Source organism: Thiopseudomonas denitrificans (assembly GCF_002866065.1).
GTDB lineage: Bacteria > Pseudomonadota > Gammaproteobacteria > Pseudomonadales > Pseudomonadaceae > Thiopseudomonas > Thiopseudomonas denitrificans.
Genome location: NZ_LNJZ01000008.1, coordinates 115344 through 172115, shown reverse-complemented (window position 1 = coordinate 172115; position 56772 = coordinate 115344). Strand labels below are relative to the sequence as shown.

General features: G+C 57.3%; 52 protein-coding genes and 2 pseudogenes (2 of these 54 running past the window's edge). 27 read left to right on the top strand and 27 right to left on the bottom strand.

Annotated elements, in window-relative coordinates; translation table 11 throughout:
- The 3 genes in view from AR306_RS08475 to AR306_RS08465 are tightly spaced (at most 29 nt apart) and all read left to right on the top strand, a layout consistent with a single transcriptional unit that may run on beyond the window.
- Positions 1-3827: the 3' portion of a hybrid sensor histidine kinase/response regulator gene (locus AR306_RS08475; protein WP_101497139.1), read on the top strand. 2719 nt of this gene lie to the left of the window's left edge; the window shows 3827 of its 6546 coding nt (coding positions 2720-6546); its start codon lies off the left edge, out of view; its stop codon occupies positions 3825-3827.
- Positions 3827-4774, top strand: coding sequence for a chemotaxis protein CheB (locus AR306_RS08470; protein ID WP_101497138.1), 948 nt, complete (start codon positions 3827-3829; stop codon positions 4772-4774). Before AR306_RS08475 ends, AR306_RS08470 begins: the two co-directional genes overlap by 1 nt.
- Positions 4775-4803: 29 nt before the next feature.
- Positions 4804-5301 carry a chemotaxis protein CheW gene (locus AR306_RS08465; protein WP_240622523.1) on the top strand — a complete coding sequence of 166 codons (498 nt, stop codon included), beginning with the start codon at positions 4804-4806 and terminating at the stop codon, positions 5299-5301.
- Here AR306_RS08465 and AR306_RS08460 read toward each other — a convergent pair.
- From AR306_RS08460 to AR306_RS08430, 7 genes are all read right to left on the bottom strand, one after another.
- The gene (locus tag AR306_RS08460; protein WP_101497137.1) at positions 5237-6967 is read right to left on the bottom strand and encodes a GGDEF domain-containing protein; all 1731 of its coding nucleotides are present in this window, start codon (positions 6965-6967) and stop codon (positions 5237-5239) included. The two genes, AR306_RS08465 and AR306_RS08460, sit on opposite strands and share 65 nt — an antisense overlap.
- Before the next feature lie 2 nt (positions 6968-6969).
- The gene (locus AR306_RS08455) at positions 6970-7818 is read right to left on the bottom strand and encodes an endonuclease/exonuclease/phosphatase family protein (RefSeq protein WP_407071200.1); all 849 of its coding nucleotides are present in this window, start codon (positions 7816-7818) and stop codon (positions 6970-6972) included.
- 110 nt (positions 7819-7928) lie between these two features.
- Positions 7929-8558 carry a thiol:disulfide interchange protein DsbA/DsbL gene (locus AR306_RS08450; protein WP_101497135.1) on the bottom strand — a complete coding sequence of 210 codons (630 nt, stop codon included), beginning with the start codon at positions 8556-8558 and terminating at the stop codon, positions 7929-7931.
- A gap of 116 nt (positions 8559-8674) precedes the next feature.
- Positions 8675-9040 (bottom strand): NADH:ubiquinone oxidoreductase, encoded by a 366-nt coding sequence (locus AR306_RS08445; protein WP_240622522.1) that lies wholly within the window; start codon positions 9038-9040, stop codon positions 8675-8677.
- A 13-nt stretch (positions 9041-9053) separates the two neighbouring features.
- Positions 9054-9944, bottom strand: a complete 891-nt coding sequence (locus tag AR306_RS08440; protein WP_101497134.1) for an HDOD domain-containing protein — start codon at positions 9942-9944, stop codon at positions 9054-9056.
- 95 nt (positions 9945-10039) lie between these two features.
- Entirely contained in the window at positions 10040-12115 is a 2076-nt protein-coding gene (recG, locus tag AR306_RS08435; protein WP_101497133.1) for an ATP-dependent DNA helicase RecG, read from the bottom strand.
- Between the two features lie 6 nt (positions 12116-12121).
- Positions 12122-13042: a hydrogen peroxide-inducible genes activator gene (locus tag AR306_RS08430; RefSeq protein ID WP_101497132.1), complete on the bottom strand. Its 921-nt coding sequence runs from the start codon at positions 13040-13042 to the stop codon at positions 12122-12124.
- An 86-nt stretch (positions 13043-13128) separates the two neighbouring features.
- Between AR306_RS08430 and AR306_RS08425 the strand changes: the two genes are divergently transcribed.
- Positions 13129-13968 carry an NAD-dependent epimerase/dehydratase family protein gene (locus AR306_RS08425; protein WP_101497131.1) on the top strand — a complete coding sequence of 280 codons (840 nt, stop codon included), beginning with the start codon at positions 13129-13131 and terminating at the stop codon, positions 13966-13968.
- 158 nt (positions 13969-14126) lie between these two features.
- On the opposite strand, the gene wrbA is transcribed toward AR306_RS08425, so the two are convergent.
- From wrbA to gmk, 6 genes are all read right to left on the bottom strand, one after another.
- The gene (gene wrbA / locus AR306_RS08420) at positions 14127-14720 is read right to left on the bottom strand and encodes an NAD(P)H:quinone oxidoreductase type IV (RefSeq protein ID WP_101497130.1); all 594 of its coding nucleotides are present in this window, start codon (positions 14718-14720) and stop codon (positions 14127-14129) included.
- A gap of 80 nt (positions 14721-14800) precedes the next feature.
- Positions 14801-15805, bottom strand: coding sequence for a glutathione S-transferase family protein (locus AR306_RS08415; RefSeq protein ID WP_101497129.1), 1005 nt, complete (start codon positions 15803-15805; stop codon positions 14801-14803).
- 298 nt (positions 15806-16103) lie between these two features.
- Positions 16104-16493 carry a RidA family protein gene (locus tag AR306_RS08410; protein ID WP_101497128.1) on the bottom strand — a complete coding sequence of 130 codons (390 nt, stop codon included), beginning with the start codon at positions 16491-16493 and terminating at the stop codon, positions 16104-16106.
- Between the two features lie 146 nt (positions 16494-16639).
- Complete coding sequence (spoT, locus tag AR306_RS08405) at positions 16640-18748, bottom strand: bifunctional GTP diphosphokinase/guanosine-3',5'-bis pyrophosphate 3'-pyrophosphohydrolase (RefSeq protein ID WP_101497127.1); 2109 nt, start codon at positions 18746-18748, stop codon at positions 16640-16642.
- 87 nt (positions 18749-18835) lie between these two features.
- The gene (gene rpoZ, locus AR306_RS08400) at positions 18836-19093 is read right to left on the bottom strand and encodes a DNA-directed RNA polymerase subunit omega (protein WP_101497126.1); all 258 of its coding nucleotides are present in this window, start codon (positions 19091-19093) and stop codon (positions 18836-18838) included.
- 214 nt (positions 19094-19307) lie between these two features.
- Positions 19308-19937, bottom strand: coding sequence for a guanylate kinase (gene gmk / locus AR306_RS08395; protein WP_101497125.1), 630 nt, complete (start codon positions 19935-19937; stop codon positions 19308-19310).
- A 159-nt stretch (positions 19938-20096) separates the two neighbouring features.
- On the opposite strand from gmk, the gene AR306_RS08390 reads away from it, so the two are divergent.
- Positions 20097-20969 (top strand): LysR family transcriptional regulator, encoded by an 873-nt coding sequence (locus tag AR306_RS08390; RefSeq protein WP_166627844.1) that lies wholly within the window; start codon positions 20097-20099, stop codon positions 20967-20969.
- Here the strand turns inward: AR306_RS08390 and AR306_RS08385 are convergent.
- The 3 genes from AR306_RS08385 to ccoN all read right to left on the bottom strand — a co-directional run bounded on the left by AR306_RS08385 (position 20908) and on the right by ccoN (position 23834).
- Entirely contained in the window at positions 20908-22062 is a 1155-nt protein-coding gene (locus tag AR306_RS08385) for an HPP family protein (protein ID WP_101497123.1), read from the bottom strand. The two genes, AR306_RS08390 and AR306_RS08385, sit on opposite strands and share 62 nt — an antisense overlap.
- A gap of 145 nt (positions 22063-22207) precedes the next feature.
- Positions 22208-22408, bottom strand: a complete 201-nt coding sequence (locus AR306_RS08380) for a hypothetical protein (protein ID WP_101497122.1) — start codon at positions 22406-22408, stop codon at positions 22208-22210.
- A complete protein-coding gene (gene ccoN, locus AR306_RS08375; protein ID WP_101497299.1) occupies positions 22401-23834 on the bottom strand; it encodes a cytochrome-c oxidase, cbb3-type subunit I in 1434 nt (477 codons plus the stop codon). Before ccoN ends, AR306_RS08380 begins: the two co-directional genes overlap by 8 nt.
- A 104-nt stretch (positions 23835-23938) precedes the next feature.
- On the opposite strand from ccoN, the gene AR306_RS13180 reads away from it, so the two are divergent.
- The 4 genes from AR306_RS13180 to AR306_RS08360 all read left to right on the top strand — a co-directional run bounded on the left by AR306_RS13180 (position 23939) and on the right by AR306_RS08360 (position 27317).
- A complete protein-coding gene (locus tag AR306_RS13180) occupies positions 23939-24142 on the top strand; it encodes a hypothetical protein (protein WP_133539662.1) in 204 nt (67 codons plus the stop codon).
- Positions 24139-25812, top strand: a complete 1674-nt coding sequence (locus AR306_RS08370) for a carbon starvation CstA family protein (RefSeq protein WP_101497121.1) — start codon at positions 24139-24141, stop codon at positions 25810-25812. The genes AR306_RS13180 and AR306_RS08370 overlap by 4 nt, the downstream gene beginning before the upstream one ends.
- 162 nt (positions 25813-25974) lie before the next feature.
- Entirely contained in the window at positions 25975-26250 is a 276-nt protein-coding gene (locus AR306_RS08365) for a cory-CC-star protein (protein ID WP_101497120.1), read from the top strand.
- Positions 26251-26312: 62 nt separating this feature from the next.
- Entirely contained in the window at positions 26313-27317 is a 1005-nt protein-coding gene (locus AR306_RS08360; protein WP_101497298.1) for an ArsA family ATPase, read from the top strand.
- 28 nt (positions 27318-27345) lie between these two features.
- Here the strand turns inward: AR306_RS08360 and AR306_RS13385 are convergent, their stop codons facing one another.
- Complete coding sequence (locus AR306_RS13385) at positions 27346-27483, bottom strand: hypothetical protein (protein WP_166627843.1); 138 nt, start codon at positions 27481-27483, stop codon at positions 27346-27348.
- A gap of 512 nt (positions 27484-27995) precedes the next feature.
- Positions 27996-29417: a hypothetical protein gene (locus tag AR306_RS08350; RefSeq protein WP_101497118.1), complete on the bottom strand. Its 1422-nt coding sequence runs from the start codon at positions 29415-29417 to the stop codon at positions 27996-27998.
- A gap of 109 nt (positions 29418-29526) precedes the next feature.
- On the opposite strand from AR306_RS08350, the gene AR306_RS08345 reads away from it, so the two are divergent.
- The 8 genes and pseudogenes from AR306_RS08345 to AR306_RS08310 all read left to right on the top strand — a co-directional run.
- Complete coding sequence (locus AR306_RS08345; protein WP_101497297.1) at positions 29527-30828, top strand: ISL3 family transposase; 1302 nt, start codon at positions 29527-29529, stop codon at positions 30826-30828.
- Between the two features lie 535 nt (positions 30829-31363).
- Positions 31364-31555: a helix-turn-helix transcriptional regulator gene (locus AR306_RS08340; protein ID WP_101497296.1), complete on the top strand. Its 192-nt coding sequence runs from the start codon at positions 31364-31366 to the stop codon at positions 31553-31555.
- Between the two features lie 456 nt (positions 31556-32011).
- Entirely contained in the window at positions 32012-32707 is a 696-nt protein-coding gene (locus AR306_RS08335; RefSeq protein ID WP_101497117.1) for an inovirus Gp2 family protein, read from the top strand.
- 246 nt (positions 32708-32953) lie between these two features.
- Positions 32954-33154 (top strand): annotated as a pseudogene (locus AR306_RS13175) (integrase core domain-containing protein); the annotation flags it as partial.
- Positions 33155-33462: 308 nt separating this feature from the next.
- Positions 33463-34035 carry a recombinase family protein gene (locus tag AR306_RS08325; protein ID WP_101497115.1) on the top strand — a complete coding sequence of 191 codons (573 nt, stop codon included), beginning with the start codon at positions 33463-33465 and terminating at the stop codon, positions 34033-34035.
- A 19-nt stretch (positions 34036-34054) separates the two neighbouring features.
- Entirely contained in the window at positions 34055-36169 is a 2115-nt protein-coding gene (locus AR306_RS08320; protein ID WP_101497295.1) for a site-specific DNA-methyltransferase, read from the top strand.
- Between the two features lie 3 nt (positions 36170-36172).
- Positions 36173-38761 carry a DEAD/DEAH box helicase gene (locus AR306_RS08315; RefSeq protein ID WP_101497114.1) on the top strand — a complete coding sequence of 863 codons (2589 nt, stop codon included), beginning with the start codon at positions 36173-36175 and terminating at the stop codon, positions 38759-38761.
- A 31-nt stretch (positions 38762-38792) separates the two neighbouring features.
- Positions 38793-38978 (top strand): annotated as a pseudogene (locus tag AR306_RS08310) (hypothetical protein); the annotation flags it as partial.
- A 45-nt stretch (positions 38979-39023) separates the two neighbouring features.
- Here AR306_RS08310 and AR306_RS08305 read toward each other — a convergent pair.
- Positions 39024-39575: a restriction endonuclease gene (locus tag AR306_RS08305; protein ID WP_101497112.1), complete on the bottom strand. Its 552-nt coding sequence runs from the start codon at positions 39573-39575 to the stop codon at positions 39024-39026.
- Between the two features lie 583 nt (positions 39576-40158).
- Here AR306_RS08305 and aadA1 point away from each other — a divergent pair.
- The 4 genes from aadA1 (at position 40159) to AR306_RS08285 (ending at position 43271) form a co-directional block, all read left to right on the top strand.
- Entirely contained in the window at positions 40159-40950 is a 792-nt protein-coding gene (gene aadA1, locus AR306_RS08300; protein ID WP_001206316.1) for an ANT(3'')-Ia family aminoglycoside nucleotidyltransferase AadA1, read from the top strand.
- Between the two features lie 70 nt (positions 40951-41020).
- The gene (locus AR306_RS08295; RefSeq protein WP_101497111.1) at positions 41021-41569 is read left to right on the top strand and encodes a superinfection exclusion B family protein; all 549 of its coding nucleotides are present in this window, start codon (positions 41021-41023) and stop codon (positions 41567-41569) included.
- Between the two features lie 75 nt (positions 41570-41644).
- On the top strand, positions 41645-42145 hold the full coding sequence (locus AR306_RS08290) for a hypothetical protein (protein WP_133539715.1): 501 nt from the start codon (positions 41645-41647) through the stop codon (positions 42143-42145).
- A gap of 100 nt (positions 42146-42245) precedes the next feature.
- A complete protein-coding gene (locus AR306_RS08285; protein WP_133539717.1) occupies positions 42246-43271 on the top strand; it encodes a hypothetical protein in 1026 nt (341 codons plus the stop codon).
- Between the two features lie 672 nt (positions 43272-43943).
- Here the strand turns inward: AR306_RS08285 and radC are convergent.
- The 4 genes from radC to AR306_RS08265 all read right to left on the bottom strand — a co-directional run bounded on the left by radC (position 43944) and on the right by AR306_RS08265 (position 47735).
- Complete coding sequence (gene radC / locus AR306_RS08280; RefSeq protein WP_101497108.1) at positions 43944-44444, bottom strand: RadC family protein; 501 nt, start codon at positions 44442-44444, stop codon at positions 43944-43946.
- A gap of 217 nt (positions 44445-44661) precedes the next feature.
- Positions 44662-45627: a recombination directionality factor gene (locus tag AR306_RS08275; protein WP_101497107.1), complete on the bottom strand. Its 966-nt coding sequence runs from the start codon at positions 45625-45627 to the stop codon at positions 44662-44664.
- A gap of 82 nt (positions 45628-45709) precedes the next feature.
- On the bottom strand, positions 45710-46711 hold the full coding sequence (locus tag AR306_RS08270) for a YqaJ viral recombinase family nuclease (protein ID WP_101497106.1): 1002 nt from the start codon (positions 46709-46711) through the stop codon (positions 45710-45712).
- Positions 46712-46766: 55 nt separating this feature from the next.
- Positions 46767-47735 (bottom strand): DUF932 domain-containing protein, encoded by a 969-nt coding sequence (locus AR306_RS08265; protein WP_101497105.1) that lies wholly within the window; start codon positions 47733-47735, stop codon positions 46767-46769.
- A 468-nt stretch (positions 47736-48203) separates the two neighbouring features.
- Here AR306_RS08265 and AR306_RS08255 point away from each other — a divergent pair, with 468 nt between their 5' ends.
- Complete coding sequence (locus AR306_RS08255; protein ID WP_338066593.1) at positions 48204-48500, top strand: type II toxin-antitoxin system prevent-host-death family antitoxin; 297 nt, start codon at positions 48204-48206, stop codon at positions 48498-48500.
- Positions 48500-48802, top strand: coding sequence for a type II toxin-antitoxin system RelE/ParE family toxin (locus AR306_RS08250; RefSeq protein WP_101497102.1), 303 nt, complete (start codon positions 48500-48502; stop codon positions 48800-48802). Before AR306_RS08255 ends, AR306_RS08250 begins: the two co-directional genes overlap by 1 nt.
- A gap of 63 nt (positions 48803-48865) precedes the next feature.
- Here AR306_RS08250 and AR306_RS08245 read toward each other — a convergent pair whose 3' ends face one another.
- Both AR306_RS08245 and AR306_RS08240 read right to left on the bottom strand, forming a co-directional pair.
- On the bottom strand, positions 48866-50074 hold the full coding sequence (locus AR306_RS08245) for a tyrosine-type recombinase/integrase (protein WP_101497101.1): 1209 nt from the start codon (positions 50072-50074) through the stop codon (positions 48866-48868).
- Positions 50075-50248: 174 nt separating this feature from the next.
- Positions 50249-51112, bottom strand: coding sequence for a YicC/YloC family endoribonuclease (locus tag AR306_RS08240; protein ID WP_101497100.1), 864 nt, complete (start codon positions 51110-51112; stop codon positions 50249-50251).
- A gap of 188 nt (positions 51113-51300) precedes the next feature.
- On the opposite strand from AR306_RS08240, the gene rph reads away from it, so the two are divergent.
- Positions 51301-52029, top strand: coding sequence for a ribonuclease PH (rph, locus tag AR306_RS08235; protein ID WP_101497099.1), 729 nt, complete (start codon positions 51301-51303; stop codon positions 52027-52029).
- A gap of 88 nt (positions 52030-52117) precedes the next feature.
- On the opposite strand, the gene AR306_RS08230 is transcribed toward rph, so the two are convergent.
- A complete protein-coding gene (locus AR306_RS08230) occupies positions 52118-52897 on the bottom strand; it encodes an exodeoxyribonuclease III (RefSeq protein WP_101497098.1) in 780 nt (259 codons plus the stop codon).
- Between the two features lie 223 nt (positions 52898-53120).
- Between AR306_RS08230 and pyrE the strand changes: the two genes are divergently transcribed.
- The 3 genes from pyrE (at position 53121) to AR306_RS08215 (ending at position 56018) form a co-directional block, all read left to right on the top strand.
- Positions 53121-53765 (top strand): orotate phosphoribosyltransferase, encoded by a 645-nt coding sequence (gene pyrE, locus AR306_RS08225; protein WP_101497097.1) that lies wholly within the window; start codon positions 53121-53123, stop codon positions 53763-53765.
- A 25-nt stretch (positions 53766-53790) separates the two neighbouring features.
- Complete coding sequence (locus AR306_RS08220) at positions 53791-54375, top strand: DUF4124 domain-containing protein (protein WP_101497096.1); 585 nt, start codon at positions 53791-53793, stop codon at positions 54373-54375.
- A gap of 278 nt (positions 54376-54653) precedes the next feature.
- A complete protein-coding gene (locus tag AR306_RS08215) occupies positions 54654-56018 on the top strand; it encodes a KamA family radical SAM protein (protein ID WP_101497095.1) in 1365 nt (454 codons plus the stop codon).
- Positions 56019-56095: 77 nt separating this feature from the next.
- Here AR306_RS08215 and argB read toward each other — a convergent pair whose 3' ends face one another.
- Positions 56096-56772, bottom strand: the 3' portion of a protein-coding gene (gene argB, locus AR306_RS08210) for an acetylglutamate kinase (protein WP_101497094.1). The gene runs 220 nt beyond the window's last position; 677 of the gene's 897 nt are visible here — the last part of the coding sequence; its start codon lies beyond the right edge, outside the window; its stop codon occupies positions 56096-56098.

Sequence of the window (56772 nt, the reverse complement as noted above, 5' to 3'; positions counted from 1 at the left end):
GTGAGCAGTTCCTGCCGCGTTCGGTCAGCGAGGATCTGCAGCGTGCCATGCACACCCTCAAGGGCAGTGCCCACATGGCCGGCATCACTCCGGTGGCGGAGCTGGCCACGGCCAGCGAGCGTCTGGTCAAGGAATATCGTGCCCACCTGTTCAGTATTGATACTGCGGAAGCGGCACTGTTGTCACGCAGTGCGCAGTTGTTGGGGCAGGGACTGGAACAGCTGACCAGCACACCGCTGCAGACATTGCCTGGCGGCAGCGAGCTGGCGCAGGAACTGAATGAACTGCTGGAGCAGCGCCTGGCCTGCGAGCAGCGTCAGCCGGCCAGTGCTCCGGACCCGTTGTTGATCTCGCGCTTCCTGGCGGAAGGCATGAACCTGCTGCTGGATATGGACGAGCATTTGCAGCGCTGGCGCACGCATCCGGCCGAACATGACCAGCTGCTTGAACTGATCGACGAGTTGTCGGCGCTGCAAAGTGGTGCGCACATGGCCGAGCTGGAGCCGATAGAAGCCCTGGCAGGCGCACTGTCGGAGTTCTATCAGCATGTGCATGCTGGCCGGCAGCAACTGGGAGACCAGCAGTTCGCGCAGGTAGCCAGCGGTCATGATGCGCTGATCAACATGATGGACGAGGTCGCGGCGGGGCTTGATGTGACGCCGCAGCCAGAGCTGGTAGACAGTCTGCGCCAGCTGTTGGCGCAGACGGGCACGGACGCAGCTGTGCCCGTTGCTGATGAGCTTGCCCCGGTTGTGTTGCCTGCGGAACTGCCGGCCGCAACAGCTCCGGAGGCGGGCAGGGTATATGCCGTTTTCGATCCGGACATGGTGGAGATCTTCCTCGATGAAGCGCTGGACCTGATGGACAGTGCCGGCGAGAACCTCGAACAGTGGCTGGCCGCACCGGACAACACCACCTGCCTGACCGCCCTGATGCGTGACCTGCACACCCTCAAGGGTGGCGCCCGCATGGCCGGGATCGTACCGGTAGGTGATCTGGCCCACGAACTGGAGTCGGTTTACGAGGGCTTGCTGGATGGTCGCTATACCGGCAACTCCGGGCTGGCCCCGGTTCTGCATGCCGCCCATGACCGGCTGTCGGTCCTGCTTGAGCAGTTGCAGGGCGGTCAGGAGCTGCGCGTGCCGCTGGCCGATATCGAAGGCTTGCAGGCATTTCGCACCGCGGATGCCGTGTCGCTGTCCCGTCCGGTTGCCGATGACAGGGTGCTGGACATGGTCATGCCACAGGATGCGGAAATTGACCGGACCGCCAGTGACAGTGCCGCTCCGGCAGAGCATGCAATCAGGCCGCAGACTGCGCCGGAGCCCTCGGACAGTACCGCCGTCACGGAGCAGGACAGCGAGCTGGTCGAGATCTTTCTTGAGGAGGCTTTCGAGGTGCTGGAGCATGCGGCCGGTTGCCTGCAGGCATGGCTGGCCGAGCAAGACAACTTCATGCACGTGGAAGCCATGCAGCGTGACCTGCATACCCTCAAGGGTGGTGCCCGCATGGCTGAAATCAGTGCAGTTGCCGATCTGGCGCACGAACTGGAATTTCTCTATGAGGACCTGACCAGCGGGCGCATGCAAACTGCGGCGGGGCTGGACGCTTTCCTGTACCAGGCCCATGACCAGTTGAATGACATGCTCGAAGCGGTGCGTGATGGCCAGCCGCTGATTGCCGCCGGGCCGATGGTGCAGCAGGCCCGTGGCTGGCGCCGGGGCGAACAGGCCGCATTGCCGATAGCGGAGCTGGAGCAAGAGGCAAACATGCCGCTGCCGCCCCGGGAGCCGGCAGAGGTGCCGGCAGGCGAGAGCGAAGCAGATGCACAGCCGGAGGCGGACCAGTCCGGACCAACGGACCTGGTGGTGAAGCAGGTAGCCGCAGCCGGGGCCCCGTCCGGGCTGGTGCGCCAGGCCTTGCCTTTCATGCGGAGTGTGGAGCGTTCGGCACGTAGCCAGCAACAGGGGCCGCAGGAACAGGTGCGGATTCCTGCCGAGCTGCTGGAGGGGCTGGTCAACCTGGCCGGTGAAACCTCGATTTTCCGTGGCCGGATCGAACAACAGGTCAGCGACTTCGGCTTCACCCTGAATGAAATGGAAACCACGCTGGACCGGATCCGGGATCAGCTGCGGCGCCTGGATACCGAGACTCAGGCCCAGATCCTGAGCCGCCTGCAGACCGAGGGCGAGGGTGCCGATTATGCCGAGTTTGACCCGCTGGAGATGGACCGTCACTCCCAGCTGCAGCAACTGTCACGCTCACTGTTCGAGTCCGCATCCGACCTGCTTGACCTGAAGGAAACCCTGTCGGCGAAGAGCCGTGACGCGGAAACCCTGTTGCTGCAACAGTCCCGGGTCAATACCGAACTGCAGGAAGGCCTGATGCGCACCCGCATGGTGCCCTTCGAGCGGCTGGTGCCGCGTTTGCGCCGCATTGTGCGCCAGGTATCCGCCGAGCTGGGCAAGGCGGCCGAGCTGCAAGTGACCAATGCCGAAGGTGAAATGGACCGCAGCGTGATGGAGCGCATGATGGCTCCGCTGGAGCACATGCTGCGTAACGCCATCGCCCACGGTCTTGAGCTGCCTGAAGTGCGTCAGCATGCCGGCAAGCCGGCAACCGGGCGTATCCAGCTGGAGCTGGGTCGTGAAGGGGCCGATATTCTGTTGACGCTGAGCGATGACGGAGCCGGCATCAATGTCGCGGCCGTGCGCGACAAGGCGATCGAGCGTGGCTTGATGGTCGAGGGTAGCGAGCTAAGTGACCAGGAAATCATGCAGTTCATCCTGCATGCCGGCTTCTCCACGGCAAGCGAAGTGACCCAGGTTTCCGGTCGTGGTGTTGGCATGGATGTGGTCAGCTCGGAGATCAAACAGCTGGGTGGTGCCATCGGTATTGAATCCAGGCCGGGCCAGGGTACGCGTTTCGTGATCCGGCTGCCGTTTACCGTTTCGGTCAACCGCGCGCTGATGGTAATGACCGGAGAGGACCTGTATGCCATTCCGCTCAACACCATTGAAGGCATCGTGCGTGTGTCGCCGTATGAACTGGAGGCCCTGTATGGCCAGGCACAGCAGGGTGAACCGGCACGCTATGACTATGCCGGACAGAGCTATGACTTGAAATACCTGGGCGATCTGCTGGTCAACGGCCAGCAGCCCAAGCTGGTTGGACAGAACCTGCCGCTGCCGGTATTGCTGGTGCGCTCATCGGAACATGCGATGGCAATACAGGTGGACAGCCTGGCCGGCTCCAGGGAAATCGTGGTAAAGAGCCTGGGTCCGCAGTTTGCCGGAGTGCCGAGCCTGTCCGGTGCGACCATTCTGGGTGATGGCCGGGTGGTGGTGATTCTTGACTTGCTGGCTGCGATCCGCAGCCGCTATGCCCTGGCCGGCCTGCCCGGCAGTACCCAGTCACGCCAGCCGCGCGCACTTGCATCAGGTAACCGGCGCGCTCTGCATGTCATGGTGGTGGACGACTCGGTGACCGTGCGCAAGGTAACCTCGCGCCTGCTTGAGCGCTATGGCATGCACGTGACGACCGCCAAGGACGGTGTTGATGCCATCAACCAGTTGCAGGAGCACCGCCCGGACATCATGCTGCTGGATATTGAAATGCCACGCATGGATGGTTTCGAAGTGGCCACTCTGGTGCGCCATGACGAGCAGCTGCGGGACTTGCCGATCATCATGATCACCTCGCGTACCGGTGACAAGCACCGTGAGCGGGCGCTGGAGATCGGCGTCAACGAGTACGCGGGAAAACCCTACCAGGAAGCCTGGCTACTGGACAGGATCCGGCAGCTGACGGGCCAGGAAAGCGGCTGATGCGCATCGCCATCCTGGCTGACAGTCACCTGCAGCGGGGCATACTGCGCGAGTTGCTGGGGCGCCTGGGCCATGAGGTGGTATTCAATGCTGCCCCGGGGCTGCTGGAGGCCGGGGCGCTGGGGCAGTATGCCGCCGATGCCTGGCTGGTATGCCTGCTGCATGTGGACAGGCATCAGCAGAAATTGCTGGAGCAGCTGTATGACCAGGATATTCCGGTGCTGGTTGACGAGGGCGAGGCCCCGCCTGCCAGCTCTGAAGACTACCCGCGCTGGCAGCGCAGCCTGGAAAACAAGCTGGACGCGTTATGCCCGCCCCGGCCGGCCGGTGTCTTGCCGGTGCAGCCCGGGCTGCCGGGGACACCGGACGGTGAACCGGCCGCACAGCTGTGGCTGCTCGCCGCATCTCTTGGCGGGCCGGCTGCGGTCAAGGAATTCCTCGACTGTTTGCCGGCCGGGCTGCCAATCGGCTTTCTGTATGCCCAGCATATTGACCCGGGCTTCGAGAAATCACTGCCCCGTGCGGTTGGCCGCCACAGCCAGTGGCAGGTTCGGCTGGCACGTCACAATGACTTTGTCCGCAGCGGAGAGGTCGTGGTGGTTCCGGTGGGCCACGAACTGTCGTTTACCGCCAGTGGCCGCATGCAGTGCCTGGAGCGCCCCTGGACAGGCAGCTATGCGCCGTCCATCGGGCAGATGATGCTCAACCTGGCCACTGGCTTCGGCCGGCGCAGCGGTGTCATCGTCTTTAGCGGAATGGGCGGGGACGGCAGCGGAGCCTGCATGGATGCAGCCGGGCTGGGCATGCAGATCTGGACGCAGGATGCCGGCAGCAGTGCCTGTCCGAGCATGCCGGACAGTGTGCGCGAGACCGGCTACAGCACCTGCAGCGGTTCGCCGCGCGAGCTGGCGCAGGCCCTCCTGCAACATGTCGGCCGGGCATCTTGAAGCATATCTTTAACGTGAAGGAGAATCCCATGCCAGAACAGGCGAGCCTGGAGTATCAGGCAGAGCAGCAGCAAATGACAGGGCTGATGCTGGCGCTGAGCGACCGTACCCTGCTGGTACCCAATACCGCAGTGGCCGAGCTGGTTGCCTGGCAGCCGGCTGACGATCTGCCCGGCGGTGTGCAAAGGGACGGCCTGGTCGGGCGTATCGGCTGGCGCGGACTGCAGTTGCCGCTGTTGTCATTCGAGGTGTTGGCCGGCGGCACCGAGCCGGACGTGACCGAGAGTACCCGCATAGCCATTTTCAACAGTCTGGAAGCTTCGGCCGGAGCAGGCTTCTACGCGGTCCTGTTGCAGGGCATTCCGCGTTCGATACAGGTGGATAACCGGCTACAGCCTGACAATCAGGCAGCCTTGCGCAATGGCGAGCTGGCCGCCGTACAGCTGGGCGGCCAGAGCATGTTCATTCCTGATCTGGAAGGACTGGAGCAGGGGCTGCGCATGGCCCGTCTGCAGCAGCGCTTCTGACCTGGTTGCGGCCACCCTGCTTGGCCGCATACAACGCCTGGTCTGCGCGGGCAAAGGCGCTGGCCGGATCCTCGTCTGCCTGTAGCCGGGTAATGCCGGCAGAGAAGGTGATCTGCACCGGCTCGCCCTTGAAATGGAACGGGCAGTCGGCAATGTGCTGACGCAGCTTGTTGAGCAGTTCGGCGCCATTGTCCAGCGGTGTGTCGGGCAGCAGAATGACAAACTCCTCGCCGCCGTAGCGCGCCATGAAGTCGGTTTTCCGGATGCCTTGCTGCAGGCGGGTGGCGAGTATTTTCAGGACCTTGTCGCCGGCCAGGTGACCGTAGGTGTCGTTGATTCGCTTGAAGTGGTCAACATCGATCACGGCCAGAAGAAGAGGGCTTGTCTGGCGCTGCAGGCGCAGGTGTTCGATTTGCAGGCGCTCGTCCCAGGCGGTGCGATTGGGCAGGCCGGTCAGGGCGTCCCGTCGTGCCTTCTCGTGTTGTTCGACCAGCTGGCTGGTGAGCTGGGATGCCTCGTTTTCGACCAGGTGGACCCGTTCACCAAGATCCTGCAGGCGTTGCAGCAGCTTTTGCTCCGATTCCTTGCGCTGCTGCTGATGCTGGGCCAGGGTTTCCATGAACAGGTTGAGACGCTGGTCGACCCGCTGTTTCAGCTGCTCAAGATCGGTGATCTGCTGCACATCCTGATGCAACTCATTGACCTGGCTGTGCAGGTGCTGGTCCAGACTGGCGGCCGAGTCAACGCTGCTTTGATAGCTGTCACGGGTCTGGCTGACGCTGCTGGTGATCAGGTTGAGCTTGCTGTTCAGCTGCTGCAGGTAGTGGCTGAATTCCTGCTGGCGCTTGCTGCTGGCGCGGATGACCAGCTCTGTCAGTTGCTCCAGCGTACTTTCCAGGCTGTTCCAGCCGGTGCTGGCCACCAGCCGGGCACGCAGCGCGCTGGCGGCTTCTTTGTCCTCATCTGGCAGGGGCAGTTCGTCGAGCAGCCGGATCAGGGCCTGGTACAGGACACCCATGTCCGGCATGGCGGCGGCAGCCATGGAGGGTGCCGTTGCGCCTGCATCAGTGATGGCTGCCGGGGTTGCGTCGACAGGCATTGGTACGGGCGTGTTGGCTGTCGCCGTCTCGGGCGGAGTTGTATCTGCCGTTTTGGCATGGCGTCCAAACAGCCGGTCCAGCATGCCGCTGTTGCCGGAATCCTCCGGATGTTGCAGCACTGTGGCCTGCAGCCGGCTCAGCTCGTGCAGCCAGTCATGCAGGGTATGGTTGACCTGCTGACGGTCTTTCAGCGCACCCTGCAGTTTCTTCAGCGCTTGACGTGTGCCACGTTCCTTGTTGTTGGCCAGCAGCTGGCTGCAAAGCTGGTCCAGGGCACTGAGCAGGGTATGCTGGCGTTCCTGGCGCTGGTTTTCGGTGGCCAGCAGGTGGTGTTCGATATCGTGGACCACCTGCTGCAGTTGTGTGCTGTTGCTGGCACGCACGCTGTCACGCAGCGCCTGCAGTTGCCTGTCCAGTTTCGGGTCCTGGCCTTCGGCTGCCAGACTGCTGCGTACCAGTCCGCGCTCGAGCAGGCCGGTACGTTCCCGGGTGTTTTGTTCCAGGCGTTCGTAATCGTCCAGCAAGCGGCTGTATTTCTCTTTCCAGCGCGAATCGGTATTCGACATGCTTAGTGCACCTGCCGGGGGTAAAAGGTGGATGGCAGAATCAGCTCGGTGGCAACCGGCAGATGATCGGAGATGGGCTGATCCACCACCATGGAACGTTCCGCCCGCAGCCCTTCGCTGAGCAGGATGTGGTCGAGGCAGCGCTGGGGGTTCCAGCTGGGAAAGGTTGCACCCATCTGGGTTGCCTGCAGGCCGAGTGTGCGTAGCGGAGAACGGTACAGCAACTCGTCGACGTGGGTGTTGAGATCGCCCATCAGGACGTAGTGGCGGTAGTCCTGCAGCAGTTCGCGAACATAGGCCAGTTGCAGGTTGCGTACCCGGGTACCGAGCGCTAGGTGCATCATGACGATGGCGACTGCATCACGGCCTGCACCGATGCGCAGCAGGATCGCGCCGCGACCGGCGGGTCCGGGTAACGGATGATCTTCGATCAGCCCCAGCGGGATGCGGCTGAGCAAACCGTTGCTGTGCTGGGCAAAGGGTGCCAGATTGCGGTTGAGCTGCTGGTACCAGAAGGGAAAGCCGGACATTCTGGCCAGCTGCTCGACCTGGTTGACGTGGCCGGTGCGTAGGCTGCCGCCATCGACTTCCTGCAGGGCGACCAGGTCAAAGCTGTCCAGCATGTGGCCCACTTTCTGCAAGTTGGCCTGGCGTTCGCGGTGCGGCAACAGATGCTTCCAGCAGCGGGTCAGGTAATGGTGGTAGGCACTGGTACTGATGCCGACCTGGATATTGAAACTGAGCAGGCGCAAGCGCTGCACTGGTTGTGCCGGGCGCAATGCGTCCGGCAGGGCGGTCTGTTGCGCACTGCATTCAAGAACCGGCCGGGTTGCAGATCTGGGGGATATCAGCATTACGGATGAGCTCCCGCCCGCAGGCGTGAAAGAACCGGTATTGATGCCTGCTGCAGCCAGAATTTGTACGGGCTGCAACAGGAGCAGGCATCTTTCGCACGCCGGGCTTAGCGTGCGCCGCGTTCCTTTTCAATCAGCAGGTCGGCTACCTGGGCGGTCTCCCGTAGGCCGCCGGCCATGCCGATGTCAAAGCGGTATTTGCCGTTGACCACCAGGGCGGGCACGCCGCTGACCTGATAGGCAATGGCCAGCTTCTTGGCTTTTTCCAGCTGGCTTTTCACACCAAAGGAGTTCCAGGCTTTTTCAAAGGCATCCTTGTCGATGCCCAGCCCGCCGACAAATGCGGTGATTTCCGGCAGCGAGGCCAGGCGGCGGTTGCGCTCGTGCAGGGCTTCAAAGACGGCATCATGTACGGAGTCGTCCACCTTGAGCGCCTGCAAGCTGTAGTACAGCTGGCCATGCAGGTTCCAGATGCCGCCAAACATGGCGGGAATCTTTACGAAATTGACGTCTTCCGGCAGCTCTTTTTTCCAGCTGCTGATGGTCGGCTCCAGCTGGTAACAGTGCGGGCAGCCATACCAGAACAGCTCGACCACTTCGATCTTGTCGGCCTGTGAAGTGGTGACCGGATTGGCCAGTACGGCATAGTGCTGGCCGGCAACCAGGTTGTTGGCCATGGCGGTGTTGAGGGCCAGGCCTCCGAGGCTGAGCAGGGCGGTAAGAAGCAGTTTGCGCATGATTTCTCCAAAAGCGGAAGGCAGTAAGTATGCGGTGATAGACCGCGATGATGGCAGAATGTTCGTTGGCCGGCATTATAGGGTATCTGTGGCGTGCCGTCATGAACCGGCACGGCTCACAGGTTCATCCAGACGCCCTTGCTCTGTTGTTCGCACGCCGGCTTGAGATAGCGTGCATCCGAGGCGACGCCATAGTAGTGGATGTCCTGTTGATAGGGCATGCCGCCGGCCTGCGCATTGCGGCATACACCAAAGGCACCGGCCGGGCACTGTTCAACGAAGGAGACGCTGGTCTTCTGGCCCGCCAGTTGCGGCTTGCAGAAGCCTGTCCGGAACAGGTTGGGCGGGATGCTGCGGTTCTGCTGGCAGAGGCGGATTTCCATGCGTTCGGATTGCGCCTGGATAATACAGGCCTCGGCCAGTACCAGTGACGGCCATAACAGGCTGGTCAGGCAGGCGAGAAGGGGGAGTTTGCGGTACATGGTGCGGGTTTTCCTAGGCGTGGCCCATTTGTTCCGACAGGGCGCGCAGGGCCTGCTCTGCCGCGATCACCCTGTCCAGTGCCTGCCAGCTGTCTGCCGGCTGCAGTTGCAGCTGGCGGCACAGCTGATCCAGCTGTTTTTCATCCACGGCAGCACGGTCCGGAGCGGTCAGTAACAGGTTGGCCAGCTGGAGCAGCAGGGCATAGGTTGCATGCGGGCCGGTGTAGTCCGGATGGTGCTGTCTGGCAATGGCGGTGGTGAGCTCTTCAGGCATGTTCCACAGGTGCAACAGGGTGACGCAGATGTCATCGCGGGTCATGCCGAGCATGCTTTGGTCGATGTCCTGTGGCTTGCAGCCGGGGCTGGCCTGCAGGTGCTGCTGGATCAGGGCGAAATGGGGCGGAAACAGGTAAGCCAGCAACAGGTAGCCGAAGTTGTGCAACAGCCCGGCCAGATATGCCAGGCCCGGCTCGGGGCGGGTGTCACGGGGCATCTGGCGGGTCAGTCCTTCGATCAGGGCGGCAGTGTACAGGGCATGTTTCCAGTGGCTGATGTTGTCCTGCTGCAGGTGACGCGGCAGGGAGAATTTTTTCCCCAGGGCAAGGCCCAGTGACAGGTTCATCACCAGCTCAAAACCCAGGGCGCGGACAATTGCATCTTCGATGGAGCATATCTTGTATGGGGCGGAATACAGGGGGGACGCTGCCCAGCTCATGACCTGTGCAGCCAGTGCCGGGTCGGATTCGACAATCGCCGTCAGTTGATCGACATGGACATCCGGGCAGGTTCGCAGCTGCAGTATTTTTTGTGCGGTCAATGACAGGGGGGGGATTTCCAGGGTTTTGCCCAGGCGCTGCTCGATGCGGCGTACGGTGAGGCTGGCAATGTTGGCGGTGCTGGGCATGAATGCTCCTGAAGATCTGCTGTCTGGCCCGAGTTTAGCGCGAAAACAGCGATGCTGTAAGCACCGGGGTGCTGGGCGGTGGTGCCGGCCGGCTTTCAGACCTGAGCATATTGCTGGCCATGGCGCAGCCAGCGGTCGAGCAGGGGGCTGACGTGTTGCGGGTGTTCCTGCAGCAATTGCAAGGCGGCGTCGCGTACTGCCGGTAACAGGTGGTTGTCGCGCATCAGGTCGGCGACCCTGAACTGCAGCAGACCGGTCTGGCGGGTGCCCAGCATTTCGCCGGGGCCACGCAGCTCCAGGTCTTTTTCCGCAATGATGAAGCCGTCGCTGGTGTCACGCATGATGGCCAGCCGTTCGCGGCCGATCTGCGACAGCGGTGCGTGATACAGCAGCACGCAATGGCTGGCGGTACTGCCGCGGCCGACCCGGCCACGCAGCTGGTGCAGCTGGGCCAGCCCGAGACGCTCGGGGTTCTCGATGATCATCAGGCTGGCATTGGGTACATCCACGCCGACCTCGATCACCGTGGTGGCTACCAGCAGCTGTAGCTCGGCATCCTTGAATTGCTGCATGATGGCGGCTTTTTCTGCCGGCTTCATGCGGCCGTGCACCAGGCCGACACGCAGCTCGCCCAGTGCCAGTTGCAGTTCCTCGAAGGTGGTTTGTGCGGCCTGGCAGGTCAGCTCCTCGGACTCTTCGATCAGGGTGCAGACCCAGTAGGCCTGACGTCCTTCCAGGCAGGCAGCGCGCACCCGCTCCACCACGTCGGCACGGCGGCTGTCGGGCAGGACCACGGTATTCACCGGAGTACGACCCGGCGGCAGCTCGTCGATGATGGAGGTGTCGAGGTCGGCATAGGCGCTCATTGCCAGCGTGCGCGGAATGGGGGTGGCGGTCATGATCAGCTGGTGCGGACTGAGCTGGCCATTGATGCCCTTTTCGCGCAGGGCCAGCCGCTGCTGCACGCCGAAGCGGTGCTGCTCGTCGATGATGGCCAGTGCCAGGTTGTGAAATTGCACTTCGGCCTGAAACAGCGCGTGGGTGCCAACCACCATCGGTGTGCCGCCGGCGATCTGCTCCAGTGCGGCCGTGCGGGCCTTGCCCTTGAGCTTGCCGGCCAGCCAGGCCACTTCAATGCCCAGTGGCGCAAACCATTTGCTGAAGTTGAGAAAATGCTGCTCGGCGAGGATTTCGGTCGGTGCCATCAATGCCACCTGGTAGCCGGCCTCGATCGCCTGCAACGCGGCGATGGCGGCGACCAATGTCTTGCCGGCACCGACATCACCCTGTACCAGCCGTAGCATGGGCAGGCTTTGCTGCAGGTCGTAGCTGATCTCTGCGCCGACCCGGCGCTGTGCTCCGGTAGGCTGAAAGCCGAGTCCGGCCAGCAGCTTGCCGGGCAGGTGGCGGGGGGCGGGCAGTGGCGGAGCTTTTTGTGCCTGCATCTGTTCGCGCATGCGCTGCATGGACAGCTGGTGGGCCAGCAGTTCTTCGAATGCCAGTCGTTGCTGGGTCCAGTGCTCACCTTCCTGCAGCTGCAGGGTGTCGGCATCCGGCGGTGGCTGGTGCAGATAGCGCACGGCGTCGGCCAGCGGGCCCAGCCGGTAGTGCCGGCGCAGGTTTTCCGGTAGCCATTCGGGCAGGCTGGCCGGTGACAGGTAAGCCAGCGCCTGCTGCACCAGGCTGCGCAGGCGCTGCTGGGTCAGGCCTTCGGTGGCGGGATAGATGGCAGTCAGCCGTTCTTCCACAGCGACCGGCTCGTCGGCATTCTGGGCGCGGTACTCGGGATGGTAAATTTCCAGGCCGCTGGCGCCGGGGCGCACTTCGCCATAACAGCGCACCAGGGTGCCACGGGCCAGTGCGGTTTTTTGCGCCATGCTGAAATGATAGAAACGCAGGCTGAGGGCGCCGGTGCCATCCTGCAAGCGTACCAGCAGGCTGCGGCGACGCCCCATGACCACATCCGCTGCGGCAACGGTGCCCACCACCACGGCATCCTGTCCCGGACGCAGGGCCCCGATCGGCGTGACCCGGGTGCGATCCTGGTAGCGCGTGGGCAGGTGAAAGAGCACGTCCTGCAGGTTTTCCAGCCCCACCCTGGCGAGCTTTTCCGCCATGGCCTCGCCAACTCCCTTCAGGCAGGTGACGGGTGTGTCGACCAGCAGTTCCATGCCGCTTTACACCAGGCTGTCGTGTGCCAGCGGGCACTGGCGAATGGCCTCGACCAGGGCGTCGATGGCCTTGGGGCGGGGGAAGCTCGCACGCCAGGCGATGGCGACCGTGCGGCTGGGGGCGGGGTTGGCAAAGGGACGTACCTCAATGACCCCCGCTGTATATTGATGGCTGTCGACTGCGGACTGGGGCAGGACCGAGACACCCAGCCCGGAGGCGACCATGTGACGGATGGTTTCCAGCGAGCTGGCCTCGACCGTGGTGTAGCGGTTCTGGCTTTCCTGGATGCCGCCGCTGGCAGGGCAGGCTTCCAGTACCTGGTCACGGAAGCAATGGCCTTCGCCCAGCAACAGCAAACTCTTGTCATTGAGCATGGTACTGTCGATGAACTGTTGGCCGGTCCAGTGGTGCTGGGCCGGCAGCAGCACGCAGAAGGGCTCGTCATACATCGGTTTGGTCAGGATATCCACTTCCTCGAACGGCAGGGCGATGATGATTACGTCCAGCTCGCCGTTACGTAGCTTGTCACGCAGCACGTGGGTGAAGTTTTCCTCGATGTAGAGCGGCATTTCCGGTGCACTCTGGTGCAACAGCGGGATCAGTTGCGGGAACAGATAGGGGCCGACGGTATAGATGGCGCCAACACGCAGCGGTGCGGTCAGCTGGTTCTTGCCGGCCTGGGCCAGCTCGCGGATGGTCTGGGTCTGCTCCAGCACCCGCCTGGCCTGGGCGACGATGCCTTCACCCACCGGGGTGACACGCACGGCACCCTTGCTGCGCTCGAAGATCAGCACGCCGAGCTCTTCTTCCAGTTTTTTAACACCGACTGACAGGGTGGGCTGGCTCACATGGCAACGCTCGGCGGCGCGGCCGAAGTGCTGCTCCTGGGCCAGGGTCACAATGTAGCGCAGCTCGGTGAGAGTCATAGTAGAATTCCATGGAAAAAGCATAAGGTATAGTTTTCTTTGAACGAAGCATACCTGAAATCAACAGCGGAACAACAGGGGGCCCAATGGCCGGAAACAGTATTTTGTATGTGGGTGCCGGCTCGCTGGCACATCAGGTGGCCGCATTGTTGCCACAGTGGCACGGTTGGGCGCTGCGCCGCACTGCAGGCAGCCTGCCGCAAGGCTTGCAGCAGGTGCTGGCGGACGTCACCAGCCCGGTCTGCCCGGGAGACTGGCCACAGGCATGTCCGGACTATGTGCTGATCACGCTGGTGCCGGCTGCGCGCACGGTCGAGGCCTATCGACAGGCCTATGTGGAGGGGGTACGCAATGTACTGGCCTGGCTGCAGCAGCACGGGCAGCGGCCAAAGCGCATCCTGTTTGCCTCCAGTGTCGGGGTGTACGGGCAGTCGGATGGCCAGTGGGTAGATGAACAGTCTGTTACCGAGCCTGAGCGCTGGTCCGGGCAGGTGATGCTGGAGGCCGAGCAGTTGCTGGTCGATTCCGGTGTGCCGGTAACCCTGGTGCGGCTGGCCGGCATCTATGGCGGAGCAAGGCGCGGCTTTCTGGAGCGGGTGCGACAGGGCTATCACGCTGGCGGTAATCTGAATCGTTTTACCAACCGCATTCACGAGGCGGATGCTGCCGGACTGCTGGCGCATCTGCTGCAGCTGGATGCTGCCGGCACGCCGCTGGCACCGGTGTATGTCGGGGTGGATGACGAGCCGGTGGAGCAGGATGAAGTGGTGCGCTGGCTACAGCAGCAGATGGATGTGTCCGGTGATCCGCAGTTGCTGCTCAATCCGGCCGGCAGCAGCAAGCGCTGCAGCAACCGGCTGGCGCGCAGCACTGGCTGGGCACCACGTTATGCGGGGTACAGGGATGGTTATTCAGGGATGATTTAAGGGTGAGATGAGTTTGTACGCAGGGCTTGTGTTTGCATCAGCGGTGTACAGGTTCCGCAGGGTCGCTGCAAGTACGTCCATGTAAGCTCCCTGTCGCCATCCATGGCGACAAAGCCCTGCTCCACCTGCACACCACTGATGCCATGAGCTCAGTGCAATCAGCTGGCCAGTTTGGCGGCAAACTCGACCAGGCGGCGGGCCTGGAAACGGACCGAGGCCAGTTCTTCTTCAGTGGGGCCACCCATGGTGATGCTGGCGCCATAGGGGTTACCGCCGGAGGCGAAGATCACCGGGTCGGCGTAGCCGGGGGTAACAATGATCGAGCCCCAGTGCATGAAGGTGGTGTAGAAGCCGACCAGGGTGGATTCCTGGCCACCATGGATATTCTGGGCGCTGGTCATGGCGCTTACCGCCTTGTTGGTCAGGCCGCCTTTTTGCCAGATACCGCCCAGGGTATCGATGAAGGCACGCATCTGGCTGGCAACGGTGCCGAAGCGGGTCGGTGCGCTGAACAGGAAGGCGTTGGCCCATTCCAGGTCATCCGCAGTGGCTTCGGGGATGTGGGCTGTGGCTTCGGTGTGCTTGCGCCAGGCCTCGACCGAGTTGACGATTTCGGCCGGCACGGTTTCCCGTGCCTTGCGCAGACGGACCTCGGCACCGGCGGCGGTTGCCTCATCGGCGGCGGTCTGTGCCATGGCATAGTTGGTGCCGTAGGTGCTGTAGTAAACGATGGTCAGTTTGACGTTGTTCATGACATGACTCCTGTTGCTTGGGTGATGGCTGCAGTGGCCAGCTTTGCGGCCTGCTGGCAGCCCCGGATACCGCTTGCTGTTCAGGCTCCGGTGATGACTACCGGCCCGAGCTGCTCACGTCCGTGTGGCGCACTGAAGTCCTGTTCCGGGCCAATGGAAATGATGCCGTAGGGGTTGATGGTCGGGTGGCTGCGGAAATAATGGTGACGGATGTGATCCATGTACACCGTGCTTGCTACGCCGGGCAGCTGGTAGATGTCACGCAGCAGGCCGCTCAGGTTGGGGTAATCGGCGATGCGCTTGCGGTCGCACTTGAAGTGGGTCACGTATACGGCATCGAAGCGTAGCAATGTGGTCCACAGGCGCAGGTCGGCTTCGGTCAGGGTATTGCCGGTGAGGAACCTGTGGCCGGCCAGACGCTCTTCGAGCTGCTCCAGCATGTCGAACACCTCGTGCACGGCCTCGTCATAGGCATGCTGGCTGGTGGCAAAACCGGCACGGTAAACGCCGTTGTTGAGGCTCGGATAGATCATGTCGTTGAGCCTGTCGATTTCCTCGCGCAAGGCTTCGGGGTAATAATCTCCAGCCCGGGCACCGATGCCGTCAAAGGCGCTGTTGAGCATGCGGATGATTTCCGATGACTCGTTGCTGACGATGGTCTGGCGCTGCTTGTCCCAGAGCACGGGTACGGTGACGCGGCCGGTAAACGCGGGGTCGGCCTTCTGGTACAGCTGATACAGCATTGACAGGCCGTACAGTGGGTCGCCATCGGCGGCGTTGAAATCGGTACGCAGCTCCCAGCCGTTTTCCAGCATCAGCGGGTGCACGCTGGAAACGCTGATGTGCTGCTCAAGACCCTTCCAGGCACGCATGATCAGGGTGCGGTGGGCCCAGGGACAGGCATAGGAAACATAGAGGTGATAGCGTCCGCTCTCGGCGGCAAAGCCGCCTTCACCACTGGGGCCGGCGCTGCCATCGGCCGTGATCCAGTTGCGGTACTGGCTTTCCTTGCGCTCGAAGCGGCCGCCGGTGCTTTCGGTGTCATACCAGTGGTCGTGCCACTGGCCGTCGATTAAAAGTCCCATCTGATACTCCTGAAAAAGGTTTGGCGGGTTGTCCGGCGCTTCTGGCAACGGTTCCGCTGCAATTTGTTAGACAGCCTTGCTGTACGGAGCGGGGATCGAAGTGGTCGGCAAAGCACCAGGCACCCACCATGCGCTGGTTGCACGGCGTGCATGGGTCCATGTTACGGGCAAGGGCGGTGATGGATAAAGGGGAGAAGTACAACAGACTGTTGCACAGGCGGGAAAGCATGGGAAGGAGCTGAGGGGTGCCGGAAGCCCGGCAGGCCGCGACACCTGACAATGGCGTCGCGGCAGGCAGTTACTGGCCGTCGGCGATGTGCAGGATGGCATCCATTTCCACAGCAGAGTCGCGTGGCAGGGCTGCCACGCCAATGGCTGCACGGGCCGGATAGGGCGGCTGGAAGTAGCGTGCCATCAGCTCGTTGACGGTACCGAAGTGCTTGAGGTCGGTCAGGAAGATGTTCAGCTTGACCACATCGGCCAGGCTGCCGCCAGCGGCTTCGGCCACCGCCTTGAGGTTTTCGAATACCTGGATGGTTTGCGCCTCGAAGCCTTCGGCCATTTCCATGGTTTGCGGGTTCAGGGGGATTTGACCGGACAGGTAGACGGTGGGGCCGACCTTGACGGCCTGGGAGTAGGTGCCAATGGCGGCGGGAGCCAGTGCGGTGTTGATGACGGTCTTGTTCATGGAGTCTCCGGTGGTGTTGGCGTGAAAAATGATATGGGCGGGGTTGTATGCAGCGGACCTGACCATGCTGCGGTAAGGGTGACGGCAACATGGGTGCGTCTGCTCCGGTCGGGCCTGTAGTCCCGGACGGGACCGCAGGTCAGGTATCAGGCGCGGGCACGGGCAATGCGGGTGACTCCGCTCAGGGTGCGCAACCGGCGGATGACACGGGCGAGGTGAATCCGGTCACGTACACTGATGACCAGCTGGACCACGCTGAGACGGCCGTCTTTTTCGTCCACGCTGATTTTCTCGATGTTGCCGTCCGCTTCGCTGACAGTTCCGGCCAGCAGGGCGATCAGGCCGCGCTGGTGGGTCAGTTCGATGCGCAGGTCGACGTTGAATTCGCCGCTGATGTCCCTGGCCCAACTCAGGGGGATATATTTTTCCGGCTGGTTGCGGATGTCGGCCAGGTTGCGGCAGGACTCACGATGCACCACCATGCCCTTGCCGGCCGACAGGTGACCGACAATCGGATCACCGGGAATCGGGCCGCAACAGCGTGCGTAATTCAGCACCATGCCTTCGGTGCCATGAATGACCAGTGGTTCGTCCACTACCGGGTGCTGCTCGCTGTTGCTGTCGGCCAGCAGGCGACGGGCCACGACCTGCGCGGTGCGGGTACCCAGCCCGATGCTTTCCAGTACGGCATCCAGGCTGTCCTGCTGGTATTCGTCCAGCAGTGCGTCAATGCGGGCCGGAGCAATGTCGTCCAGTTTTGCGGCATGAATATCCAGTGCCTTGTCCAGCAGGCGGCGGCCCAGTTCGACCGACTCGTCATGCTGTTGCAGTTTCAGGGCATGGCGGATATGGGTGCGGGCCTTGCCAGTGACAACAAAGTTGAGCCAGGCCGGATTGGGGCGGCTGCTGGGGCCGGTAATGATTTCCACCGTGGCACCACTGGCCAGCGGCTGTGACAGCGGTGCCAGGCGGCGGTTGACGCGGCAGGCAATGCAGGCGTTGCCAATGTCGGTGTGCACGGCATAGGCGAAATCGACCGCAGTTGCCCCCTTGGGCATTTCCATGATCCGGCCGTTGGGCGTGAAGACGTAGACCTCGTCGGGGAACAGGTCGATCTTGACGTTCTCGATGAACTCCAGTGAGCTGCCGGCACTTTGCTGCAACTCCAGCAGGCCCTTGACCCAGCGCCGGGCGCGGGCGTGGCTGGTGCCCTTGTCCTGGCTGTCGCTCTTGTACAACCAGTGGGCAGCGATGCCGTTGTTGGCCAGCTCTTCCATGTCGCGGGTACGGATCTGGATCTCGATCGGTACCCCGTGCATGCCGAACAAGGTGGTGTGCAGCGACTGGTAACCATTGGCCTTGGGAATCGCGATGTAATCCTTGAAACGGCCCGGAATCGGTTTGTACAGGCTGTGTACTGCGCCCAGCACGCGGTAGCAGGTATCGACCTTGTCGACCACGATGCGGAAGGCATAGACGTCCATGATTTCATTGAACGACTTGCGCTTGGATTTCATCTTGCGGTAGATGCTGTACAGGTGTTTCTGGCGGCCGCTGACCTCGCCGGGCAGCCCTTCACGCTCCAGGCAGTGAATGATTGACTCTTCGATTTTGGTGACGATTTCCTTGCGGTTGCCACGGGCCTGGCGCACGGCCGTCTGGATACGCTCGGCGCGCATCGGGTGCATGGCACGGAAGCCCAGATCCTCGAACTCCGCATACATGCTGTGGATGCCCAGCCGCTTGGCGATCGGGGCATAGATTTCCAGGGTTTCCTTGGCGATGCGACGGCGTTTTTCCGCATTCAGCGCGCCAAGGGTGCGCATGTTGTGCAGGCGGTCAGCCAGCTTGACCAGAATCACGCGGATGTCGCGGGCCATGGCCATGGCCATTTTCTGGAAGTTTTCCGCCTGGGCTTCGGCCTTGGTGCCGAATTTCATCTGCGTGAGCTTGCTCACGCCGTCCACCATTTCCGCCACGCTTTCGCCAAACTGGGCGACCAGCGCCTCCTTGGGAATGCCGGTATCCTCGATCACGTCGTGCAGCATGGCGGCCATCAGGCTTTGATGGTCCATGTGCATTTCCGCCAGGATGGTGGCCACCGCCAGCGGGTGGGTGATGTAGTGGTCACCACTGCTGCGCAGCTGGCCGTCATGGGCCTGCTCGGCGTAATAGTAGGCCCGCCGGACCAGGTTGACCTGATCCGGACCAAGGTAGTCTCCCAGCTGTCCGGCAAGGCGTTCAACGGCAGGCATGCGGATCTCCTTCAGGTTCGGGCGGCGGATGCTTCAGGCTGTTGCGGTGCAGCGGATGGTGGCGCAGCCGATTGGCTGCACTGCCAGTCAGTTGATGCTGTCGTCAAAGGCGGCAAACAGCGGCTCGTCCATGATGGTGGCTTCTTCGATGGCGACCGATTCGGCGTTGATCAGGCCTTCGGCAATTTCACGCAGTGCCAGTACGGTCGGCTTGTCGTTTTCCAGCGGAACCTTGGGTTCCAGGCCGCCGGTGGCAATCTGGCGGGAGCGCTTGGTCGCCAGCATCACCAGTTCAAAGCGGTTTTCCACGTTTTCCAGGCAGTCTTCAACGGTCACTCGGGCCATGGTGCATCCTCCAGTTCAGTCCGGCAGCCGGTTGGCGGCTGCACGTTATGCAAATAAGTGTAAAAAAATGCTTCCAATAAGGGAAGGGTGTTTGCCGGCCTGCCGGGCGATCATGCGGCACATGCGAAAATCAACAAGGATACGGCGGGCAGGACAGCACATTCTAGCACAGGCAGCCTGTGCCGGCAGCAGATAGCGCAAGGATGCAGCGGAGTCAGCTGCCTTGCAGCAGCATGCTCAGCAGTTCGCCATGACGTTGCTGCTGGGCGGACTGTTTCAGGCGTCCGCTGATGAAAATCGACTTGAGCTCATTCAGGGCCAGATTGAAATCATCGTTGATGATCAGATAGTCATATTCGACATAGTGGCTCATTTCGGCGGCGGCCTGCTGCATGCGGCTTTCGATGATGTCCCCGTTGTCCTGCCCGCGGTTGTTCAGGCGCTGGCGCAGGGCGGCGGTGCTGGGCGGCAGGATGAACACGGAGCAGGCATCAGGTGCCAGACGGCGTACCTGCTGGGCACCCTGCCAGTCGATCTCGAGAATCAGGTCGTGGCCCTGGGCCAGGGTCTGTCTTACCCAGGGGTGCGAGGTACCGTAATAGTTGCCGAAGACTTCGGCATGTTCAAGAAACTCGCCGCGGCCGATCATGGCCTGGAAGTCGTCTACGCTGGTGAAGTGGTAGTTGACGCCATCGGATTCACCCGGACGGGCGGCGCGGGTGGTATGGGAAACGGATACGCGGACAAATGGCAGGTCATCCAGCAGGGCCTTGACCAGACTGGTTTTGCCGGCACCCGAAGGGGCGGAAATGATGTAAAGGGTGCCTGTGCCTTGTCTGCTCATGTGTGTTCCTGCTCTCCGCTCTGGCAGCTGCCGTGGGTAAATGCTGTATTCTACAGGATCACGGTAACACTAAAAGGGTTACGGCCAACTGTGTGCCTGTGCCTGTGCCTGTGCCTGTGCCCGGTGCGGCTGGTGCACGAGATGCTTCTGGAGACCTGTATGGACTTGAATCTGGCCCGGACTTTTTTGACGGTGGTATATGGCGGCAGCTTTGTGTTGGCGGCCGAGCGCCTGTGTGTCAGCCAGACCACGGTGACGGCTCGCATCAAGAGCCTGGAGGAGCAACTGGGGGCACAGCTGTTTGTACGCAGCGCCAGTGGTTCCAGCCTGACGCCGGCCGGTGAACGTTTTGTTCCGCATGCCCAGCAATTGTTGGCAACCTGGCAGGATGCGCTGCGCAACATGTCGGCCTGCGAGCGCAAGGAGCCCCTGCGCATCGGAGCGGAAACCGGTCTCTGGCAGCCCTGGCTGACACGCTGGCTCAGCTGGCTGAAGCTGGAGCAGCCGGATTTGCACATGCAGGCCAGGGTCGGACAGGGCAGCATGCTGCTGGACCAGATGGAAAACGGAACCCTAGATATCCTGCTCAGTCACCAGGCGCGTTACCGTCCGGCCTTGCATGTGCGCTTGCTGATGGAAGAAACCCTGGTGCAGGTACGCCACGTGGAAAACCCGGAACCGCACATCCAGACCGACTGGGGCGAGGCGTTTCGCCAGCAGTTCGAACTGGCGTTTCCGGCGCAGCACGCGCAGATTGAAACCAATGTCGGCCAGCTGGCATTGCAACTGCTGCTAGAGCAGGGCGGTACCGGTTATTTTCGTAGCCAGGTGGTTGCTCCCTGGCTGGCCAGCGGGCAGCTGATGCGCGTTGCCGGAGCCCCCGAGTTCTCCTTGCCGGTTTATGTGATGACGCGCAAGGCCTGCAATCATCCGCAGTTGCAGACCGCCTTGCACGGCATTGGCCAACTGGTCAGGCAGCCACCGCACCCACATGACAGCGCTGTACCAGCAAGCGATATAACGCATGAATGAGATCGGTCTGCGAGATGATGCCGATGACCTGCTGCCGGTCATCGACAATGGGCAGCTGGTGCAGGCGGTGTTGTGACAGCAACTGGACCAGCTCAAGGATGCTGGTATCTGCCCGGGCACTGATGACGGGCTCGGTCATGATGCGCTTGAGTGGACGCCGCCGGCTGCCCCGGCTCAGGCTCCAGCGGCGGCGGGGCATTTTGGCAAAGGACTTCTGGTTGACGAAGTCGACCAGCGAAACAATGCCCACCAGCTTGCGTTCGTGGGTGTCATTGATCACCGGCAGCGCTTCAAGCTTGTGTCGCGATAACAGTCCCCAGGCAAATTCGATCGGCATGTCGGGCGTCGCGGTCACGACATCACGCGACATGATGTGAGCTGCGGTCAGGTTGTTGGACATGCGGGAAAACGCCTGCTGTTCGGTCAGCTGCAGCAACTCGACCAGATCCTCGATGCGTGCATCGACATAGCGCCCCATCTGGTTCAGGGCGTGGGTCAGATCCTGTTCCTGCAGCTGGGTGCGCTGCCAGCTGGGCAGGTCGCGGGTGTCATGGCGGTTGACAGCCGGTAAAGGCTGGCGCGGATAGCGCTGATTGGTGCTGTTGTTGAAAGCGATGGCAAACCCCAGCAACAGTAGTGAGTTGAGTGCCACCGGCCAGAGCAGCATATAGCCCCACTGCTGGGTGAAGCTGCTATTGAGGGCGATGGCCACAGCCAGAGCGCAGCTGGGCGGGTGCAGGCAGCGCAGGATCAGCAGGCACAGCATGCAGCTGGCCAGCACGGCCCCGACGCGCAGAATTGGTTCGTCAATCCAGAAGCTGGCGGTAATGGCGATGGTTGCCGCCATCAGGTTGCCCGAGAGCAACGACCAGGGATGGGCCAGCGGTGTCGCAGGGGTCAGGAACACCAGTACATTCGAGGCGCCCAATGCGGCCAGCAGAGTCATGGTGGTCGGCTGGTCAAACAGCGTCTGGCTGACCAGCATGACCAGGGTGATGGACAGAAAAGCCCCGCAGGCGGCACGCAGGGCTTCTTTGGGGGGAATGTTGAGGGCGAGCGGTTTGAAGGCTTTGAGCCAGGGCAGGACGTTCACTTTGCTCCTTAAAGCTGGACGTGGAAGATCATTCAGTTTGCCGCCAGGAACCCGGAGCGGCCGGCCGGTGCCATGTCACCGGGGTTGTCGTGGAAACCCCGGGACCAACAGCAAGCTGCAACTGGTTAAAACCAGTGGGGCCGGCCTAGCCGAGCAGTGTGGTTTGTTGCTCCAGGTGCTCGGGCAGGCAGGGCAGGCCGGTCTCGGCCTCTACGCGGCGGGCCTGCAACGGCTCGTCGGCGAATGGCAACATGGCGGCCTGCAGCTCTTCGCTATGGTTGGAGTAGCGCCGCCACTGTCGCCACAGCCAGGGGCCGATCAGCAACAGGAATATCAGGTTAAGCATGACTCACCTCCGTGGCCGCTTCTGCAGCCGTTGCCGGTTTGCCGGCTTTCAGGGTCAGCCAGCAGTTGAGAGCCAGCAGCAGCATGCCCGAGGCGAACAGGCTGCCGCCGACCAGACGTACCACGTAACCGAAGTGGCTGGCTTCCAGCGCCTCGACAAAGGAGTAGCTCAGGGTGCCGTCGTCGTTGATGGCGCGCCACATCAGGCCCTGGGTGATGCCGTTGACCCACATCGAGGCGATGTAGAGCACGGTGCCGGCGGTGGCCAGCCAGAAGTGCAGGCTGATCAGGGCAGTGCTGTACATGGCTTCCCGGTTCCACAGGCGCGGGATCATGTAGTACAGGCTGCCGATGCTGATCATCGCCACCCAGCCCAGAGCGCCGGCATGCACGTGGCCGATGGTCCAGTCGGTGTAGTGCGACAGCGAGTTGACCGTCTTGATCGCCATCATCGGGCCTTCAAAGGTGGACATGCCGTAGAACGCCAGCGATACCACCAGGAAGCGCAGGATCGGATCGCTGCGCAGTTTGTGCCAGGCACCGGACAGGGTCATCATGCCGTTGATCATGCCGCCCCAGCTGGGTGCCAGCAGGATCACCGACATCACCATGCCCAGGCTTTGCGCCCAGTCGGGCAGGGCGGTGTAGTGCAGGTGGTGCGGGCCGGCCCAGATGTAGATGGAAATGATGGCCCAGAAGTGCACGATCGACAGCCGGTAGGAATAGATCGGCCGTCCGGCCTGTTTGGGCACGTAGTAATACATCATGCCGAGAAAACCCACCGACAGGATGAAGCCGACGATGCTGTGGCCGTACCACCACTGGATCAGCGCATCAGTGGCGCCGGAGTAGATCGAGTAGGACTTCATCGCGGTAACCGGCACGGCGGCGCTGTTGATGATGAACACCATGGCAGTGACGATGATGAAAGCACCGTAGAACCAGTTGCCCACGTAGATGTGCGACACCTTGCGACGGGCGATGGGGGTGAAGAACAGCCAGGTGTAGATCACCCACAGCACGGTCAGCACGATCGACAGCGACCATTCCATTTCGGCGTATTCCTTGGTGGTGGTATAGCCCATGGCATAGCTGGCGACAATGGCCACCAGCATCAGTTGCCAGCCCCAGAAGAACAGTGATGCCATGAAATCCGACGGCAGGCGCGCCTTGCAGGTACGCTGCACCACGTAGAAGGAGGTGGCGAACAGCGCGCTGCCGCCGAAGGCGAAGATCACCAGGTTGGTATGGATCGGCCGGATGCGGCCGAAGCTGATCCACGGCGTATCGAAGTTGAGTGCCGGCCAGACCAGCTGGGCCGCAATGAAGACGCCCATGCTCATGCCAAGCACGCCCCAGACGATGGTGGCCAGCGTGAACTGGCGCACCACCTGCATGTTGTAAAGGGTTTCTTGTGTTTCTTTCATGATGTTTGCGTGGTCGGCAGAGGTCTGCAAGACAGACGGACTCAAAACCACGCCCTCCGGCAATGATTCAGGTCAAGGTTATTATCCGTTCTGGATGCGAGCCAATGAAAAAAATTGCAGCTTGGCTTCAGCAAAACGGATGGCGGCTGTTTATCCGTGTCATGGAAGTGCATGCCGGCGCTGCTGGAAGGTCCGCAGGGGCCACCGCTGACAGCTTTCCCTTTACAAGAGCGAACGTGGCTGTATATTGGCCCTATGCATGTCAAAAACATGTAGTACAAAAACCACAAGAAGGAATAGCACCATGAATGCGATTGTCTTGGCGGTGTTCGGACTCGCCGTGATGTTCACGGGTTTCTTCGTCTACTCGCGCTTTGTTGCGGGCAAGATCCTGAAACTGGACCCCGACTTCAAAACACCGGCCCACACCATGACCGACGGTGTGGACTATGTGCCCACCAACAAGTTTGTGCTCTGGGGTCACCACTTCACTTCGGTTGCCGGTGCGGCACCCATTGTCGGCCCGGCCATTGCCGTCATCTGGGGCTGGCTGCCCGCGCTGCTGTGGGTGTCTCTGGGAACCGTATTCTTTGCCGGCGTGCATGACATGGGCGCGGTCTGGGCCAGTGTGCGCAACAAGGCCAAGTCCATGGGTGCGCTGTCTGGCGATGTGGTCGGCAAACGCGCCCGCTCCCTGTTCATGATCGTGATTTTCCTGGTGCTGTTGATGGTGAACGCGGTGTTCGGCGTGGTGATTGCCAACCTGCTGATCAACAATGCCGGCTCGGTGGTTCCCGTATGGGGCGCCATTGCCGTCGCCATGGTGATTGGCCAGGCCATTTACCGCTTCAAGTGGAACCTGCCGCTGGTATCCCTGGTCGGGGTGATCGTGCTCTACACGCTGATCTGGATCGGCCCGCAGGTGCCCGTGGCCTTGCCGGAAACCGCCTTCGGCCTGTCCGACAGGGCGCTGTGGATCCTGCTGCTGTTTGCCTATGCGGCCGTAGCCTCCTTGCTGCCGGTCTGGATGCTGTTGCAGCCGCGTGACTACATCAACGGCTTGCAGCTGTTCGTGGGCCTGGGCCTGCTGTATGTGGCAGTCTTTGTAGCCGGCCCGACCGTGGTTGCACCCATGATCAACTCCGACGTGCCTGCCGGCACGCCTTCCCTGTTCCCGCTGCTGTTCGTGACCATCGCCTGTGGTGCCATTTCGGGCTTCCACGGCATTGTGGCTTCGGGAACCACTTCCAAGCAGCTGAACAAGGAACCGGATGCCCGTCTGGTGGGGTATGGCGGCGCACTGGGTGAAGGCACCCTTGCGCTGGCGGCTATCATTGCGGCCAGTGCCGGCTTCGCCACCTTCGAGGAGTGGAAAGAGGTCTACTCCAGCTTTGGTGGCGGCGGCCTGAAAGCATTCGTGGACGGTGGTGGAACCATCCTGCATGCCGGTACCGGCATCAGCCCCGAGGTATCCGCCACCATGCTGACGGTGATGGCGGCGCTGTTTGCCGGTACCACCATGGATACCGGCCTGCGTCTGCAGCGCTACATTTTCCAGGAGTGGGGTGAAATCTATAACATCAGCTGGATGAAGAAGGCCGCACCTGCCACCCTCCTGTCCGTGGGCGCCTGTCTGGCGCTGGCTTTTGGCGCTGGCGGCGCGGACGGCGGCGGTGGCCTGCTGATCTGGCCGCTGTTCGGCACCACCAACCAGCTGATGGCCGGTCTGACCCTGCTGGTGGTCGCCGTGATGCTGGTGCGTCGCAAGACCAACGCACTGGTCGTGATTGCGCCCATGGCCTTCATTCTGGTGATCGGCCTGCTGGCGCTGGCCATCCAGATCTACGACTTCTTCGGCCAGCAGAAGTGGTTCCTCTGCGGCCTGGCCGTTGTGGTTCTGGTTGCCGGCGTACTGGTGGCGCTGGAGTGCATTGCGGCGCTGCGCAAGGAGCAGCACGAAGTCGCCGCAAGCAACTAACCGTTGCTGCAGGCTGCGGCCTGCAGCCGGACACCCCGACAGCCCGGATTGCGCCTGACAAGGGCATCCGGGCTGTTTGCGTTGCGGCATCCTGCCCGGACCGTCCGGCAGGGCGGCAGGGTACAATAAAAGTTATGTTGGACGTGCACGGGGGAGACCGGCATGAGCAAGCTGGGTGATATCAAGGACTGGGTGCTCAGGGCAAACCATGCGCTGACCACCTACTACAATGCGCCATACCGGGCGGCCATCGCCCGCGCCAAGCGTGACGAGGATGACCTTTTCATGCTGCTGGTGTTTTCCGAAATGATGGGCATTCCCAACCCGGCGTCCTGGTACACGCTGGAGTTACAGCCGCTGTTGCTGGAGCGTTTTCACGACTGGCATGTGCGCATGGGCATGGAAAAGTCTCCCTTCGACCATATTTCCTGTTGCTAACCGGCCAGGGCGGGTGCCGGCAGCTGCCGGTACCTCCTTGCATGAATCAGGCAGGTGCCAAGATGCTGAACATTGAACAACTGGTGCGGGACAAGTCCGTGCTTTTTTGTGGTGGCAAGGGCGGGGTGGGCAAGACCACCCTGTCCTGTGCCATAGCGGTCAAGGCGGCGCAGCTGGGCCGCAAGACCCTGCTGGTTTCCACCGATCCGGCGCACAGCCTTGCGGATGCCTTTGCCCGCCCGATTGGCGGCAAGGAGCTGTGCCTTGCGGAAAACCTGTTTGTTCTCGAGCTGGACCCGGATGCGGAGGTGGACGCCTACCTGGAACGCGTCCTGTCACACATGCGCCGGTACGTGAATCCGGACCAGGTCGGCGAGCTGCGCCGCCAGCTGCAACTGTCCCGCCAGTCACCGGGCGCACAGGAGGCCGCCATTCTTGAGCGCCTGGCCCGCTTGCTGGATGCCGGCCTGCAGCAGTATGACCTGATCGTGTTCGATACCGCACCGACCGGCCATACCTTGCGCCTGCTGACGCTGCCCGAGGTCATGTCGGTGTGGACCGAAGGGCTGCTCAAGCACAACAAGCGGGCCGAGCATCTGGGCTCGGTACTGGAGCACCTGACCCCGGGCCGCAGCATTGACAGCCTGACCGGAGATGCCGCTACCCATGCCGTGGAAGAGCTGGATGACCGCCAGCAAAAGCTGCTCAGCACATTGCTGGAGCGCCAGCGGCTGTTCCACCGCATGCGCCATCTGTTGACCGATCCGCAAAAGACCGGTTTCCTGTTTGTGCTGACGCCGGAACGGTTGCCCATCATGGAAACGGAGCGGGCCGTCAACTCTCTGCAGGAAGGCAAGATCGGTGTGGCCGGCCTGCTGGTCAACCGCGTGATGCCCGAGCAGGTGATGGAAAACGAATTCTGGCAAAGCCGTTTGCAGCAACAGCAGCAGTATCTGGCCGACATCGACCAGCGCTTTGCCGGTCTGCCGCGCCAGCGTGTCGAGCTGCAGCAGCAGGACATCCAGGGGCTGGAGGCGTTGTCCGCACTGGCATCGCAGCTGGCCTGATCACGTCCGCGTGCACAGGAGCTGGAGACTACAGGGTTGCTGGCTGCGGCTCGCCGCCAGCTGCCAGCAGACGGATGCGGGTGAACAGCGCATGCACTTCACGGCTCTGGCCGGGCATTGCGTAAAAGCTTTCTTCTTGCAGCAACTGCCGGAGGTGCCGCATCACGGTTCGCAGTTTGTGGATGTTGAGCAGGCACCATACAAACCGGTCGTACTGCTGGCCGCATAGTTGCAGACCGTTGATGAACAATTCCGCTTCAGCGGATTTTATCCGGGGCGGGGCTGCCGCCGAAGCTGGCTTTCCGGGTGCCGGGTGTGCTTTTCGTAGCGGTGTTCTGCCCGTTCTGAACCGGTCATTCGATGTTCTGGATCTGAATGTGGAGTGAAAATTAAAATTATTTATTATTCAATTGCTTGCATTTATTTATTTGCCTCATTTTTAAATTTACCCACCCCTTTACCCACCAGTCTGCTTCGGATAGGCAAGTAGATTTCCCTTGCAAGGGCTTGGTGAGGCTGGTGGGTGCGGCTAGCAACTCATTCTGCTGTTTGTTCCGAAATTGGGCTAAACAACCCCAGTTGCTAGGGTCTGTTGACGTTTCACATAGGTAGCCACAGGAAAATGGCCACCGCTCCATCAGTAGCATATTCCGAGCCATCGTGACCGCCCGTTCCGTTTTATCGTGACCAATTTTGGATGATTCCGCGGAATCGGCGGTCACGTTCGCCGGAATACGTATATGTTGCCCCTCTATAGCTGATTTCTCTATGCGACTTAGATTCTGCATACAGTCTTATGGCAATCCCTATGGCAAGCGAGTCACTTAGCTTACGAGGAAGAGGGTTTTTTGATTTGTTGATGGCAGTGAGCAAATCTTTGAGGAGTCGCTTGCTGTCCATGTCCAGCCTAATGGATGTTCGCTTGATGTTTTTGCGCATTTTGGCGCTTAATTGTTGTGTTTTTGTGTCATTTGGGCTTTCTTTGTACTGTTTCAGGGCGTGTTGTAAGCATTCCTTGATCAGTTCTGGAGTAGATGGTTTGGAAGAGTGCTGCAGCTTGGCTATACAATCTAGTTCGTCAATGGTTAACGAAACGGCTTTGGGTTTGTCTTGTGGAAGAAGGGAGGTGCTGCTTTTCGTGTAGATGCGGCTTATTTCTTTATAAACTTTTTTTCTGGAAGATAAGCTTTCGAAGCTGTAGCCGTGTAATAGATCTATCTTCTCAGCTATGTCCATCCTTTGTGATATTTCAGCTGGCTCCATATGGAGGACTTTGGCTGCTGCGCTTCGCAAATGGTTGAGGTTTTTATATGTTGAAAGCTCCTTGTGATCCAAGATGATAATTTCTTGCCAGTCATTTAAATGGTTGAAAAAATAGTTTCTCCATATTTTCGTTGAGCCCCAAAATTGGTCCATTAAACTAACAAGAATTGTTATTTGGTCATGCTTGATTTCGTGTCCTTGAAAGAGGATTTTATTGCAGTTGGATAAGAAAAAAATTAAATCTATGTTACGCTGCTTGCTATAGCTGTTATCTTTTTTAATGTATTCGCTGCAAAATAATTCAAATCGTCTTTTTGTGGCGTATGTGTTTTTTTCGTGTAGAGCTTTTTCATAGAGAAATGAGCAGAACTCTATCGCTGTTAGGGTTTGTGTTGGTAAGGAAAATAAAGCGTGTTTTATACGCGTATTCAAATCTTCCTGAGGAAAGTAAGATGCGTCTAAAAGCACTGAGCATTTATTTTTGTAGTCTACATCAAGCACCATCCAGGCATGCTCTATGGATTTTTCACTCTCATCTTTAATTGAGCACTCAAAGCTTAGCCAAATAAGCGCAGAAAGTTTAACTAAATCGTTTTGTTTTTTTATATATATTTTTAGCGAGTGTTCAAGCTTTTTGTAATTTTTTTTGAGCTCATCTGCAGCCTTTTTCCTGTCATGTCTGCTTAAAGAAATGAATCTATCTCTGATTTGTTTTCTCAGGCTGTCGTGCTCGCTGTGAATGCGAAACCCGTACTGCTGGAGTAGATGAGCGCCCTGGCTGTTCTCCATGAGGAGGTCGGCTTTCAGGGGTGCGGCGCCTTTCTGTGTGTTGCCCATTGTGTGGCTCTTCGCATTTGAGGGTGTAGAAAAAATCTGACGGCTGGAAAAGGTGTCGGGGAACCTAGAAAATGTAAGCTCCTACACAAACAAAAACCAAGCCCCCGACGTGAACAATCTTACCTTTTCAAGCCCTTATCTTTCCAGCTTTTGCCAGCTGAATAACCTCGGCCTTGTTGCCACTGGACAACACCTTTGTGCAGAACGCGCCGTTATAGAATGCCGTTTCACCAAAGCACCTGAGCCGTGCCCCAAGTGCGGGGCTGCTGGCTTTTCACGCGGCACTATCGATAGGCATCTGGCCCACGCGCCTTACGGGCAGCGGCCAACCAGATTGCTGCTGCGCATTCGTCGCTGGCGTTGTACTTGCGGTTGTTTCTGGCACGAAGATACCAGCAGTGCTGCGCCGCCACGCTCAAAGCTTTCCCATGGAGCGATACGCTGGGCATTGGCTGCCATCGTGCTGGATGACTTGTCGGTATCCCGTGTTGCGAGCCATCTGGACGTTGCCTGGCACACCGCCAATAGCGCCATTATCAACGAAGGTCAGCGCCTGCTTTTTAATGATCCAAAGCGGTTTGACGGTGTGACCGTGCTCGGTGTGGATGAGCATGTCTGGCGGCACACACGCCGTGGTGACAAGTACGTCACCATCGTGGTTGACCTCACACCCGTGCGTAACAAAACCGGATCATCGCGCTTGCTGGCTGTGCTGGAAGGCCGCTCCAAACAAGCCTTTAAACAGTGGCTGAACAATCGTCCCTGGGCTTGGCGTGACCAGATCGAAAGCATTGCCATGGACGGTTTTACGGGGTTTAAATCTGCGGCGCAAGAAGCCCTGCCTCAAGCCCAAACCGTGCTGGATCCTTTCCATGTCGTGCGCTGGGCAAGCAACATGCTGGATGAATGCCGCCGGCGTGTGCAACAAGACGTCCTAGGCCGTAGAGGGCGTAAAAACGACCCGCTCTACAAAAGCCGTCGAACGCTGCTGACCCGGATCAGCTACCTGTCTGACGCCAACAAAAAGCAACTGTTCCAGCTGTTTGCAGATGAGCACCACCTCGAAGTGGATTGCACTTGGAACATGTACCAACGGGTGGTCAGCGCCTACAACGAGCCGGATCGAAGGCGTGGTAAAAAACTCATGCAAGAGGCCATAAATATCATTACAGCCAGCGACTTGCCCAAAGCGCTCATCGAGGTGAAAGGCTTGGGAAAAACGCTGAAAAAATACGCGGATAGCATCCTGGCCTACTTCGACCGACCAGGAACCAGCAACGGACCTACAGAAGCTATCAATGGTCGGCTGGAACACTTGCGAGGCACTGCTTTGGGCTTTAGAAATTTAACCAACTACATCGCCAGGTGCCTGCTGAAATCCGGAGGGTTTAGAAACCAGCTACACCCTTAAATGCGAAGAGCCCATTGTGTCCCTTCTGGTTTGGAAGCTGGCTACGGTGTGTAGGTCTTGAGCGTCCCTAATAGCGGATGCTAAGAGCAGCTAGGCAACCGTTGGTGCTCGGATGGCTGACGATATACCACGACGTAAAAATATACAAAAATATCCGACTAAAAGACTAAAGTAATACAGAAAGTAATACATAATTTTTTCATAATGAGCCTGGCTACAGGCCCGGTGGACCGTATATGTGTGAAACACCCTCATGATGTGCCTGGCAGATTCTAGAGAGCCTATGGCATCTACTGCCCCCTCAAAGTGTGCTGTGTGGTCTGGTTTTTCGGCTTGTTGCTTAGTCTTTCTTTGGAGGAGTGCCGGCCAGCTGGTGCTGCCGATCTGTTCCAGGTGGTTGTTAGGGAAGGCTGTGCTTTGGGGGTATAGGTTCCAATAGGCAGCTTCAAGGACTGTGCTCATGGCAACCCACAGGCCGCCTTAAAAAAATACACAAATTGATCTTGGTATGTTCAACCATACCGAGGATCAAAAAATGAAATTCATCAAACTGCGCGACGTCATGGAGCTGACCAGCCTGGCACGTTCAACCATCTACAAGTTCGTAGCGGAAGGTCGCTTTCCGAAGCAGGTGCCACTTGGCGGTAACTGCGTAGCCTGGGTCGAGTCGGAGATCCATGAGTGGTTGGAGGGGCGGATTGCAGAGCGCGACTCCACTCGTGAATAGAGTGGAGGGTTGCACATGTTATGGACAGCTTTACCAGAGTGGTTGGAATAACAAAGCGTGGCCGTTTCCTGGGGTGTCAACAGAGGAAGTAAACTCAGGCGCTTCAAAGCTGGGGCATGTCTAAGAGAACGAGGTCGGTATTAGTATTGTGTCTCTAATACTTATCCCTTGAATACATCTAGTGTCCACATCCAACCCCTAACACTCAATCCTTAATACTCCACACCTACCACTCAACACATCAATGACTGTGATGTATATGCACTGAGATGACTATTGGTTCACTCTTGCTTCTCATGTGACGAAATAGTTACTGACCAGTCAACCAAGCACTAGTAACAACGCTAGTGATCTAAGCATTTAAAAACAACTCAATCACCCATTGCTATTGGCTTCATGGCGATGTGCCTACTGGTGCCTGATAGCTTTGGGTTGGATTAGTAGTATGAGGAAAACATGAAAAGCCTAACACGTAAATTTAGATCCCAAATTGTACATGGTGCTCAATACAGAGGGTATCCCATTATGGCAACTAAAGGTCCATTTGTGGCTAAGTACCTGGATAAGATAATCGAGGTAATGAACCGGTCCCTTGATGAACATCCGAGAACTTTTGCTGTGCGCTTTGATTTGCAGATACCAGCTATTGAGTGGGGGTTAGCTGAGGACAGGCTGATTGATCGCTTTATCAGTTCGCTTAAAGAAAAAATCAAATGGGCTCGAATCAAGTCTGCTCGTCAGTCCAAAGCTGGAAGGGTACATGAGACGGGGGTACGGTACGTGTGGGCCCGGGAGTTGCCACAACGGGGACGGGTGCATTATCACTTCGTATTGTTTTTGAATCGTGATGCCTTCAACGCTATCGGTGTTTATGAGCTGGGGCGTGATAACTTGTTCAACAGGGTACTGGAGGCTTGGTCTGGAGCTTTAAGGATGGATGTTGATGATGCGCTAGGTCTGGTGCATTTCCCTGAGAACGCTATCTACAGAGTCACTGAGGGGGACGTGGGCAGCCAAGATCGACTGCTTCGTCGAGCTAGCTATTTGGCGAAGGTCTCAACCAAAGTGGTGGGTAGCAGACACTCGTTTGGTTCCAGTCGAGAAAGGCGGGCAGCGCGTAGCAGGTTTGCTAGACCGCGTATCCAGCTGTAAGGTGCGATAGGGCGGAAAAGCAGCGAGTGTATGTCGGCTCGCTGCATGCACCTGTGGGGATAGGGCATATACGATTTTTGCTTGTTAATGGCCATCTAAACTGACCCACCTCTGGCCATTAATTTTGACCCACCCAGAGTGGCCTTTCTGGCCAAAAAACAGATAGGGTTCACGGCATTTTGACTGGCCGGGAACCGCTGATGAAGAGGTGGAACGTGATACATAAAATCAAATCATTACACGATGGCGGCAATGGAGCGTCTGTTTCGAAGTTTAAAAACGGAATGGATGCCAGAGACCGGCTATCCAGATTTAGCGGCTGCTACAAGCGATATTGGCAGCTACCTGATGGGCTATTACAACTGGGAGCGGCCACATGTCCATAATGATGGCTTGGCTCCTGCAGTTGCGGAAGAAAAACTTAAAAATGTGTCCGGAATTAGTTGACCACTACATCGAACCCGAGGCTATATTCTTGCAAGAGCAATGACTTTTCTTCAAATAGGGCTTCGTGTAGGTCTGCTTCGAAAACGCGTAACGTTTCCAAAATGAGGAAATCGACTAGGTTCACTTCTAGCAATTCGTCGGATGTATGCAGAGGGAGGTGCACCGCAATAGACGAAAGAAGCCGGTGGCGGTAACTGTTCATAAAACGGTGGTTTTATGAACACTCTAAAATGCTATGTTTTCTGATCGCTGTTATCGTTATTGAGTGTTAAGATACCCGTCAACTTTTCAATGTACTGGTTGCGTCCATGAATCAACGGATGGGGTACGCTCGCGTATCGACCGATGACCAGCACCTGGAGTTGCAGCGCGATGCGCTTTCTCAGGCTGGGTGCAGCGTGATCTACGAAGAAGCGATCAGCGGCAAGAACGCCGTGCGTCCAGAGCTTGAACAGTGCCGCAAGGCCCTACGGGCTGGGGATACGCTGGTGGTATGGCGCTTGGATCGTCTTGGCCGCAGTTTGCCTGACCTGGTGCAGATCATCGCTGACCTTGATCAACGAGGCATTGGCTTTGAGAGCTTGACAGAAAAAATCGAGACAGGCGGCGCGGCGGGCAAGTTGGTTTTCCATGTATTTGCGGCGCTAGCTGAGTTTGAGCGTGGCCTGATCAGGGAGCGCACTCAAGCCGGGCTGGCCGCAGCTCGTGCCCGAGGCCGGGCAGGTGGTCGTAAACCAAAGCTGGACGCAAAACAGATACGCCAGATCAAGGCATTGCTTCGCGGTCCAAATACCAGCGTTGCCGAAGTGGCCCGTGACTACGGCGTATCGAGAACAACGATTTATAAGCATTGCGGCGTTGTACAACCGCGCCATCAATAAAGAAGAGAGAAGTAATTCCGTGTCCAGACTGACAGATTTGATTGCCAAGGCAAAAGCCAGAGACGCGGCGTTAGGGGCCGAGCTGGATCGAGAGTTCAAAATGCTGTCGTCACGGTTACCCTTCGGACTGAACTTTGAGCGTCATAGCCCAGAAGCGGTAGAGTTGCCGCTGCGACCGATTCGGAAGGGTGACAAGGTGCGCGTATTGCCGGAGCGTGGTTCCACCAAGAAGGGCGATCAGCGGCTGTGGCAGGTGAAGAGTATCCAAAGAGCCAAGAAGTCCGCTGTTTTGGAGTTAATAGGTGCCGAAGAGAGCGAAACCCAAACCGTAGCGCTGGATGACCTGGTGGTGGTGGCCGAGTTCCGCGACACCATCTATCCAGGGCTAGTCAGTACCGGCAAGGTACAGCGTGGCGGAGACAAGCCATGCCATACAGTAATTAATGGTGAAAACTACCATGTCCTTAAAGCGCTGACCTACACCCATCGCGGCAATGTTGATGCGATCTATATCGACCCACCCTACAACACCGGGGCGAAGGACTGGAAGTATAACAACGACTATGTTGAAAGCGATGATCAATATCGTCACAGCAAATGGTTGGCCATGATGGAGCGCCGCTTATTAGTGGCGAAAGAGCTGCTGAATCCGGTGGATTCGGTGTTAATAGTTGCGATTGACGAAAAAGAATATTTGCGGTTGGGTTTGTTGTTAGAGCAAACCTTTCCAGATGCGCGCATTCAGATGGTGACTGCTGTTATCAATCCTCGCGCTGGCGTGGCGAGGCCTGATGAGTTTACGCGAACTGAAGAGTATCTATTTATCGTCCAATTTGGATCGTCGAGTGTGTTGGCGGCCCCAATGTCGGGGGAGGAGGTTCCTGTAAAGAATACTTCCCCGATATGGTTTTCTCTCATGAGAACTGGATCGAATAGTTCACGAGAAGCTCGACCAAATTTGTTTTATCCGATATGGGTAAGATCCGATGGCTCTTTGCACTCAGTAGGCGAGACAATTCCGTTGGGCGCTGACAGAGAAGAGGTAAAACCTCCATCCCCGGATGTCAGTGCCGTTTGGCCTATTCGTCCGGATGGTTCTGAGAATACATGGCAACTTGGCTCAGTATCAGTTCGTGCTGCATTTCGAGAAGGCTCTGCTCGGCTTAATGTCTCTGGGACACGATTTACAGTAAATTATCTTAGGGCGGCTGAAAAACGTCGCATTGAAAATGGTGAGATTGATGTTCTTGGGAAGGATGAGTCAGGCGCGCTGATCCTTCGCCATAGGGAAGGGGCTGTTCGATTAACAAGGCCGCGAACAGTCTGGACAAGTCCCGCTCATGACGCCGGTTTGTATGGCTCGACATTGCTGCGCTCGTTAATTCCGAATAGAAAATTTCCCTTTCCGAAATCGCTCTATGCTGTCGAAGATGCACTTCGTTTCTTTGTGGCCAAAAAATCCGAAGCCATAGTTCTCGACTTCTTTTCGGGTTCAGGTACCACGGCCCACGCTGTAATGCGCCTGAATAAGCAGGATGGTGGGCGCCGCCAGTGCATTTCAGTAACAAATAATGAGGTTGCCGCTGACGAGCAGAAAGCATTGCGTAAAGAAGGCTTAAGGCCTGGCGATCCGGGCTGGGAAAAATTAGGCATCTGCGACTACATCACCAAACCCCGCGTTGCTGCGGCTATCACCGGGAAGATACCGGACGGTGAGCCGATTAAGGGAGATTACAAGTTTACTGATGAATTCCCTATGTCGGATGGCTTCGAGGAGAACGCCGAGTTTTTCACCTTGACGTATGAAACCCCGTTATCGGTCAGCCACAACCTGGCGTTTAGCCGAGTTGCGCCGCTGCTGTGGTTGCGCGCTGGGGCGCGTGGGCGTCGTATTGAGAAGCTGCCCGCCGATGGCTGGGCGGTGGCCGATGCCTATGCACTGTTAAACAACGTGGATGCAGCTACACCCTTTATCGAGGCACTGGCCCAGGTGGATGGGTTACGCATTGCCTATATCGTTACCGACGATGACCGCCGCTTCCAGGCAATCGCCAAGCGGTTGCCCGATGGCGTTGAGCCAGTGCGCCTGTACGAGTCTTATCTCACCAACTTCAGCTTTACCAACGGAGAATAACGGATGAAGTTCACGCTCAAAGACTATCAGCGCGACGCCGTCCGCGACTCCTTGAATAACCTGGGCAAGGCTCGCCGCCTTTGGCATGGCGAGGCCGACAGGACTGCGTTCTCGCTTACAGCGGTAACTGGCGCGGGTAAAACGGTAATGGCTGCTGCCACGTTCGAGGCGCTGTTTCATGGTGACGACGAGTTCAGCTTTGATGCCGACCCTGGCGCAGTAGTAATCTGGTTCAGCGACGACCCATCGCTGAATGAGCAGACACGCTTTCGCTTCATCGAGGTCAGTGACCGTATCAACTATACCGACTTGGTTGTGGTAGAAAACACCTTCAACAGGCCGAAGTTCCAGGCAGGGAAAATCTACTTTCTCAATACCCAGAAACTCAGCAAAAACAGTCTTCTGGTGCGCGGACATGATCCTGAGGAAATGGCAGCCAAGTTGGATGGTACTTTTCCCAACATGCGCCCCGATCTGCGTGCGTACACCATTTGGGACACCATACAGAATACCATTGAAGACCCGGATTTGACGCTGTATCTCGTGCTGGATGAGGCGCACCGAGGCATGGGAACACAGACGGCAGCTAGCCAGAACGCCAAGAGCACTATCGTCCAACGGCTTATCAATGGCGTGGGCAGCGTGCCCGGCATTCCAGCGGTATGGGGTATCTCGGCCACGGTGGAGCGATTCAACAAGGCGATTGAGTCGGCAGGCAAGCATATCAAGCTGCCCAATGTTGAAGTTGATGCCTCCAAGGTTCAAGAGTCAGGCCTTATCAAAGACACCATCCTGCTGGATATACCGGACAATGTTGGTGACTTCGATACCGTTCTGGTGCGTCGAGCGACCGACAAGTTGAAAGAGTCCACAGCTGCTTGGGCTGCTTACTCCAAGCAACAGCAGGAAGCCCATATTGTCGTGCCGTTGATGGTTTTGCAGGTTCCCAACACGCCTGACCCCGATGAAATCGGGCGGGCGCTGGATACCATTTTTGAGCGCTACCCTGAGTTGCCTTCTGCCAGTGTGGCGCATGTTTTTGGCGATCACACCACCCAACGGTTCGGAAACCGAGACGTGCCTTATATCGAGCCTCAGCGAGTCGAGGAGTCAACCTGGGTGCGGGTTTTGATTGCCAAGGATGCTATCAGCACAGGCTGGGATTGCCCGCGTGCCGAGGTCATGGTGTCTTTCCGTGCAGCCAAGGACAAGACCCACATTACGCAGTTGTTGGGCCGTCTGGTGCGGTCGCCACTGGCTCGCCGTATCCCTGGGAATGACCGCTTGAATGCGGTGGACTGCTTGCTGCCTAAATTCAATCGCAAGGCTGTGGAGCAGGTGGTCGATGAGTTGACGACCGGCAGCGAGGCGGCAACGCCAGGTCGCGTCTTGATTGACTACATTGAAGTGGTGCCAAATCCCGCTGTTTCGCCTGCCGTGTGGGAGGCATTCGAGGCGTTACCTTCGCAGACACGCCCGCAGCGTGGTGCCAAGCCTGCTGTCAGGTTGACTGCGCTGGCCCATGAGTTGGCGTCCGACGATATCCTCCCTGGTGCAGGCAGGCTGGCCCATGCCGAAATGCACGCAGCCCTGGATAAGTTTCAGGCCGACAACGCAGCCAAGATCAAGGATAAGCGGCAGTCCGTGTTGGTTGTGGACGGCAAGACCGTGAAAGCGGACATGCTGGGCAAGGGCCGCAGCCTGGAACAGTTCTGGGAAGATGCCGACGTGGCGGTAATCGACGACGCCTACCGCCGTGCAGCGCGCATTTTCAGCCCTGCGATTGCCCATTCTTATGTTGACCATTTGGCAAGCCAGGAGGCCGACCGGGATGATGACCCGGAAGCATTCCTGGAAGCCATCGTTGAAGCTCGCGTAACCGTTGCTGGCTTGGGCCTGGTTATGGAGGCACAGGCTTATTTCGATGCTGAGGCGGACAAACTGGCGAAGGCCTGGTTGTCCAAGTATCGGGAGCAGATCAAGGTCCTGAGTGATGATCGAAGGGAATCCTATCGGCAGATCATCGAAATGAGCACGGAGCCGCAAGACGCAGGGTTGCTGAAGCCAGAGGCCCGTTATGAGGCGACCAAGGCGAACGAAAATGGAAAGGTGAGAGTCTTCCCGGTCTGGGATAGTCACTTGCTATGCGATCAAGCAGGCAAGTACCCGGCTGACATGAATGACTGGGAATGTACCGTTGTCGAGACTGAAGCGGCCAGGCCGGGTTTCACGTCTTGGTATCGCAACCCGCAGCAGCCAGGGCAGTCCTCACTGGGGATCGCCTACCAGGAAGCTGGCCAATACAAAATCCTGCGCCCGGATTTCATCTTCTTTGCCGAGCAAGATGGCCAAGTCGTCGCGGACATTGTAGATCCTCACGGGCTCCACCTAGCCGATGCATTGCCCAAGCTGCAAGGCCTCGCGATGTATGCAGAGAACCACGCCAGTGCATACCGCCGTATCGAGTCGGTGGCCGAGGTGAAGGGTAAGCTCCGTGTGCTTGATCTGACCAAAGCCGAGGTACGGAAGCAAATCGGTGCAGCAGCAGATGCTGGCAGCTTGTTTGGCGACTCAATTGCTGAAGACTATTAGCATTCAAAAAACATGAATTGGGGTCTATCGTATGTCGGATCAATACACCTATGCTCGCTTTTGGCGTTGCGCCCTCCAGGTTAACCCTGTGAGTTACAACGGTGCATACCGTGGCAATGATCACGGTATGGACGAAGCCGAATATAACCAGGCTTTGCTGGAAAAATGCAAAGCTCTGGACATCAAGGTGATTGGACTAGCTGACCGCAACAGAGTTGCTATGTAGAGGGTTTGATACAGCCCAATACGTCGGCATCCGTTTTTATTCAGCTACTACAGTGATGGTTGCGCTTTTAGCGGTAACCTGATGTTCACGTTGTGTTTTCTGGGCCTTGAATACCGGTGCGGCATCAACTTTGAACTGATCCCAGTCGATTAGACTCTGCTCAAGGTCGGAAAGCTTGATTGTGCTGACGGGAGGGTTTTGGTTTTCCAGGGCATCACTGGCGTTTTGGGTCCAGTTATTAGTGGTGGTGATGATGACCCGGTGACTGAAGGTGGCTTTGCCTGATGCGGTAAAAAAGCTGTCGATGTCGGACTTGGCAATCTTGTATTCCGGCGCATAGTTTTTGCATTGGATTGCGTGCACCTCATCCAGAAAGGTGATGGCAACCAAATCAATCCCAGTGTCTTTCTGGCTAAGACCTTCAGATTCTGCCCACTGACCATAGGTCATGACTTCCCGATACAAATCTTTGTACATCGGCTCGTTACGCAGGTACACCATGCACAAGTGCTCAAAATCCGTACCTTTATCTCGTTCGGATACGGCTTGATCACGAAAGCTTTGCAAGATCTGGCTCAGAGAAGACATAACGACTCCTTGTAAAATATCGTGGAAAATTATGGGGATAGAGTGTGCACGTTTAGGTGAGGATTTACTAGATAGAAGCCAGTTTGGCTTTTATCCAGGACTGGCCGTTTCACGTAAATGCTTGGCCTCACAGGCGACTAGGCCTGTATTTCCAGCTGCATCTGGGTCTGCGTCAAGCTATTGCCTGATATTGCCTTTGGCGGAAACCAAAAGTAGTTTGTTCACTGAAGACCTGCGTCTGACTGAGCAAGATAAAACTCGCTGCTCTGGATAGCAGCGTGAAATATGGCGTGGCGACTAAGGCTGACCAGCTGGTGGAGTGGTAGATGGTATTGCTTGAAAGCGTATTTTTTCAGCGTTTACTAGAGGTAGAGGGCTGGGGCGTAGCAATTTCCTTTTGCTATATGGAGAAGCAGTGTTCTGCTGGGGGTAGGTCAAGCGAAAATAATCTATTAAAAATATGGTCTTGTAAGTGGTTGACCCCTATGCTTTAATCGATAAATAGAGATTTAGTCGCATCGGGTTATACCGCCTTCACGGTGATTGGCTTATGTGGAAGGCGGTCTAATACATGTTAAACATCATGAGGGAAGCGGTGATCGCCGAAGTATCGACTCAACTATCAGAGGTAGTTGGCGTCATCGAGCGCCATCTCGAACCGACGTTGCTGGCCGTACATTTGTACGGCTCCGCAGTGGATGGCGGCCTGAAGCCACACAGTGATATTGATTTGCTGGTTACGGTGACCGTAAGGCTTGATGAAACAACGCGGCGAGCTTTGATCAACGACCTTTTGGAAACTTCGGCTTCCCCTGGAGAGAGCGAGATTCTCCGCGCTGTAGAAGTCACCATTGTTGTGCACGACGACATCATTCCGTGGCGTTATCCAGCTAAGCGCGAACTGCAATTTGGAGAATGGCAGCGCAATGACATTCTTGCAGGTATCTTCGAGCCAGCCACGATCGACATTGATCTGGCTATCTTGCTGACAAAAGCAAGAGAACATAGCGTTGCCTTGGTAGGTCCAGCGGCGGAGGAACTCTTTGATCCGGTTCCTGAACAGGATCTATTTGAGGCGCTAAATGAAACCTTAACGCTATGGAACTCGCCGCCCGACTGGGCTGGCGATGAGCGAAATGTAGTGCTTACGTTGTCCCGCATTTGGTACAGCGCAGTAACCGGCAAAATCGCGCCGAAGGATGTCGCTGCCGACTGGGCAATGGAGCGCCTGCCGGCCCAGTATCAGCCCGTCATACTTGAAGCTAGACAGGCTTATCTTGGACAAGAAGAAGATCGCTTGGCCTCGCGCGCAGATCAGTTGGAAGAATTTGTTCACTACGTGAAAGGCGAGATCACCAAGGTAGTCGGCAAATAATGTCTAACAATTCGTTCAAGCCGACGCCGCTTCGCGGCGCGGCTTAACTCAAGCGTTAGCCATCAATCATATGCTTGCCGACTTCGCCAAAACAGCCCTTGAGTTCCTTAAGCTTGCGCCGCGTTACCTTATCGCGGTCGCCCTCATTGCTGGCGCCTTATTGTTTCTTCCGGACGCTTGGCTCCAGCGGATCGGCATCAATGCTTTCGCAGAAACGCATCGCCAATGGCTCGGCCTGACGTTTCTTGTTAGTGCCACTCTCTGGGGCGTCTCTGCTATTGGAGCTTGTTGGGTATGGATTTTGGAACGAATATTCGAGCGTCGTGTGCGGAGACATATAGTTAAAAAACTATCTTCATTGAATGAAGACGAGAAGCAAATACTACGGTACTACTTCGCCAAAGAAACCCGCGCCAACATGCTCAAAATCAATGATGGGGTAGTGCAAGGCTTGGTGGCAAACCGCATCATTTATCGTTCCGCCTCAACCGGAAGTCTGGTGGAAGGCTTCGCCCACAACATCACGGATGTTGCGTGGGACTACATCCAGGCCAATCCACAAGTGCTGCAAGGCACGACGAATACTTACCGCACGGACAAACGGGATTGGGGCTGGTGAATCTGCTGAGGATGGCTAACAATTCATTCAAGCCGACGCCGCTTCGCGGCGCGGCTTAACTTATGTGTTAGGCTAATGAGCGAAGATATTAATACTCAAAGACGACGAGCAATTGCTGAATGCATCGGTAGGCTCACTCTTTCCTGGTCATACCTTGAACTAATTGTGGACGGATGTATTTCGCTGACTCACATTTATTTTGAAGGTAAATCACTAGAGGACCGCAGGCCGAAGACCTTCTCGGCGAAGCTTAAATACTTGATAGAGGGCGTTAAAGAAAAAAAGCAGATGGAGTTTTTAAGCCCTTACTTACCATACTTCGAGCAGATGTCAGAATTAGCAGATTATAGAAATTGGTTGCTGCATGGACACTTGGTTAAAATCAACGATGATCAAACGCTTCAATTCTTGAGGCAATCAATCAAAGTAAAGGCGCCAAAAATAGAATGTAAAACCTTTGTTTTCGATGAAATTCAAAAATACACCCAAGAAATTCATGAGCTGGGGGTTATTATGCGTGAGTTAATGGATAAGCTATTAGAAGTGACTGAATTCGTTGGCGATAGTGAAGCCTAACAAGGCACAGCAATCGCTCCCGTTGGTCGCTGGGACAGCCAAAACGCTACACTTATTTGGCCGCCCTTGTGTGCGGCGTTAAGCGATTGGAAGCCCGCAAATGAAGTATGAGAACACATTAAGAAAACTTTGCCGGCAACCAAAGCTCACAATCGAGCAAATTCAGAGTGCATTCAGGAAGTGCAACTCTATTGAGGTTGAAGTCACAGCCTCTAACATCGGAAGAAATGGCTTTTCAATCCAGACGGATGAAGGATTATGTTTTGTAACTGAGCGACCAATACGATATTTAAATAGCCGATGGGGGCGTGTTACTGGCCTGCAAGAGCGAATGCTAGATTTAGCAATACCTGTACCCCTCTATGTAGGCGAAGGAACTTTAGTAAAAGACATTCATCGCATACAGAATTCACAAAAACCACTCAATGAAGCAAACTTATGGCTGCACGAAACATTCACTTCAGAAATTGCAGCCGCATACTTCAATAAATATCTCTGCGCAAGCGAATCCTTCAGCGAGTATAAAACAATCATCTTTGAGTCGATCGAGGCCTATTATTTAGGGCTTGATCATATTGCGATCATGTCCTTGTTCCCTGTATTTGAGGCCGGCTTAAGGAACATCCAGAGAAAGGTGCTTAACAAAGATCCATCTAATGTTAGTGCAGCAGAATTTGAAAAAGGCCTCAAAGAATTAATCTTGACATGGGGCAGAGGCCGCTTATCCCAATATGTATGGCACCCCGGAAAAGGATATAACAAACAAGTAGAGATTGATTTCTTTACGCATACCAATCCCCAATGTGATGTTATCAATGCTTTTCGTCTATTTTTTAGCGGTGTACTATACAAGTCAAGTCATAGAGGCGGCAGCTTGAATGGTTTTAATCGTCACCTCGTGGTTCACTTGTTAAGAAACGATTTTAATGAGCCCTCAAATTATGCAAGGATATTTTTAGCCTTGACACAAGTCACTTTTATCGAGAGCTTGCAAAACACAAATGTCCCATTCTCTTGGCGGGGCGTCAACGAAGACGACAGAAAAATAAGTAACTATATGCGGACACTGACAGATCAATTTTTTTTGCCTAGGCGAAAAATCCTAAGAGGTATATGCGATTACTGAAGAGCACGCTTAACAAGTGGTTCAAGTCGCTCGCTTCGCTCACTCGGGACCGGCTAAAGCCCCCCTCTGTCAGGATAGTTGTCACCTCCCCTCCAAAAAAAATTTCACCAGACTGGCGGTAAAAGGTATCTGCGATGAGCTGTCATGCAGCCGCGCCTGAGTCAGCAATGATAAGGCGTTTATCGATGGGTGTTGAGGTACCGCCCACAATGGCCCTTAAACGTCTGTGCTGGCTGAAGTGAATATTTTATACGCTGGTAAAATAACGGGCACCGTTACAGCAAGATTAACTTTGTTACACCTGCACAACGTCATCAGCGCAAAGATAAGGCACTGTTAGCTCAGGGCAAAGCGGTGCGGAACAGGCCAAACTGGCCAACCCGGCTCATTGATGCTCTCGCTCGGTTACAAGTTGTCAGCCGGTTGGACCTGTGGCACTGAATCCGGAAAAAAGACTGAAACAACAGGCTGCTTGAGGCTAAATATAGTGACAACTATCCTGATATAGGAGGACGACATCTGTGTTGTTAGTGATTAGCCCCTGCTTTTATAAACACCTCTCTGTGGCGTCTATTCTCGCTTACATGGGTATTAGACCGCTACACTCTAAACCAAGCACAGTCGAAGCAAAAAAATAAACCCAGCAACAGAAAGTGCTGGGTTTGTTTCTTGCTACATCCATCCATACTCCACCATGGACGTAGCCCCTTCTGTCCCCACCACGATATGGTCCAGCACCCTAACATCAACCAGCCCCAAAGCCTCTTTTAGTCGCTTGGTCAGCAGCTTATCGGCTTGACTTGGGGTTGAATCACCGGATGGATGGTTGTGCACCAGTATGGCAGCCGCTGCGTTGTGCTGTAAGGCCAGTTTGACGATTTCACGCGGGTAGACCGAGGCTCCGTCAATCGTGCCGTAGAAGAGCTCCTTGAAGGCCAGGATGCGATGTTTGGTATCAAGCAGCAAAATGGCAAAGACTTCGCTTTCGTACTCGTGCATCAGATTACGTAAGTGTTCCTTGACATCGGTTGCGTTGGTAATTGCCCGGCCACGGCTTAGGCGTTTGCGTGACAGCTGTTTTGCGATGGTCAGAATATCCTCCTCGGTGACTAAGGTATTTTCCATGATGTAGGTGCCGGGCTCTTGGCCAGATTTCAGTTTGTGATATTGCATGGTTTTCTCCAGATATAAAAAAGCCGCCTCGGTTGGGCGGCTGTTATGGGGGCAAGTGTTTATTGAGTTTCGTGGGGTGCAGGGCAGCTATACAGTGCCTTGTGCCCGTTGCTGCATGTGCCTACCCAGACTTGGCCCGGCTTAACAAAATCAGGGATGGCCACTGCTTGTTTACAGTGGATACAGGTTAGGGGCAGGGCCGGTTTTGATTGTTTCTTCATGGCTGAGCCTCACCGTTAGCGGGGTTGCTTGGTTGGGCAGGCAGATGCCTTTGGTCTGCTTGGCTGCGTACTTTGTGTTCCAGCTTGGCAGCCAGATTGTTGGTGGTTTGGAGCAGACGTTCACCGGTGTTTTTTGTTATTTTTTCACTAATAGCTGACTGTTCTGGGTAAAACTCTTCCACCAAGCTGGCGACATCATCTTCATCATCCTCAAATGTGCCGTTATTCAGCCCTTGGCGAGCCGCTGCATCCAGCGCGTCTTGGTTAAAGCCTGCGGCCAGTCGTTGTTCATGCAGGGCATTAGCAGCGATCAGCGTTTCTTCCATGCTCATGTCACTGCGTAGGGTGATATCGGCATAGAAAATGGCTGTTCCATGACTCATTCGAGTGGATTTACCCCGTAACCGTAGCTCCAGCGGTAAGCAGGCTAGCTTGTTGTTGGACAGCGCACTGAAGTAGTGCAGCCGGGCGAATAGGGTACGAATACTGTTGAAGCCGGTTGTGCGAAAAATAAAGCTGTCGGTGTTCTCCCCGTCATCAATCTGCACTGTCAGCCGACCATAGGGCTTGCAGCCACCATGCTGACCCAGTGGGCAAAGATCCGCACCGGGGCAGGGCAGGTTTTGCAGACCTTCGTTGGTCATGCGTTTGCAGGTGTCCCCGTCCCCAACACACATGGGCCTGCCGCTGCTGCGATCAAACAGACTGTAGTCAGCACGGAAATTTAACGATGGATCGTTGAACATGAACCGAATAGGAATACGCCGCAGCTTTTCCTCCTGATTGGAACCACGCAGTGTCAGATTCAACGGATGAAGCAACCATTCCAGACGATGCTGGATTTGCGTGGTGATAGTGAATTGATCATCTTTTTCTGGCAGCCGTTTACCGTTCTTTTCAACGACACGACCAATCGTAATCCGCCCGGCGACAGGCGGTGTGATAGCTAAACCTTTGAGCATTTTCTTTCTCCCAAACGCATAAGCCCCCCAGCTGCATGGCGCGGCTGGGGGGCTTATGCTGTGTTGTGTGATAGGTGCTGATTCAGTTGATCAAGAAACGTCTACTGCCTTTACGCAGCTCTTGGTACTTCTGTTGAAGATGAGGCAAGTCCTTGAGCAAGGCAGAGCTGTTGAACGTCAGGCTGTCCTTGGCTTTACGCCAGGTAACAAAGCCACTGGTAAATACAGCTTTGGACGCTTCGCCCATGGCTTGTTGCAGCTTTTGTTTGAGGGACGCTTCCAGTTTTTCCTGCTCGGCAATTTCACGACGAATCTGCTTCAGTTCTTCGTAGGCTTGGTTGAGTTCAGGGTTGTCCGTAAGATCGAGAACTTCGCCATCATCCCGTGGGAAGAGGCAACGCAGTGCCTGATCAGCCGATGCAGAGCCGTCAGCAGGCGGTGGCGTATCCGTTTCAACGTAATGCCAGAACTGCTTTTCCAGCTCGATGAGCTGGGCAATCATGGTTTCATCACGGTCAATACGAAACACTTCCAGCTGCTGCCCGGCAATCAGCACGGCCACATCAGCGGCCTGCTTGCCTGTCACAGCCAGTTGGTGCATGACCTGCACCTGTACATACTCGGGAACGCCTTCCTTCCATAGGCGAGCCCCGTTAATGCCTGCCGTTTTGCACTCCAGGATCTGTACTTCCGGGCTTCCGTTAACTTCACGGTCGATGTTGGCTAGCATCCAGTGCAAGTCCGGGTCAGGGTGTTGCAGTACGGCATTGATGCGCCGCACCTTGTTTCCCGTCTTCTTGGCATACTGCACAGCCACAATCGGCTCCAGGACGGTTCCCCAAAACACAGGGGCTGTATCGTCATCCGGGTCAGGCTTGGGTAGCTCCTTGTCACGCCCGGTTTTCTCCATCCAGAGCTCCAGTTGTGACTTGTAAGGGTTAAGACCGATAGCCGCTGCAGCATCCGAGCTGCCAATGCCTTGTTTGCGGATTTTCAGCCATTCTTCACGCTCCATGTCCTTGGTGTTCACCAGACGTAGCGCACGATAAGGCACAGCCGTAGGCTGCAATTTATGAGCTTCCATAATGCACTCCAGTTTCAGTTGAATATTGGGGGTAAAACGCAGGGTTGGGAGAGGGTTAAGCAACCAAGCGCAGCGCAGAATCCAGCGCACGTTGCTTCATCAGCGCACCGTTACCGAACCAGGCAGAATCCAGCCGGTAATCGTTATTGCGAGCTTGCCGATGGTGATCAACGTATTCGGTCACTGCACTGAGCATGCCCCAGGCCGTCCCGTGGGCTGACTCCAGATCGCTACCACGACCAGCACCATCAAATAGATCCTGAACCCGCTTGAGGCCACGTTCGTTGGGGATCTTTTCAGGTACTGGGGCTTCTTCATCAATGTCGCATACCACATCCATGAAGTAGGCCATGGCTTCCTTCCAGCGGACTTTGCGTTGAGAGAGCAGGCGCATCTGGTACTTGAAGTCGTCCCATTGTGAAACGGCAATGCCCAGATCCTGCTTTACCACATCAGGCTGGAAGATCGTGTTGTGTGGAACCTTGATGGCACGGGGTGCGCCATCAATGGCCACGGTCAGGGTGTTGTTGCACACCACACGCACAGTGGTCGGTGTTGCGGTGGTGGCCATGGTGCCGTCACAGGACGTTGCCAGGAGCAGATAGCCGTTCACCTGATCTTTGCCTTTCAAAGCGAAGTCCAGGCCGGTACGTGCCAGCGCCCAAAACTTGCGTCCGCCTTTGAGCACGCCCGCTGTTTCCAGTTCGTACCCGGATACCTCGGTCAGGTCACGATAGAACTCGATCACATCACGGGGCTGTACCACCTGATAACGATTGGACACTACCGACAGAGCCGTTTTGGTATCTGAGCGGTAGAGGACACGTTGTTCAGGGAATGTATGAATGGCACCCAAAGGGCCGTGCACTTCTGACTTGAAGTGAACCGGGCTATCAAGGATTTCCCAATCCATCCCGGCTTCCCGCCGCCAGACCTCAAGGGGTTGCTTGGGCGAGAGTTGATTGCCTAACCCATGCCAAGGTGTATCACCGGCATAGGCCATCTGTTCGACTAAATGAGCCATGGGGTTTCTCCTTATGATTAGCTGAGTTGTTTCATTGAGGTAAAGCTGTGGCCGCACTGATTGCAGTGATGCTTGGGCGGCATGGAACGCTCCAGCTCTGAGCCGACTTTGGCCCCAAGCAGGGTGCCTGCCAAACCAGAGAAGATACTGCTGATGATGATTCCGGCAGCAAACTGAACGGCCCCACCGGCAGGAATGCCTTTGCCGAGGGTTTTGGAAACGGCTGTGGCTATGCCACCTATCGCTCCGGCACCCGCAGTGGTTGTGGTGATGCTGGATGATTGGTGTGTGTTTGTTGAGCCGCAATGTGGGCATCGTACTGTCATGATCAAGACTCCAATGGATGATGACGTCATCGTCATGACAGTAATGTGTGACTGTAATTTTTTTGAATAAGATAAACCGGAGCGACGGTTGGCCGAGAGACGTGGTAGGCTTGGTTTAAATTGGTCAAATCATTCGATATGAATGAATCGAGCGTTTAGGGCGAGGTGTGCAATGTCTAGACCTGTAATGACAGCAAACGAAGCAAAAACGAAATTTGGTGAGGTATTGCTGATGTCTCAGCGAGAGCCCGTACACATCAGCAAGCACGGCAAGCCGGTGGCAGTATTGGTATCGTCCGAGGATTTTGTGAGTACGGATGAACTGAAGCTGGAGTTATTGCGTTTGAGGGCGGAGCGGGCGAGGGAGCAGATCGCGGCAGGGGATACCGTTGATGGCGGCCAGTTCTTTGACCAGCTCTTGCAAGGAAACGATGACTGATGGCAGCGGCTTTTCGTTTAACCCGTGATGCTCAGCAGGATTTAACGGCAATTCGTCGTTATACCGTGCAGCAGTGGGGGCAGGAACAGTCCAGAAAGTACCTCGAAGGTATGCAGAGCACTATCAGGCTGCTTGCTGAGTTTCCTGCTCAGGGGCTGGCCAGGCAGGATGTAGACGGCGGGGTGTTCAGCTTTCCGTACGGCAGCCACATGCTCTACTACAGGTTGGAGAAGAATCAGCTGGTGGTGTTTGCGGTGCTGCACCAACGTATGACCCCAGCAGGGCATCTGAAAGGGCGCTAGGCGGGATTTACACGGTATCGGCTACCAAGGTGGTTGACCGATACGCGGACACGCTAGAAAGCTCTATATAAGCGGAGCAAGTAGCTGGGCAAGCCTGTCCAACGCATCTCTTCTCTCATCAAAATAGTCGTGGCGGTTGTATATGCCTTCTACGCCTTTCAATTTGTGATTCAGGCAGCGCTCAGCTACATGGCCAGGCACGCCGATTGATGCCAGCAGGCTTCTGCAGGTGCGACGCAGGTCGTGAACTGTGAAATGTTCGATCTCTCCCATTTTGTTCTCGGGTTGCACCGCTCTGCCGGGCTCTCTGCCAAACAGTTTTGATATTGCTCTATTCAGGGTGTCTTTGCCCATATGAGGCACTTTGCTTGTCCTTCTGTTTGGGAGCACGTAAGCGGAGCCAAACGAGCGTACCTTCAGCTCTTTTAGCCACTCGATAGACAAGTCGGGCAATGGGATATCGATAGCTGCCCCGGATTTGCTTCGTTCGCTGGGTAGATACCAGGTCTGGCCATCAAGGTCGAACTCGTTCCAGGTTGCTTCAGTCAGCTCGCTTTTCCTAACGCCTAATGACAGCAACAGCGCACAGGCAAGATAGTTGTCACGTGTAAAGCTATCTGTTTCTTCTCGGAATTTTTTAAAGGCAAAGGTGACTTCTTTTAGCGTCAGGACTCTGTCTCTGCTTTTTTCTATGCCGCCCGCATCACTCGCTGTAAAAGCGCTGGCCGGATTGCCGGCGACCACATCCAGTTTTATGCCGTGATTAAACAGCTGCTTGCAATACAGCAAGGCGTCGTTGGCAATGGTTGGTCGATTGCTTTCGATGATGTTACGTAAAATCCTTTGTATGTCGCGTCCGGTGACGGCTTCTGGTCGCATCTGGCCTATAACCGGTGCGATGTCCTTTGAGTAAACCCGAAAGGGTATCTGATGGTGTTTCAGGCGCTTGATGTTGCCCTCATGCCAGTCTGCAAAAAGGTCGTCGACGCTGCGAATTGATTCGAGCTGGGATCGCTGCTTGGCGATGAGGGGGTCAAGACCCTGACGGTGTTGCTGCATTTTCAGTGTTGCTTCTGTTCTTGCGTCTGCAAGAGACAGGTCCTCAACCCTGCCGAGCGTCATTTCTTTACGCTTTTTATTGGATGTGAAGCGCAGCATCCAATAAGCCCGACCGGCTTTCGGTACTACCAGATAAAGCCCCCCGCCGTCTGAAAAGCGGCCCGGTGCCCCCTTGATTTTTGCCTGCACTGCTTTGCTAGTCAGGTTGCCCATTTCTCACCTCTATTTACCCACCACTCTATTCATGGTTAATGCTAGCATGCCCACCGATATACCCACCATTATCTGGTGGATGGTGGTGGGTGGGGGTGGATCTGGGTGGACAGGGTTTTATCTATAGTCCTTGTATTGCGTGGGTTGTAGGAAAGCTATGGATGGCTGTAGATGTCACTCGATATTCTGGATCTGCTCTCTCATTTGCTCGATCAGCACCTTGATGTTGACCGAGGCCTGCGTGGTGCGCACATCAATCGCCTTGGAGCCCAGGGTATTGGCCTCGCGATTCAGCTCCTGCATCAGGAAATCCAGTCGGCGGCCAACCGGCTGCTGGCTGCCCAGCACGTGACGCACTTCATTGAGGTGAGTGTGCAGGCGGTCGAGCTCTTCGGCGACATCGCTGCGCTGGGCCAGCATCACCAGTTCCTGCTCCAGCCGCTGCGGGTCGATTTCAAGGGCGATTTCCTGGCAGCGGTCGAGGATCTTCTGGCGCTGGGCGTCCAGCATACCGGGAATGGCTTCGGCCAGCGTACGGGTTTCCTGTTCGATGTTGTCGAGCCGCTCGCTGATCAGGCGGGCCAGCTCCACGCCTTCGCGGGCACGGTTGTCCTTCAGTTGCGCCAGTGTCCGGTTGAACAGCTGCAGGGCATCCGTCTGCAGTTGTTCGCCATCGGCTTCGGGCCGGCTGAGTACGCCCGGCTGCTGCATGACCTGCAGCGGATCCAGTGCTGCCGGCTGACTGATCAGCGCGGCGATTTGCTCGGCGGCAGCCACCACTTCACGGGCGCGCTCCAGGTTCAGGCCGCCGCCGGTTGCCGTCTCGGCTTCCACCAGCCGCAGACTGCATTCGATTTTGCCCCGTGACAGTCCCTTGCGCAGAAGGTCGCGCACCGGGCCCTCAAGACTGCGCAGACTTTCCGGCAGGCGCAGGTGCGGCTCCAGGTAGCGGTGATTGACCGAGCGTATTTCCCAGGTCAGGGTGCCGTAAGGGCCATTGAGTTCCTGGCGGGCAAAAGCGGTCATGCTGTGGGTCATGGGGTGTCCTCGGTGATGGCAAAGGCGACAGTCTAGCCTGATTGCCGCCGGCCTGCAGTCGGCAAATGTGTTTTTCCGGCTTGCCGACATCGGGGCGGTGACGGGGTTAATCCTTTATACTGTCCGGAAACTTTATCGGCAGCGGCATCATGGCCGCTGCGTCATCCGGACTTTCAGGGGAAAAACCAATGAGCCGTCCCAGTGGCCGTGCCGCAGATCAGCTGCGAGAAGTAAAGATCACCCGCAACTATACCTGTCACGCCGAAGGTTCGGTGCTGGTCGAGTTCGGCCGGACCAAGGTGATTTGCACCGCCAGTGTGGAAAGCGGCGTGCCGCGTTTTCTGCGTGGCCAGAACCAGGGCTGGCTGACCGCCGAATATGGCATGCTGCCCCGTGCCACCGGTGACCGCACCCGTCGCGAGGCAGCCAGTGGCAAGCAGGGTGGCCGTACGCTGGAAATCCAGCGCCTGATCGGGCGCTCGCTGCGGGCGGCGGTGGATCTGTCTGCACTGGGCGACTATACCCTGACCGTGGACTGTGATGTTATCCAGGCCGATGGCGGTACCCGCACGGCGGCGATTACCGGGGCGATGGTGGCGGTCGAGGATGCACTGGCTGTCATGCAGCAGCGTGGCTGGCTGAGCGCCAACAAGCCGTTGCCGCTGAAACAGCGGATTGCCGCAGTATCGGTAGGCATTTATCAGGGCGGGGCGGTGCTGGACCTGGATTATCCGGAAGACTCGGCTGCCGAAACCGACCTGAACGTGGTCATGACCGATGCCGGCGGCTTTATCGAGGTGCAGGGAACCGCCGAAGGAGCTCCCTTTGATGCGCAACAGTTCAACAGCATGCTGGCGCTGGCTGAAAAAGGCATCACCGAGCTGTTTGCGCTGCAGCACAACGCGCTGGAAGGCTGAGATTGCAGAAAACCACCCGGCAACTGCCGGGTGGTGGCGCGTCATGATGCGGCAGATACCTGTTGTCGGGCGTGCAACCTGGTACTGGCTAGAAACTCAGCGTCCAGTCGTAATCCACCTGCAAGGGTGCGTGTTCGGAAAAGCGCGGCTGGCGGAACAGACGGGCATTGCGTACGGTGCGCTTGAGCCCGGGGGTTAGCAGCTGGTAGTCAAAGCGCCAGCCCAGGTTGAGCATTTCCGCCTGCTCGCTGTCTGGCCACCAGCTGAACTGGTCTCCTTCACGGCTGACTTCGCGCAATGCGTCGATGTAGCCCATGTCGTGTACCAGCTCATCCAGCCAGGCACGTTCAGCGGGCAGGAAGCCGGGTGTTTGCTGGCAATCGCGCCAGTGCTTGACGTCGAATTTCTGGTGGGCAATAAACGCCGAGCTGCAGTAGATGTAGTCTCGCCGCTTGCGCCGCTGTTTGTCGAGGTAGCGTCCCAGGTCTTCCATGAACCTGAATTTTTCATTGAGCTGCTGATCGTCCGCACGGCCGTTGGGAAACAGCAGGCTGCCGATGCTGATCTTGTCGAAATCAGCCTGGATGTAGCGGCCGAAGCGGTCGGCCGATTCAAAGCCCAGCGTGGTGATGATGGCCCGGGGCTGGACGCGGGTGTAAAGGGCCACGCCGCCTTGCTCCGGCTGCTCGCCGGAGCTGGCAAATGCCTGGTAGCCGGGCAGCTGCAGTTCCGGGTGCTCAATCTCGGCAGCATCAATGCGGGTATCCTGCAGGCAGATGACGTCGGCATCCTGCTGGCCGAGCCAGTCGTGCAGGCCGCAGGCAACGGCGTTGTGCAGTCCGTTAACATTGATACTGATGATGCGCATGGCTGGTCTCTGGAAAAAAACTGCGAGTATGATACCTAAGCCGTATGGAATTGGCTAAGGAAAAGCGGGAGCTGGTGATTTGCACCGATTGCCGGCAGCCAGTGCAGTTCGTTGCCGGAGCGGTTAAAATGTTACCGTCATGCCGGAGGATGGCAGGGAATGTTGTATTCTGTGCCCTGTCTGTGTGATTTTTATGTTGTTCCTGTTTTGATCAAGGTCCGTTATGCAAGATTATCAAGAGGAATTCATCCGTTTTGCCATTGAGCGCGGTGTATTGCGTTTTGGTGAGTTCCAGCTCAAGTCGGGGCGTGTCAGCCCGTATTTTTTCAACGCCGGCCTGTTCAACAGCGGGCTGGCACTGGCCCGGCTGGGTCAGTTTTATGCTCGCGCCTTGCTGGATAGTGGCGTGGAGTACGATGTGCTGTTCGGGCCCGCGTACAAGGGTATCCCGCTGGCGACCAGTGTGGCGCTGGCGCTGGCTGGTGAACACGGCCAGGACCGGCCATGGTGCTTCAACCGCAAGGAAGCCAAGGATCATGGCGAGGGCGGGGTGCTGGTAGGCGCGCCCTTGCAGGGGCGGGTGATGATTGTCGATGATGTCATCACTGCCGGTACCGCCATTCGCGAGGTGATGCAGATCATCGGGCGTGAAGGCGCACAGGCGGCAGGTGTGCTGATCGCCCTTGACCGGCAGGAGCGTGGCCAGGGTGAACTGTCGGCCATCCAGGAGGTGGAGCGTGACTTCAGCATGCCGGTGATCAGCATTGTTTCCCTGCAGCAGATTATGCAGTACCTGGCAGAAGACCCCCGGTTGAAGGCTTATCTGCCTGCGGTGCAACGTTACCGGGATACTTACGGCATTGCCTGAGCGGGCGAAAAACGGAGAATGCATCATGACCAGAATACGCAATGGATGGGCCCTGGTGGCGTTGTTGTCCTGCGGTGCGGCCCAGGCGGTGGAATACTACCGCTACGTGGACGCCAATGGCGTCACGGTGATTTCCCGCCAGGGCGTACCCTCCAGCGTGATTGGCAACGGCTATGAGGTGATCAACGAACATGGCCGTGTGATACGGGTGGTGCCGCGTGCGCTGACCCCTGAAGAGCACCGCCTGTTGCAGGAAGAGAAGCAGCAGGCGGACATCGACCGTCAACTGTTGCGCTTGTATAGCCAGGTGTCCGATGTGGAACGGGCCGAAGCGCGCAAACAAATGGAAATAGACTCCTTTATCGGTCTGGTGCGCCGCAATATGACCGATATCCAGGAAGACAAGTCGGTGCTGCTCAAGGATGCCGGCAACCACGAGCGCGCCGGACGCGAGGTACCCGGTGCGCTGCTCGAACAGATTGCTGCCCTGGAGCAGAGGGAGCGCGTCTACCTGCAGGAAATTGATCGCTACCAGCAGCTCAAGCTCGATGTAGCGGCTGAATTTGCGGTCGACAAACGGCGCCTGGAACAGCTGCTGAATTCCCGCTAGATGGATTCAACGCGGCAAAAAAAATTGAGTCTGCAAAAAAACTGCAGTACCCTGCCCGTCCTTTTCTAAAAAGGCGTTCTTTTGGCCGGAATGTTTCCGGACTTTGTGGGAACCCATGTGTCCCATGTGATTGGCCATGCGGGCTGTCTGCCAGACTGCCCGGGCCGCTCTTGATTACCCAAGGTAATTGTCTTTTCCCTGCGGGGATACCCAGTCGGGCAAGCAGCGTCGGGCCGCCGTTCAGGTGGTTGTGCTTGCCATGAATATGGAGAGTACCCATGACTCGATTGATAAAAACAAGAGCCTCGGATGAGGTCTATACGCAAAACACCAAATTTGTGGTGTACACCGAACGGCAGCTGGAGCGGATCGCACCGCTACAGCAGCTGACGGCAGAACAGCGTTTTGAAATGCGCGTGGTGGCCAATGTGCTGCCGTTTCGTGTCAACCAGTATGTGATTGACGAGCTGATCGACTGGAACAACATTCCGGCTGATCCGATTTTCCAGCTGACCTTTCCCCAGCGCGGCATGCTCGCTCCCGAAGATTACGACCGCATGGCCGAGGCGCTCATGCGTGAAGCCGAGCGCAGCGAAATCCAGGCGATTGCCAACGACATCCGCGAAAAACTCAACCCGCACCCCGCCGGCCAGCAGGAAATGAACGTGCCCATGCTCGATGGCGAACCCTTGCCCGGCATGCAGCACAAGTACCGTGAAACGGTGCTGTTCTTTCCCAGTCAGGGCCAGGTGTGCCATACCTACTGTACGTTCTGCTTCCGCTGGGCGCAGTTCATTGGTGACAAGGAGCTGCGTTTTGCCAGTAATGAGGCTGACAGCCTGCATCGCTATCTGGCACAGCACAAGGAAGTGACCGACCTGCTGATCACCGGTGGCGACCCGATGGTGATGAAAACCCATCATCTCAAGGGCTATCTGGACGGCATGATGCGCCCCGAGCTGGATCATGTGCAGACCATCCGCATCGGCACCAAATCCCTGACCTTCTGGCCGCAGCGCTTTGTCACCGACCCGGATGCCGACGAGCTGCTGGCGCTGTTCACCCGTCTGGTGCGTGGTGGCAAGCATGTGGCGCTGATGGCCCATTTCAACCACTGGCGTGAAATGGAAACGCCGATCGTGCGTGAAGCGATCAAGCGCATCCAGGCAACAGGAGCCGTCATTCGTGCCCAGGCCCCCGTGGTCCAGCACATCAATGATGATCCGGATGTCTGGGCGCGCATGTGGCGTACTCAGGTACGGCTGGGCATCGTGCCCTATTACATGTTTGTCGAGCGTGACACCGGTGCCAAGCGCTACTTCGAGGTGCCGCTGGAGCGCACCTGGCAGATTTACCGTGAGGCCATTCAGCAGGTCTCCGGCCTGGCGCGTACCGCCCGTGGCCCGTCGATGAGTGCCGGCCCCGGCAAGGTGGAAATCCAGGGTATTGATGTGATCAACGGCGAGAAGGTGTTCATTCTGCGCTTTATCCAGGGCCGCAACCCGGACTGGGTTCAGCGTATCTTCTTTGCCAAGTACGACCCCGAGGCCACCTGGTTTGACGACCTGGTACCGGCGTTTGGCGAAGAGAAGTTTTTCTTTACTGATGAATACAATGCCATGCAGGAGCAGGCTGGCGCCTGACTTCGGGTGTGATGAACGAAAAAGGCTGCAGTCCGTGGGGGCTGCGGCCTTTTTTGTGTCCGGCAGTTGGCGGGGGCTTAGCTGTTGGTGATCAGCGTACCCACACCGGAGTCGGTAAAGATCTCCAGCAGGACGGCATTGGGTACTCGGCCATCAATGATGTGGGCGCTGCGTACGCCGGCCTGTACCGCATCCAGTGCGCAGCCGATCTTGGGCAGCATGCCGCCATAGATGGTGCCGTCCTCGATCAGGGCGTCGACCTGCTCGGTATTCAGGCCGGTCAGGACGTTGCCCTGCTTGTCCATCAGGCCGGCAATGTCGGTGAGCAGCAGCAGTTTTTCGGCGTTCAGCGCCTCGGCCACCTTGCCGGCCACCAGATCGGCGTTGATGTTGTAAGACTCGCCATCGGCACCCACGCCAATCGGCGCGATGACCGGGATGAAGTCACCCTGCACCATCATGTGCAGCAGGTCCTTGTTGATGCTGGCGACCTCGCCGACCTGGCCGATGTCGATGATTTCCGGCTTGGTCATCTCCGGTGTCTGGCGGGTGACTTTCAGCTTGCGCGCACGGATCAGGCGCGCATCCTTGCCGGTCAGGCCGATGGCGCTGCCGCCATGGCTGTTGATCAGGTTGACGATGCTCTTGTTGACCAGCCCGCCGAGCACCATTTCCACCACGTCCATGGTCTGGCTGTCGGTGACGCGCATGCCGTCGACAAAGCGGCTTTCGATGTTGAGGCGCTTGAGCAGCT

Excerpts from the sequence above, each read along its gene's own strand:
- AR306_RS08470 (WP_101497138.1), top strand. The coding sequence starts at position 3,827 with ATGCGCATCGCCATCCTGGCTGACAGTCACCTGCAGCGGGGCATACTG.
- AR306_RS08465 (WP_240622523.1), top strand. The coding sequence starts at position 4,804 with ATGCCAGAACAGGCGAGCCTGGAGTATCAGGCAGAGCAGCAGCAAATG.
- AR306_RS08460 (WP_101497137.1), bottom strand. The coding sequence starts at position 6,967 with ATGTCGAATACCGATTCGCGCTGGAAAGAGAAATACAGCCGCTTGCTG.
- AR306_RS08450 (WP_101497135.1), bottom strand. The coding sequence starts at position 8,558 with ATGCGCAAACTGCTTCTTACCGCCCTGCTCAGCCTCGGAGGCCTGGCC.
- AR306_RS08445 (WP_240622522.1), bottom strand. The coding sequence starts at position 9,040 with ATGTACCGCAAACTCCCCCTTCTCGCCTGCCTGACCAGCCTGTTATGG.
- AR306_RS08440 (WP_101497134.1), bottom strand. The coding sequence starts at position 9,944 with ATGCCCAGCACCGCCAACATTGCCAGCCTCACCGTACGCCGCATCGAG.
- recG (WP_101497133.1), bottom strand. The coding sequence starts at position 12,115 with ATGGAACTGCTGGTCGACACACCCGTCACCTGCCTGAAGGGAGTTGGC.
- AR306_RS08430 (WP_101497132.1), bottom strand. The coding sequence starts at position 13,042 with ATGACTCTCACCGAGCTGCGCTACATTGTGACCCTGGCCCAGGAGCAG.
- AR306_RS08425 (WP_101497131.1), top strand. The coding sequence starts at position 13,129 with ATGGCCGGAAACAGTATTTTGTATGTGGGTGCCGGCTCGCTGGCACAT.
- wrbA (WP_101497130.1), bottom strand. The coding sequence starts at position 14,720 with ATGAACAACGTCAAACTGACCATCGTTTACTACAGCACCTACGGCACC.
- AR306_RS08415 (WP_101497129.1), bottom strand. The coding sequence starts at position 15,805 with ATGGGACTTTTAATCGACGGCCAGTGGCACGACCACTGGTATGACACC.
- AR306_RS08410 (WP_101497128.1), bottom strand. The coding sequence starts at position 16,493 with ATGAACAAGACCGTCATCAACACCGCACTGGCTCCCGCCGCCATTGGC.
- spoT (WP_101497127.1), bottom strand. The coding sequence starts at position 18,748 with ATGCCTGCCGTTGAACGCCTTGCCGGACAGCTGGGAGACTACCTTGGT.
- rpoZ (WP_101497126.1), bottom strand. The coding sequence starts at position 19,093 with ATGGCCCGAGTGACCGTTGAAGACTGCCTGGAAAACGTGGAAAACCGC.
- gmk (WP_101497125.1), bottom strand. The coding sequence starts at position 19,937 with ATGAGCAGACAAGGCACAGGCACCCTTTACATCATTTCCGCCCCTTCG.
- AR306_RS08390 (WP_166627844.1), top strand. The coding sequence starts at position 20,097 with ATGGACTTGAATCTGGCCCGGACTTTTTTGACGGTGGTATATGGCGGC.
- AR306_RS08380 (WP_101497122.1), bottom strand. The coding sequence starts at position 22,408 with ATGCTTAACCTGATATTCCTGTTGCTGATCGGCCCCTGGCTGTGGCGA.
- ccoN (WP_101497299.1), bottom strand. The coding sequence starts at position 23,834 with ATGAAAGAAACACAAGAAACCCTTTACAACATGCAGGTGGTGCGCCAG.
- AR306_RS13180 (WP_133539662.1), top strand. The coding sequence starts at position 23,939 with ATGAAAAAAATTGCAGCTTGGCTTCAGCAAAACGGATGGCGGCTGTTT.
- AR306_RS08370 (WP_101497121.1), top strand. The coding sequence starts at position 24,139 with ATGAATGCGATTGTCTTGGCGGTGTTCGGACTCGCCGTGATGTTCACG.
- AR306_RS08365 (WP_101497120.1), top strand. The coding sequence starts at position 25,975 with ATGAGCAAGCTGGGTGATATCAAGGACTGGGTGCTCAGGGCAAACCAT.
- AR306_RS08360 (WP_101497298.1), top strand. The coding sequence starts at position 26,313 with ATGCTGAACATTGAACAACTGGTGCGGGACAAGTCCGTGCTTTTTTGT.
- AR306_RS08350 (WP_101497118.1), bottom strand. The coding sequence starts at position 29,417 with ATGGGCAACACACAGAAAGGCGCCGCACCCCTGAAAGCCGACCTCCTC.
- AR306_RS08340 (WP_101497296.1), top strand. The coding sequence starts at position 31,364 with ATGAAATTCATCAAACTGCGCGACGTCATGGAGCTGACCAGCCTGGCA.
- AR306_RS08335 (WP_101497117.1), top strand. The coding sequence starts at position 32,012 with ATGAAAAGCCTAACACGTAAATTTAGATCCCAAATTGTACATGGTGCT.
- AR306_RS08325 (WP_101497115.1), top strand. The coding sequence starts at position 33,463 with ATGAATCAACGGATGGGGTACGCTCGCGTATCGACCGATGACCAGCAC.
- AR306_RS08315 (WP_101497114.1), top strand. The coding sequence starts at position 36,173 with ATGAAGTTCACGCTCAAAGACTATCAGCGCGACGCCGTCCGCGACTCC.
- AR306_RS08305 (WP_101497112.1), bottom strand. The coding sequence starts at position 39,575 with ATGTCTTCTCTGAGCCAGATCTTGCAAAGCTTTCGTGATCAAGCCGTA.
- aadA1 (WP_001206316.1), top strand. The coding sequence starts at position 40,159 with ATGAGGGAAGCGGTGATCGCCGAAGTATCGACTCAACTATCAGAGGTA.
- AR306_RS08295 (WP_101497111.1), top strand. The coding sequence starts at position 41,021 with ATGCTTGCCGACTTCGCCAAAACAGCCCTTGAGTTCCTTAAGCTTGCG.
- AR306_RS08290 (WP_133539715.1), top strand. The coding sequence starts at position 41,645 with ATGAGCGAAGATATTAATACTCAAAGACGACGAGCAATTGCTGAATGC.
- AR306_RS08285 (WP_133539717.1), top strand. The coding sequence starts at position 42,246 with ATGAAGTATGAGAACACATTAAGAAAACTTTGCCGGCAACCAAAGCTC.
- radC (WP_101497108.1), bottom strand. The coding sequence starts at position 44,444 with ATGCAATATCACAAACTGAAATCTGGCCAAGAGCCCGGCACCTACATC.
- AR306_RS08275 (WP_101497107.1), bottom strand. The coding sequence starts at position 45,627 with ATGCTCAAAGGTTTAGCTATCACACCGCCTGTCGCCGGGCGGATTACG.
- AR306_RS08270 (WP_101497106.1), bottom strand. The coding sequence starts at position 46,711 with ATGGAAGCTCATAAATTGCAGCCTACGGCTGTGCCTTATCGTGCGCTA.
- AR306_RS08265 (WP_101497105.1), bottom strand. The coding sequence starts at position 47,735 with ATGGCTCATTTAGTCGAACAGATGGCCTATGCCGGTGATACACCTTGG.
- AR306_RS08255 (WP_338066593.1), top strand. The coding sequence starts at position 48,204 with ATGAATCGAGCGTTTAGGGCGAGGTGTGCAATGTCTAGACCTGTAATG.
- AR306_RS08250 (WP_101497102.1), top strand. The coding sequence starts at position 48,500 with ATGGCAGCGGCTTTTCGTTTAACCCGTGATGCTCAGCAGGATTTAACG.
- AR306_RS08245 (WP_101497101.1), bottom strand. The coding sequence starts at position 50,074 with ATGGGCAACCTGACTAGCAAAGCAGTGCAGGCAAAAATCAAGGGGGCA.
- AR306_RS08240 (WP_101497100.1), bottom strand. The coding sequence starts at position 51,112 with ATGACCCACAGCATGACCGCTTTTGCCCGCCAGGAACTCAATGGCCCT.
- rph (WP_101497099.1), top strand. The coding sequence starts at position 51,301 with ATGAGCCGTCCCAGTGGCCGTGCCGCAGATCAGCTGCGAGAAGTAAAG.
- AR306_RS08230 (WP_101497098.1), bottom strand. The coding sequence starts at position 52,897 with ATGCGCATCATCAGTATCAATGTTAACGGACTGCACAACGCCGTTGCC.
- pyrE (WP_101497097.1), top strand. The coding sequence starts at position 53,121 with ATGCAAGATTATCAAGAGGAATTCATCCGTTTTGCCATTGAGCGCGGT.
- AR306_RS08220 (WP_101497096.1), top strand. The coding sequence starts at position 53,791 with ATGACCAGAATACGCAATGGATGGGCCCTGGTGGCGTTGTTGTCCTGC.
- AR306_RS08215 (WP_101497095.1), top strand. The coding sequence starts at position 54,654 with ATGACTCGATTGATAAAAACAAGAGCCTCGGATGAGGTCTATACGCAA.